This window comes from Arthrobacter sp. Soil_C_49, assembly GCF_057656635.1.
Genome location: NZ_JBDGJZ010000001.1, coordinates 228400 through 274037, shown reverse-complemented (window position 1 = coordinate 274037; position 45638 = coordinate 228400). Strand labels below are relative to the sequence as shown.

At 61.6% G+C, this 45638-nt stretch carries 38 protein-coding genes (1 of these 38 running past the window's edge); 13 read left to right on the top strand and 25 right to left on the bottom strand.

Going from position 1 to position 45638, the window contains the following annotated elements; genetic code table 11:
• Positions 1–288 precede the first annotated feature (288 nt).
• Positions 289–1344 carry a zinc-dependent alcohol dehydrogenase family protein gene (locus tag AC3A4Z_RS01230; protein ID WP_498709501.1) on the top strand — a complete coding sequence of 352 codons (1056 nt, stop codon included), beginning with the start codon at positions 289–291 and terminating at the stop codon, positions 1342–1344.
• Positions 1345–1737: 393 nt separating this feature from the next.
• On the opposite strand, the gene AC3A4Z_RS01225 is transcribed toward AC3A4Z_RS01230, so the two are convergent.
• Positions 1738–2127, bottom strand: coding sequence for a heavy metal-responsive transcriptional regulator (locus AC3A4Z_RS01225; RefSeq protein ID WP_031216440.1), 390 nt, complete (start codon positions 2125–2127; stop codon positions 1738–1740).
• Between the two features lie 172 nt (positions 2128–2299).
• On the opposite strand from AC3A4Z_RS01225, the gene merA reads away from it, so the two are divergent.
• The gene (gene merA, locus AC3A4Z_RS01220; protein WP_011691634.1) at positions 2300–3742 is read left to right on the top strand and encodes a mercury(II) reductase; all 1443 of its coding nucleotides are present in this window, start codon (positions 2300–2302) and stop codon (positions 3740–3742) included.
• A gap of 52 nt (positions 3743–3794) precedes the next feature.
• On the opposite strand, the gene istB is transcribed toward merA, so the two are convergent.
• The 3 genes from istB to AC3A4Z_RS01205 all read right to left on the bottom strand — a co-directional run bounded on the left by istB (position 3795) and on the right by AC3A4Z_RS01205 (position 7656).
• Positions 3795–4610 carry an IS21-like element helper ATPase IstB gene (istB, locus tag AC3A4Z_RS01215; protein ID WP_011691635.1) on the bottom strand — a complete coding sequence of 272 codons (816 nt, stop codon included), beginning with the start codon at positions 4608–4610 and terminating at the stop codon, positions 3795–3797.
• Positions 4607–6283: an IS21 family transposase gene (istA, locus tag AC3A4Z_RS01210; protein WP_011691636.1), complete on the bottom strand. Its 1677-nt coding sequence runs from the start codon at positions 6281–6283 to the stop codon at positions 4607–4609. Before istA ends, istB begins: the two co-directional genes overlap by 4 nt.
• A gap of 128 nt (positions 6284–6411) precedes the next feature.
• The gene (locus AC3A4Z_RS01205; RefSeq protein WP_498709499.1) at positions 6412–7656 is read right to left on the bottom strand and encodes an alpha/beta fold hydrolase; all 1245 of its coding nucleotides are present in this window, start codon (positions 7654–7656) and stop codon (positions 6412–6414) included.
• Between the two features lie 1388 nt (positions 7657–9044).
• Between AC3A4Z_RS01205 and AC3A4Z_RS01200 the strand changes: the two genes are divergently transcribed.
• Positions 9045–10079, top strand: a complete 1035-nt coding sequence (locus AC3A4Z_RS01200; protein WP_498709498.1) for a DUF4192 domain-containing protein — start codon at positions 9045–9047, stop codon at positions 10077–10079.
• Between the two features lie 463 nt (positions 10080–10542).
• On the opposite strand, the gene AC3A4Z_RS01195 is transcribed toward AC3A4Z_RS01200, so the two are convergent.
• The 6 genes from AC3A4Z_RS01195 to AC3A4Z_RS01170 all read right to left on the bottom strand — a co-directional run bounded on the left by AC3A4Z_RS01195 (position 10543) and on the right by AC3A4Z_RS01170 (position 17254).
• Entirely contained in the window at positions 10543–10947 is a 405-nt protein-coding gene (locus tag AC3A4Z_RS01195) for a VOC family protein (protein WP_498709497.1), read from the bottom strand.
• Between the two features lie 51 nt (positions 10948–10998).
• Positions 10999–11580 carry a DUF305 domain-containing protein gene (locus AC3A4Z_RS01190; protein WP_498709496.1) on the bottom strand — a complete coding sequence of 194 codons (582 nt, stop codon included), beginning with the start codon at positions 11578–11580 and terminating at the stop codon, positions 10999–11001.
• A gap of 363 nt (positions 11581–11943) precedes the next feature.
• On the bottom strand, positions 11944–13581 hold the full coding sequence (locus tag AC3A4Z_RS01185; protein WP_498709494.1) for an LVIVD repeat-containing protein: 1638 nt from the start codon (positions 13579–13581) through the stop codon (positions 11944–11946).
• Between the two features lie 318 nt (positions 13582–13899).
• Complete coding sequence (locus AC3A4Z_RS01180) at positions 13900–15357, bottom strand: MFS transporter (protein WP_498709493.1); 1458 nt, start codon at positions 15355–15357, stop codon at positions 13900–13902.
• Complete coding sequence (locus AC3A4Z_RS01175; RefSeq protein WP_498709491.1) at positions 15357–15569, bottom strand: hypothetical protein; 213 nt, start codon at positions 15567–15569, stop codon at positions 15357–15359. Before AC3A4Z_RS01175 ends, AC3A4Z_RS01180 begins: the two co-directional genes overlap by 1 nt.
• A 314-nt stretch (positions 15570–15883) precedes the next feature.
• Positions 15884–17254 carry an MFS transporter gene (locus tag AC3A4Z_RS01170; protein ID WP_498709490.1) on the bottom strand — a complete coding sequence of 457 codons (1371 nt, stop codon included), beginning with the start codon at positions 17252–17254 and terminating at the stop codon, positions 15884–15886.
• Between the two features lie 239 nt (positions 17255–17493).
• Between AC3A4Z_RS01170 and AC3A4Z_RS01165 the strand changes: the two genes are divergently transcribed.
• The 3 genes from AC3A4Z_RS01165 (at position 17494) to AC3A4Z_RS01155 (ending at position 20509) form a co-directional block, all read left to right on the top strand.
• Positions 17494–17883 carry a MerR family transcriptional regulator gene (locus AC3A4Z_RS01165; RefSeq protein ID WP_498709488.1) on the top strand — a complete coding sequence of 130 codons (390 nt, stop codon included), beginning with the start codon at positions 17494–17496 and terminating at the stop codon, positions 17881–17883.
• A 98-nt stretch (positions 17884–17981) separates the two neighbouring features.
• Positions 17982–19190, top strand: a complete 1209-nt coding sequence (locus AC3A4Z_RS01160; RefSeq protein WP_498709486.1) for an MFS transporter — start codon at positions 17982–17984, stop codon at positions 19188–19190.
• On the top strand, positions 19187–20509 hold the full coding sequence (locus AC3A4Z_RS01155) for an NtaA/DmoA family FMN-dependent monooxygenase (protein ID WP_498709485.1): 1323 nt from the start codon (positions 19187–19189) through the stop codon (positions 20507–20509). Before AC3A4Z_RS01160 ends, AC3A4Z_RS01155 begins: the two co-directional genes overlap by 4 nt.
• Before the next feature lie 11 nt (positions 20510–20520).
• On the opposite strand, the gene AC3A4Z_RS01150 is transcribed toward AC3A4Z_RS01155, so the two are convergent.
• Entirely contained in the window at positions 20521–21075 is a 555-nt protein-coding gene (locus AC3A4Z_RS01150; protein ID WP_498709483.1) for a VOC family protein, read from the bottom strand.
• Positions 21076–21096: 21 nt separating this feature from the next.
• Complete coding sequence (locus tag AC3A4Z_RS01145) at positions 21097–21768, bottom strand: GntR family transcriptional regulator (RefSeq protein ID WP_498709481.1); 672 nt, start codon at positions 21766–21768, stop codon at positions 21097–21099.
• A 259-nt stretch (positions 21769–22027) separates the two neighbouring features.
• Between AC3A4Z_RS01145 and AC3A4Z_RS01140 the strand changes: the two genes are divergently transcribed.
• The 4 genes from AC3A4Z_RS01140 (at position 22028) to AC3A4Z_RS01125 (ending at position 28802) form a co-directional block, all read left to right on the top strand.
• A complete protein-coding gene (locus AC3A4Z_RS01140; protein WP_498709480.1) occupies positions 22028–24136 on the top strand; it encodes an alpha-ketoacid dehydrogenase subunit alpha/beta in 2109 nt (702 codons plus the stop codon).
• 26 nt (positions 24137–24162) lie between these two features.
• A complete protein-coding gene (locus AC3A4Z_RS01135; RefSeq protein WP_498709478.1) occupies positions 24163–25476 on the top strand; it encodes a dihydrolipoamide acetyltransferase family protein in 1314 nt (437 codons plus the stop codon).
• A gap of 62 nt (positions 25477–25538) precedes the next feature.
• Positions 25539–27224, top strand: a complete 1686-nt coding sequence (locus tag AC3A4Z_RS01130) for a thiamine pyrophosphate-dependent enzyme (RefSeq protein ID WP_498709476.1) — start codon at positions 25539–25541, stop codon at positions 27222–27224.
• Between the two features lie 75 nt (positions 27225–27299).
• Positions 27300–28802, top strand: a complete 1503-nt coding sequence (locus AC3A4Z_RS01125) for an NAD-dependent succinate-semialdehyde dehydrogenase (RefSeq protein ID WP_498709474.1) — start codon at positions 27300–27302, stop codon at positions 28800–28802.
• 102 nt (positions 28803–28904) lie between these two features.
• Here AC3A4Z_RS01125 and AC3A4Z_RS01120 read toward each other — a convergent pair whose 3' ends face one another.
• On the bottom strand, positions 28905–29444 hold the full coding sequence (locus AC3A4Z_RS01120; RefSeq protein WP_498709473.1) for a nuclear transport factor 2 family protein: 540 nt from the start codon (positions 29442–29444) through the stop codon (positions 28905–28907).
• A 239-nt stretch (positions 29445–29683) separates the two neighbouring features.
• On the bottom strand, positions 29684–30556 hold the full coding sequence (locus AC3A4Z_RS01115; RefSeq protein ID WP_498709472.1) for an NADPH-dependent F420 reductase: 873 nt from the start codon (positions 30554–30556) through the stop codon (positions 29684–29686).
• Here AC3A4Z_RS01115 and AC3A4Z_RS01110 point away from each other — a divergent pair.
• A complete protein-coding gene (locus AC3A4Z_RS01110; protein ID WP_498709471.1) occupies positions 30555–30905 on the top strand; it encodes an ArsR/SmtB family transcription factor in 351 nt (116 codons plus the stop codon). The genes AC3A4Z_RS01115 and AC3A4Z_RS01110 overlap by 2 nt on opposite strands.
• On the opposite strand, the gene AC3A4Z_RS01105 is transcribed toward AC3A4Z_RS01110, so the two are convergent.
• The 7 genes from AC3A4Z_RS01105 to AC3A4Z_RS01075 all read right to left on the bottom strand — a co-directional run bounded on the left by AC3A4Z_RS01105 (position 30893) and on the right by AC3A4Z_RS01075 (position 38999).
• Positions 30893–31435, bottom strand: a complete 543-nt coding sequence (locus tag AC3A4Z_RS01105; protein WP_498709470.1) for an NUDIX domain-containing protein — start codon at positions 31433–31435, stop codon at positions 30893–30895. The genes AC3A4Z_RS01110 and AC3A4Z_RS01105 overlap by 13 nt on opposite strands.
• A 35-nt stretch (positions 31436–31470) precedes the next feature.
• Positions 31471–32010, bottom strand: coding sequence for a flavin reductase family protein (locus AC3A4Z_RS01100; RefSeq protein WP_498709468.1), 540 nt, complete (start codon positions 32008–32010; stop codon positions 31471–31473).
• A 78-nt stretch (positions 32011–32088) separates the two neighbouring features.
• Positions 32089–32838 (bottom strand): SDR family NAD(P)-dependent oxidoreductase, encoded by a 750-nt coding sequence (locus AC3A4Z_RS01095; protein WP_498709467.1) that lies wholly within the window; start codon positions 32836–32838, stop codon positions 32089–32091.
• A gap of 345 nt (positions 32839–33183) precedes the next feature.
• A complete protein-coding gene (locus AC3A4Z_RS01090; RefSeq protein ID WP_498709465.1) occupies positions 33184–34884 on the bottom strand; it encodes a flavin-containing monooxygenase in 1701 nt (566 codons plus the stop codon).
• A 246-nt stretch (positions 34885–35130) separates the two neighbouring features.
• Entirely contained in the window at positions 35131–36258 is a 1128-nt protein-coding gene (locus tag AC3A4Z_RS01085) for an FAS1-like dehydratase domain-containing protein (protein WP_498709463.1), read from the bottom strand.
• Positions 36259–36275: 17 nt separating this feature from the next.
• On the bottom strand, positions 36276–38402 hold the full coding sequence (locus tag AC3A4Z_RS01080; protein WP_498709461.1) for an acetate--CoA ligase family protein: 2127 nt from the start codon (positions 38400–38402) through the stop codon (positions 36276–36278).
• Complete coding sequence (locus AC3A4Z_RS01075; RefSeq protein ID WP_498709460.1) at positions 38403–38999, bottom strand: VOC family protein; 597 nt, start codon at positions 38997–38999, stop codon at positions 38403–38405.
• Positions 39000–39118: 119 nt separating this feature from the next.
• On the opposite strand from AC3A4Z_RS01075, the gene AC3A4Z_RS01070 reads away from it, so the two are divergent.
• Positions 39119–39940, top strand: a complete 822-nt coding sequence (locus tag AC3A4Z_RS01070) for an IclR family transcriptional regulator (RefSeq protein ID WP_498709458.1) — start codon at positions 39119–39121, stop codon at positions 39938–39940.
• On the opposite strand, the gene AC3A4Z_RS01065 is transcribed toward AC3A4Z_RS01070, so the two are convergent.
• The 3 genes from AC3A4Z_RS01065 to AC3A4Z_RS01055 form a co-directional block, all read right to left on the bottom strand.
• Positions 39926–41488, bottom strand: a complete 1563-nt coding sequence (locus AC3A4Z_RS01065) for a CocE/NonD family hydrolase (RefSeq protein WP_498709456.1) — start codon at positions 41486–41488, stop codon at positions 39926–39928. The genes AC3A4Z_RS01070 and AC3A4Z_RS01065 overlap by 15 nt on opposite strands.
• A gap of 40 nt (positions 41489–41528) precedes the next feature.
• Entirely contained in the window at positions 41529–42785 is a 1257-nt protein-coding gene (locus AC3A4Z_RS01060; RefSeq protein ID WP_104997696.1) for a M24 family metallopeptidase, read from the bottom strand.
• 244 nt (positions 42786–43029) lie between these two features.
• Positions 43030–43866 (bottom strand): crotonase/enoyl-CoA hydratase family protein, encoded by an 837-nt coding sequence (locus tag AC3A4Z_RS01055; protein ID WP_498709455.1) that lies wholly within the window; start codon positions 43864–43866, stop codon positions 43030–43032.
• Positions 43867–44038: 172 nt separating this feature from the next.
• Between AC3A4Z_RS01055 and AC3A4Z_RS01050 the strand changes: the two genes are divergently transcribed.
• Entirely contained in the window at positions 44039–44914 is an 876-nt protein-coding gene (locus tag AC3A4Z_RS01050) for an isocitrate lyase/PEP mutase family protein (RefSeq protein WP_104187860.1), read from the top strand.
• A 168-nt stretch (positions 44915–45082) separates the two neighbouring features.
• Here the strand turns inward: AC3A4Z_RS01050 and AC3A4Z_RS01045 are convergent, their stop codons facing one another.
• A protein-coding gene (locus tag AC3A4Z_RS01045; RefSeq protein ID WP_104187857.1) for an enoyl-CoA hydratase/isomerase family protein crosses the window boundary here: on the bottom strand, positions 45083–45638 show its 3' portion. 260 nt of this gene lie beyond the right edge of the window; 556 of the gene's 816 nt are visible here — the last part of the coding sequence; its start codon lies beyond the right edge, outside the window; it ends in the stop codon at positions 45083–45085.

Below are 45638 nucleotides of genomic sequence, written 5' to 3'. Positions count from 1 at the left end.
TGGAGGAGCCTATATTACCCACGGGGAGCCATGTGCGCCTGCGGCGCCCTCCGCGCACGTATCAAACACGGACTCGGCTGGCGGGCCCGTGTCCCGGAACACCTGGAAACTGTCTCGCTCCTACCCCCCGCTGATCCTTCGCCACACCCAAGCCGCCAACCGAGTCCTAAGGGGCCAGGCTGCACACAGGGAAGCACTCTGCGGGGACTTAGGACCCTTTCCATGAGGGCAACCATCACCCATTCTTGAGGTGATGCACTGGGGGCACGCCAGATACTAGGAGCAGCAGTGAAAGCCATCGTTTACGGCGGGCCCGGGAAGAAGTCCTGGACCGATGTTCCCGATCCGTCAATCAGGAACCCCAGTGACGCCATCGTCAGAGTCGATACCACCACCATCTGCGGAACCGACCTGCACATCCTCAAAGGCGATGTACCAGCAGTGCAGGAAGGGAGAATCCTGGGCCATGAAGGAGTGGGGACCATCACCGAGGTAGGCTCCTCCGTCACGACCCTGAAACCCGGAAACCGGGTCATTATCTCCTGCATCAAGTCCTGCGGCCACTGTGCCAACTGCAAGACCGGGCTCTACTCGCATTGCCTGGGCGATGAAGGGGCGTCAGGCATCGGGTGGGTCTTCGGCCACCTGATTGACGGTACACAGGCCGAGTATGTCCGCGTCCCCTACGCCGAAAACTCCCTTCATCTGTTGCCCGAAGGTGTCAGCGACGAACAAGCCGTCATGCTCTCGGACATTCTCCCCACCGGCTTCGAAATTGGGGTCCAGTATGGCCGGGTCAAGCCCGGAGACACGGTAGCGGTAGTTGGTGCAGGCCCGGTGGGGCTGGCGGCGATCGCCACCGCGGGGCTGTACGGCGCAGCCACAGTCATCGCCATAGACCTGGACCGCAACCGCCTGGAACAATCACGCCAATTCGGCGCCACCGACGTCGTTGTGTCGGGAGATGCCGACTGGAGGGACCAGGTGCTCTCGCATACGGACGGGCAGGGCGTTGATGTAGCAATTGAGGCCGTGGGGATCCCTGCCACTTTTGACATGTGCACCGAAATTGTCCGGCCGGGCGGCACCGTGGCCAACGTCGGCGTACACGGCAAATCAGTGGAACTGCACCTGGAGAGGCTTTGGATCCAGAACGTCAACATCAGCATGGGCCTGGTGAACGCCAATACGACTCCGATGCTGCTTAAACTCGTCGCCCAGAAAAAACTGCCGGCAGAAAAGTTCGCGACCCACCATTTCCGGTTCGACGAGTTCATGGACGCCTATGACACGTTCGGCCGGGCAGCAGAAACAAACGCCCTGAAAGTAGTTATCAGCAGATGAACAACCACTAGGCTTCGCATGCCGATGATTGCCTCCCGTCGGGCTGAAAAATCCACTATGTGATGGGGAGTCTCGGCCGTGACGCGATCCGCACTGGCCTCCTCGCGCCGGGGGCGCTCTCTTCTAGCCCCCGTACAGCGGGCGCACTTGGGTAATCATCTCGTCGATGAACAGGTTCTGGTTGTCAGCGCTGCCCAGGCTGATTGTGTCAACGTGATCGGAGCCCACTAGGACGGCCCGAACGGTACCCACCCGTCGGACGTCCGGGGATGATGTTGTGAGGGTGTCTAGGGGTTCTTGGCGTGGTTTCTGGGTCTGTGAAAACACTGCCGCGGGTTGGGACGATACCCGGGGTCCCGGTTGTTGGAAGCTGGCGTCTGGCGGAGTAGTGCGTCAGAGGTAGCTGCAGATTTGTTCGGGATCGCAGCTTGCGTCGGTCCCGGACGCGGCAGTGGCGTGAAGGCCGGCGACGATGGATCGCAGCGCCATTAGTTCAGAAATCTGGTGGTCCAGTTCGGCCAGCTGGTTGGAGAGAAGGTCTTGGACGTGGGCGCAGGGGGCTTCTCCGGCGTCACGGAGGCTAAGAATTTCGCGTATTTGGGTCAGGGCGAGGCCTGCGGCCCGTCCGCGGCGGATGAATTCGAGCCTGGCCACGGAGTCGTCATGGTAGTCCCGGTAGCCGTTAGAGGATCTTTTCGCTGCCGGGAGAAGCCCGCTGTCCTCGTAGAAACGCAGCGTCTTGGTTGTCATCCCTGCCGCTGCCGCGGCCTCACCGATACGCATCATGAACTCATTTCTTAGCAGGCGGCCAGGACGGCGATTCCTTGACATTCCAGTGTAGGGGAAGGTTGAGAATGGGATGCAGAGCTGGTCTTCGGTTGAAGGCTGCACATGGCGGTCGGTTGAGCAACAGGTGTGCTGGCGGCTGCTTCCCTTCCATCTTCAGGAGTCCCTCGTGTCGGCAGCATCTTTCGATTATGACCTGGCCATTATCGGTTCCGGCGGGGCTGCTTTCGCTGCGGCCATCCGGGCAACCAGCCGTGGCAAGCGGGTGTTGATGGTGGAGCGCAGCACTGTGGGAGGCACGTGCGTGAACACGGGCTGCATCCCGTCCAAGGCCCTGCTGGCCGCCGCGGAAGCCCGCCATGTCGCCCTCGATGCTTCCGGACGGTTCCCCGGTATCAGCACCTCCGCAGAGCCGGTGGATATGCCCGAACTGGTCGCCGGGAAGCGCTCACTGGTCGAATCCATGCGGTCAGAGAAGTATGTGGATCTCGCCGCGGGCTATGGATGGAACCTGCAGCGGGGGACGGCGGTGTTCGCCGGAACCGCAGCCGCACCGGTTTTGAACATCACCGCCCCGGGCGGAACCACCGAGACAGTCAGCGCGGAACACTACCTGGTCGCGACCGGCTCCACCCCCTGGATCCCTGAAGTGCCGGGAATGGACGAGGTGGATTATCTGACGTCCACGAGTGCGATGGAGCTGCAGGACGTTCCCGCTTCGATGCTGGTGGTGGGCGGCGGGTATGTGGCGCTGGAGCAGGCGCAGCTTTTCGCCCGGCTCGGCACGGAGGTGACCATCCTGGTCCGGTCCAAGCTCGCCTCGGCCGAAGAGCCTGAAGCCGGGCATGCCCTCGCCGGTGTCTTCGCCGATGAGGGCATCCGGGTCGTCCGTCGAGCGACAGCGTCCTCGGTCCGGACCGATGAGGTGTCGGGGGACGTGGTCGTGGATGCTTCCGTCTCAGGAGGAAACGAGGAATTCAGGGCCGCGCGCCTGCTCATGGCAACAGGCCGGCGCCCGGTCACGGAGGATTTGAACCTTTGCATGGTCGGCGTTGAAACCGGGGACCGCGGGGAAGTCCTGGTCGACGGGAGCCTTCGCAGTACTAATCCGAGGATCTGGGCCGCGGGTGATGTGACGGGTCACCCGGAGTTCGTTTATGTCGCCGCCGCGCACGGGGCCCTGATGGTGGAGAACGCCTTTGAGGGTGCCGGGCGTGAGGTCGATTACCGGCACCTGCCCCGGGTCACGTTTACCAGCCCTGCCCTGGCCGCTGTCGGGATGACGGACAAGGAAGCGAACCAGGCAGGGATCCGGTGCATGTGCCGGGTTCTGCCGCTCAAATTTATCCCTCGCGCGCTGGTGAACCGTGATACCCGCGGCTTCATCAAGATCGTTGCCGACGCGGACACGGGTCGGATTGTAGGGATCACTGTCGTGGGTAAGGACGCCGGGGACATCGCCGCCGCAGGGATTTACATTCTGGAGGCCGGGATGACCGTTGATCAGGTCGCGAATCTCTGGAGCCCCTATCTGACCATGGCCGAAGGCATCAAGATAGCAGCCCAGTCCTTCACTACTGACGTCTCCAAACTGTCCTGTTGCGCGGCATGAAGTGGTCAACGACAACCTATGTGTTCGTGGGGCGGGCGGCCGCGGCTACCTTTTAGTGCGCGTTCCTTGTCAGGCTGTGGGCGAGGCGGTAGGAATCGGTGCCGGTTTCGATGATGGTGCCGTTGAACGTCAGCCGGTCAACGATCGCGGCGCAGAGGCGCGGGTCGGTGAATGTCTTGGTCCAGCCGGAGAACGACTCGTTGGAAGCGATGGCGATGGAGTTCTTCTCTTCGCGTTCGGTGAGGACCTGGAAGAGGAGTTCGGCGCCGCGCCGGTCCAGTTCCATATAGCCGAGCTCGTCAATGCAGAGCAGGTCCACTCGGCCGTATCTGGCGATGGTCTTGGCGAGGACTTTGTCGTCGGCGGCTTCGACGAGTTCGTTCACGAGCCGGGTGGCCAAAGTGTATTTGACCCGGTATCCCTTCTCCGCCGCGGCGGTGCCCAGCCCGATAAGCAGGTGGGATTTGCCGGTTCCGGAGTCCCCGATCAGGCATAGCGGTGCACCTTTTCGAATCCATTCGCCGGTAGCGAGGGTATGGATGGTAGCGGGGTTGATGTTCGTGTTCGCGTCGAAATCGAAATCACCGAGCCATTTATCCCGGGGAAAGTTCGCGGCTTTGACGCGTCGGATTGAGGAGCGACGGTCCCGGTCATCGCATTCGGCCAGCAGCAGCTCGGCCAGGAAGCCTTGGTAAGAGAGTTGTTCCTTCCCCGCGACGGTCAGAGCTTCGTCCAGAACCGCCCGGATGGTGGGCAGGCGCAATCGGCGGCATGCTTGGTCCACGGCCGCGACCGCGGCCTGCTCAGTCAGACCGCGGCGCCGTCGCAGGGTTGGGGTGATGGTGGTGGCCGGTGCGGTGGGGCTCATGAGATGTTTTCCTTCGACGCGGTTCCTGCGGAGTGTTCGGTGCGTTTGGCCAGCAGCTCGTCATAGGCGCTGATCGCCGGGAGCGGCCGCTTGTCTGGAGGGAGCCCGGCGATGACCGCCGCCGGGTCCATCAGCCGGCGCTGGGTCAGGCTGACAACTCGTTGCACTTTCGCTTCAGCATGAGCACCGCGATGACGGTCAGGACGGGACCCACCAGCAGGGATGCTGGAGGCATGTCGGCGGCCTTCAACCGCCACGACGTCGGCACTGACGGCACCTACTCCAAGGGCTGCGGTGATCCCTGCCTCGATGTCTTCGGCTTCCATCGATCGGTGCAGCAGCAGGACGTCAATCAGTTCACGGGTCCCCGCGGCATCACCGTTGACCCTGCGCGAGGCAGACCAGAAGGCGTCATGGGCGCTGGTGAAAGCACCCGACTCCCGCGCCCTGGCCAAAGCAGTGGAACCAGGCAAAGCGCCGGGCTTGGTCTTGAGGACCTCCAGATAATGGTCCAACTGGACCGACTGCCCGCCCTTGGCAATAATCCGCTGGTGCCGGGCCGCCACCGCGCGGCCGTCGAACACCACAACTTCGGATGCCCGCAATGAAACCCGGACCCGCCGACCGATGAACCGTGCTGGCACCGAGTACTTCACCATCCGCACGGTGATCATTGAGGACCGGTCCACTCTCGGGTTCAACACCAGACCGGGATCGAACTCGTCGGCCGGCAACGGTGCCAGGAACGGGCGCTCGGCGGCGAAGTCCTGGCCGATAGTGCGGATCCTGCCATCAATCCGCCGCTGATCGTCTTGAACCTCCCGGCTCCGGATCCAGTCGTTGAGCTCATCAAGGGACCTCGCCACGGGCATCGGGGTCAGCCGGTTGCGGCGGAACCAGCCCACCTCGCCCTCGACCCCGCCTTTCTCGTGAGCGCCGGCAAGACCTGGCTGGCAATAAAAGGCATCAAATCCATAGAACGAGCGAAACAACACCCACCGGTCATTCTCCAGGCGGTTCCGCCCCTGACCGAACACCACGGCCCTGACGGCACTGGTGAGGTTGTCATAGCGGATATGTTTGACCGGCACGCCGCCGATCTCGTTGAACGCCTCGACGTGGCCTTCCAGAAACGCTTCCTGGGCCTGGGTGGGGTAAATCCGGTGGATGGCTTTGCCGGAGTGAGAAAGCCGGAAGATGAACATGTGGCATTTCGTCTTTACCCCGTCCAGCACGATCCAGACTTCACCGAAGTCCACTTCCGCTTCCGCGCCCGGGGCGTGCTCCTGAGGAACAAATACCTCAACCCGGCGGCCGGCCTCCACATCGATCTGCGCCCGGCGGACCCGAACGTAGTCACGCACCGTCGAATACGACAACTCGTCCGCTCCATGCTCCTCGATGAGCCGGGCAAGAATCCTCCGGGCAGTGTGACGCTGCTTCCTCGGCGCCGTCGTGTCCTCGACGAGCATGGCGTCGATCGTCGGTTTATAAGGATCAAGCCGCGGCGAGGACCGTACAGGAGTTTTACGCTCTGGCGGGACCGGGGAACTTAACGCCTTACGCACGGTTTTCCGCGCCACCTGGTGCCTGCGGGCAAGCTCCCGGATTGACGCGCCCTCCACCCGGGCATCCCTCCGAATCTGCGCGAACAACTCCACTCTTGACCCCATCCCGGCCCTCCCGTCGTCGATCCAACACTGGATGGATCAACGTTCACAGGTGGGTACCATTCAAGCCGTCATTAGGTTCGGCATGTCCGGCTGGTGGGTACCGTTCGGGCCGTCCTAGTGGGCTCCGATCAGACTGTCATACTCACCAGGCCGTGCCCTCCCTCAAGCCAGACCAGCTTCTTGTCCGGGGCCGTCAGGGCGTTGTAGTACTCCTCCACCAGGGAGGCCATGGCGTTGACGTCGTGCCGGCCGACGAAGAAGTACACCGGCACCTGCAGCTCCGTCGCTTGTTCTTTGAAGTCCAGGCCCTCCAGTTGCGGGTACACCACGTTGAATGTTTCGATCAGTCCCCGCGTATGGTTGATTTTGTCAATGTAGCCGTATTCGGGGACGAAGAACGGGATGACGGGAACGATGACTGAGAAACGCGGAGTTCCCATGATCTCGTTGAGCACGTCCAGGAAAGCCACGTAGGGTGAGACGACGTTGTCCCCGCGGTAAGGCGGCGGACCGTTGCGACGCAACTCTGCCGCCCGCCCCGTGTCGCCCTGCTCGTCGAGATGCCGCAACGCCAGCTCGTAGCCCATGCGGTCGTTCTCCGTGGTGTTCACCATCTGTCCGCTGCTGACGAAGGCGTGATACAGCTCCGGGTGTTCCTGGATGAGCCAAATGCCGATGATGCTCGACCACGACACACCGTAGATGAAGACTTTCTGCTGCCCGAACCGTTCCCGCAGCAGGTTGGTGAGGGCCACGGCGTCGGCCACGTACCGTTCCTTATCCAGTTCGTTGAAGGGAACGGCGCCGTAGGACTTCCCGGTGCCCGGCTCGTCCCAGCTGACCACCGTGAACTGCTCCTCGAGGGGCCGGAACTCCGGGGCGTTGAAAAATCCTCCCCCGCCGGGGCCGCCCATTCCAAGATTGAGCAGCACCGGGTTGGACGTGTCCTTGCCCCGGACCATAATCCACTGCTCGCTGCCGTTCAGCTCCACTTTCTCAACGTCCGCGATGCTGGCGGACAGGGGGCGGCCGTCCGCGGCGGTGATCGGCGCCGTCGTCGTGAATACCTGTGAGGCGGTGACCGCAGCAGCGGCAACCAGCACCAGAATCCCCACCCCGGCCGGCTGGGCGAACGGCTGCCGGCGGCGGGCCACCAGCCAGACTACCGCCGCCAGCCCCACCAGGAGCAGAGGAAGCCAGACCGGGAATGGCACCCCCGTGGTGAGTGGCAGCAGCACCACCGGCAGGAGCAGTACGGCTGCAGCGACCAGCGCGAGAGCCGTCTTCCAAGCGACAATCCGACGGCGCGGCGACGAGGCCTGCCGTTCAGGATCAATGACGCGGCTGCTTGATGATGTCCAGTGGGAGTTCACGGCACAGGGAAAAGGCTCGAAAAATCATGATGGCTTGGGGCATATTCAAGAATCCCGTCCGTGGTAACTGGATTGAAGGGCTAAAGGTCCCGAGTACGGACATCTCTAGTTTCGGGCACTGCAGCTTATGTCTTCGGGAACCGGGGTTCGCCGCCCAACGCGGACACCGGACGGGCTATTTCGAGCGCAAGGATGGCCAATGAGCTGCCCGCACCAGGTGCTGATTCAGGGGTCCGGCTCGATGCGCCAGTGCTCGACGGCGGTCGGTTGGTCAGGTTGGAATACACCCCGACCTGACATCACGCGTCCGAGCGCGCCGGATGTGTGAGTCGGGCACGTACACGTTCCTTGAAGCAGACGTAAGTGAAGACACTGTCCACACCCCGTTTGGCAGGACAGCCAGAGCACCCCGAGCTCGCGTGATGCCAGGGAGCAGCCTTCCAAGAAAGTTTTGCACCAAAATCGGCTGGGTCATGTAGTACCCACTACCCCGAACCATGAATAGGTGTTGGCCACCCCCGGCCAACCCGACAGAACCGGAACGAGGAACCGTAACCCAGAACCACAGCAGGCGGAAGGCCCACCAGCCAGGGTCCTGATCCCGCCCCCCCAACACACCTGAACAAGCCATCGCGGCGGCCAGGCCACAGCCTGCGCACCCAGCGTCAGAGGGACCCCACCACAAGGCATGTCAACACGTCAAAGCAAAATCGCCCCTGACGAGGGAAATCTGTCGTGCCCGAAGTGGGCCTCGAACTGTCTTCCGGCCCTTGCAAACACTGGGAATTCCCGAAAACATACGAAATTGGAAGCAGTCCGAGAACACTAATACCCGATCCGAGGCAAAGACTGTGGACAATGTCCACAGCCCGATTTTCACCCTCGTCGACCTGTTCAACCTACGACCGCACCCCGCACTGATGGGATGCGGTTCTTCTTCGTCCAGACGGACCTGGCTCGCATCTCAACAGGCCGTTGCCGTACAAAAATCCGACAAGGACCCACCTTCGTCGGAGGATTCTCGCCGAGCCACTTACCGCCCCGCGCGTTCCGAACCGTACTGATCTTGGTAGGTCATGCCGCTCGGTTCCTTGGCCTCAATGTACACACAGAAGTTCAATCGCTGCTTGTCATTCTGATACGTCCCACGATCGCTGGGCGGGACCTCCGCGCAACCAGGGCGCTACCGCGCCGACCCCGGAACCGAAAACTTCTTCACACTAATAGTGCAGCATTGCTCCGGGATGAAGTTTTCGCCCCGGCGCCGGTCCCCCAAGTTGCACTCCAGCCCCTCAACCCAGCGGTTGGTCCCCTACCAGAACGACGCCCACAACCAAAAACCGCAGAAGAGAACACAGCAACACACAGGGTGAAGGGAAACACTGGTCATGGAAAAGCTCACCATCACAACACCATCAGATGTCCTCAGCTTCATCGGACACACCCTGGGCTTCTGGCCACAGGAAAGCCTGGTCTGCATCACCCTGAACGAGAACAGCATCGGCGCGACCCTGCGCATCGACCTCCCCCGCCAACCAGGCCAGGAACTCCCCTACGCACGCACCGTCGCCCACTACCTCACGGCCGACACCACCGCCACATCGGTCATCTTCGCCGTGTACACCAGCGAAACCACCCACCCCGGACAGGCCAGACCGCAGGCCGGCACCATCGCCGCGCTCACCGGTGTCCTCGCCGAACAGGGCATCACCATCAGGGACGGACTCTTCGTCGGCGACGAAACCTTCTCCCCCTACGACGGCGAACCCGGCACCAGCCTCGCACTACCCGTGAACTCCACCCAAACCAGTGCAATCAACGCCGAATTCATCTACCGCGGCAGCTTCATCGAACCCACCGACCAAATCACCCTCCCCACCACCAGCCAGGAAACAACCAAAGCGGCCGCCGTCGAACACCACATCGAAACCATCACCACCCAACCCACCGACACTGCACTCCAGCAAGGCCGGAAACTCTGGGCCAACATGCTCGACTCCAACACCTTCCCCAGCGACGACGACTGCCACGCACTCGTCGCGCACTTGCAGTTCCCTGCCATCCGTGACCGGCTCATCGCAGACATCCCCGGAGTGGAAGAACCCATGCAACAAATACTCTTCGCCCAAACCGAACAAGCACCGAAATGGTCACGCATCGAATGGGCACAACAACTCCTCCTCCACGCCTACACCCGCACCAGCGCAGAACACGCAGCCCCCGTCCTCACGGCCATCGGCTACATCAACTGGTGGGAAGGCAGAGGCAGCAAAGCGCACCAATTCCTCCAACTCGCCCTCGACACCGACCCCGCCTACCGCCTCGCCCGCCTCAGCGACCAGATGATCGGATCCGGCCTCGTCGCCGGGTGGAACATGAACAAAGACACGGCCTACAAAACGCTGCCCTTCAACCTGCCTTGAAGCACTTCGGCCCAAGTTCAGTCAGGTTGATGCAACGTCGGTTAGGGGCCTTTACAACTGGCGGGGGCCGATCAACCGCTTCAGCTCACTATTCCAGCTGTCCACTTGCGGGATGGATTTCCTTTATCCCCTGGCCCTAGTTGAACCAGTGACAACGAATAAACACCAGGCACGTAGCGGACTCCTCGTCGGCGCTCGAACACCGCATGCCGGAAGGCGTTGATGCAAAGGCCGGGTAGTCGTCCAAAGGGTCGTACTTCTTAGGCCTGCGACCCACCACTGCACAGCACCGGGACTCCAAGCGGCTAACTTGCTAGGTGACAGCGCCCTGGTCTGGAACGAGGGTCTGGTCTAGGTGCTCGTTCGCTTTCCACATTCTGCTAGATAACTCTGGCTGAACCCTTCTCAAAGATGAACTGCAGGCAAGGTCACAGGATTCCAACGAGGAAAAGGCAAGCCGAAGTCATGCGTCTTCCAACGACCGCCGCTGGTCGCGTCGTAACGGGTGATCGCTCGGAATTTCAACCAGCACGATGCGCACTCCGTCTGGGTCCGTAATCCACATTTCCACCAGCCCCCATTGCTCCTTTTGCGGTTTGCGTATCACTGTGACGCCCTCTGCAAGCAGTCGCTGATGCTCAAGCTTCACGTCGCGGACCTGGATCCAAATCGCCATGCTGCCGTCGCGTGGATGGGTCGAATGTCCGCTGACTTCGAGAAAGCCGTTACCGAGGAAGAACACCAGGCCCGGCGCATCATCAGTCCCGAATTCCCGGTAGATTGCCAAGCCAAGCGTGTCCCGGTAAAAATGGTGGCTGCGCTCTAGTTCGGACGGATGAAGCAGGATGCGGCTTGCAAGGACTTCCATAGTCTCCATCTTGCCCTCGAGATTCGTGCTGCGCGTGCAGGTCGGGACGCCTTAGCCGCAACTCGTTGTGTGGCTGGCCGATGGCCCGTCGGATTGTTCCATCACCATCAGACGCGATAGTTCTTCTGCACTGGGCTTCTGCCCTGTTTCGAGTTCAATCTGCATTCTTCGCATCCCGACGATCTCGTAACGTTGCTCGACCGCCATGTCTGCCGCGAGATTACGTACTGCGGGGGACGCGCCGGCCTGCAGCACCTGCTCGGCCATCGTCAGCGCCCCTTGATGGTGTCGGATCATAGCGCTCAGGAACATCTCATCGAAAGAGCGGCCATGCGCTGAGGACAACGCAGTGACTTGGCTCGGCGTCAGCATGCCCGGCATATGGTGTGCATGCGGCTGCTCCTGTTCACCGTCATGCTCGCCAGGAACGGGTACACCGGCGTTCCGTAACCAGTCCGACATTAGGCTCACTTCGATTAGCTGACCCCGGGTGACTGCTGAGGCGAACTCTACGATTCGTTGGTCAGCCGCACGGTCGGGTGCAAGGGCGCTTATTTCAACGGCCTGTTGATGATGCGGGATCATCGCAGTAACAAATTGCGCATCACAGCCCGGTGATGCTTGGTCGGTCACCGCTGGCGCCCCGGGCTGCCTGCTTTCGTGATTGCCATGCTCGTGCCCACCCTTACCCTGCCCAGCTGGCAATGGGGTGCAACCGCTGAGCGCCGACGCTGCTAGAGCAGCACCTATGCAAAAGGACGTCGTCGCGACCAGCCCCGGCCAACGAATCGGCCGACGTGCACTGTGGGCGGCGGGAGAAAAAGACAGCGTGTTGGGGGATGCCATGGCTCCTTACCTTTCCTTTCGTTGCTTTTCAAGCAGGCCGATGCTGTGGCATGGGTTGTGGAGACGCCCCATGCCACAGCAGCTGTTATCCGACGTCTGTGATGCCGCTCTTCACCGTTGACGTCAGACTGAGCTACCGCCGTCGCGGTCTCACTTTTTGAAACGTGATGCAACGGGCGCAGGTTTCCCGATGCCTGTGAAGTTAGCTGTTGGACAAGCCGAGGTTGGGTTGTACTGCGCGAAGTAGTAGTCGTTGTACTCGGGGCAGGCTTCGGCACCCTTGAAGGGCCACGTGCCGTTCTTGAACTTCATCACGTGAAAGCCCTTGGCATCGTTGAGGAACCAGATCTCACCCCGCTCGGCGCGGACCACGGGGCGGGCACTTGTGCCCATTACAAGATTCACACCAGGGTTGTAATAACCGATTTCAACCATTCGACGGGGGTCACGGATGTCAAACACTCGCAGCCCAGCGTGAAATGAAGCGCAGGCGAGAATCGTCGGGTCGTAGAGGCGGTCGGGTGAACAATGGTGGACGCTGTAACCCAAAGCAACGGGGGCCCCCTCGCCCTTCACTTCCTCGCAGTGCTGAGGGAGGTGGACCTCAAGCAGTGCACGGCCAACCACCTTGGGTGCCCGCTCATCAGCTATGTCAATGATTCGCGGGTAACCGAAGTTGGCCCAGTTCTTGTCGTCGTGAATGCATTCCTGGCCCGCGAAGTCGAGCGAACCCGACCGTTCTCCGAATTGGATCAGGTGCGGTTGCCCGTTGTAAGTAACCCGATAAGCGCCTTGGCACCACAGGTTGTCCTCCAAGGGGAGCTTCTGAATGATCTGCGGCTGGGGTGCCTTGTGCCGCTTCGCGACCTGCTTGGTGTCGAGGATCATCATGGCATCCAACGTGGGGTCTCCGAGCTCGCAGGCGTAGGTCCGTGCCCCGTCCTCGGTTGTCACACCGCCATGGGTCATCGAGTCAAAGCCCCATGAGGCGAGCAGCCGCGGCTTGGCCGGGTCACTGATATCAACGGGAAACAAAGTTGGAATCGGATCTTTGGGCTCCGTGTACGCGGTGCTCATGTAATAGGTCTCGCCATCGGGCGAGAACCAGCCCTCGTGACCAGCGGCCGGTGTCATATCGGTGCTGGAGAGCAGCCGGGGATGGCGGCAGTTCTCGGAGATGTCGTAGATGTCCAGCCACGCTGCATTTCCTGTGGCCTCTGGATACCTGTTGGTGTATCCGGTTGCTACGAGAAGCCCTCGTTTGGCGTTGACTCGTAGGGACTCTCCGGGGTCCAGCATTGCCGGCGTCGTGAGGATGGCAGTAGCAACAGGCCGCTGAGGATCCGAGGCGTCGAGTACCTGCGTACCAGTGCCCCCCGCTCCTAACGTGCTGGATATGCCGTAGTACGCACAATTCTGGTAGGTGTCGAGAGAGGATGCCGCCTGAATCGGCGATGCACCAACATAGTTGCCCACCACTTCCAGATTGCAGTTGTACCCTTGTCCAGCCCGGCCCGACAGGATGTCTATGGGCGGGACCCGGCCCTGCAGACCGGTTTCCGGCTTATCATCCGTCTGGCACCCCAGTTGAGGGACTGCCTCGCGCGGACCGAAACGAAGCTCATCGCCCGACGGAGTCTCGTCAGCAGACGAAAGCACCGGGAGATCCGATGCCGCCACCCCGGTGACGCCGACAACGGCGCCCCCTGCGACGAGCCCAACTGAAACCAGGCTTGCTAGGAGTAGTCTTCGTAAACTGATCTGCGATGAGTTCAGGTTTAATTGCATGGCTGCCCTATCTTCTTTGACGTTGGCACTTGGCCACCGTGCCTGAATAGGTATTCAGGCACGTATCTCCGGGGGTGTGTCATCTTGGGGAGTGGAAGGATCACAACAAAGGTTATGGGTGGGTTTCGCCTGCTTGCTACGGCAATTGGCGTCAACACTGCAGGATAGTGCGTCAAGTCACACCTACGCATCGGGGCAACGGAGCATAACTGCCGGGCTGTCGGTTTCGCAGCCTTGCCGGGAACTTTCGCAGGATGCTTTTTTGAGGAAAGCAACAGGCTACTTCGCCTTCCAGGCAGCAGAATCGGAAGACGGGTCCTAATCTTGCGCGGATGCCGCATTGGCCCCGGCCGCCAGCTTGAGATTAGTCCTCTCGTCGACAGCGGGCATCGCGATAACGGCGACAACGGTCAGTACGGCGCTGACCAGTACGGCCACGAAGACGGCAGTAGTCGCAGACACAATTGTCTGCGGATCGGAATCACCGCCGGGGACGCCGGCATATATCGAGTTAGCTACTGCCCCAAAAACAGCGACACCGATAGAGCTTCCAATCGAACGGGCAAAAAGATTAGTACCCGTGACTACGCCGCGCTCATTCCATTCGACGCTTGACTGGGCGGCAATGAGGATCGGGGTCGCTACCAGCCCCAGTCCCAATCCGACGATGAAACAACAGGCCGCCACAATCGGAACGTTGGGGGAAGAGGCCGTGAGCGTAAGGACCGATGTACCGATGACAGCGACCATGACACCAATCAGTGCCGTACTGCGATAGCCAATCCGGAAATAGAACCGGCCAGCCTGTGAAGCACTGATCGGCCAGCCGATCGTCAATGCTGCCAGGGCGAGCCCGGCCAGAACCGGGGAGGTCGAGAGGGATCCCAAGAGGAACGTGGGCACGTAGGAAGTAAGGCCGAACATGATTGCACCAATGCCGAAAGAGATCATTGACGTCGTGGCCAGCAGACGCCGGGACACTACCCACGGCGGCAGTACCGGCTCTGCTGCCCTCCTCTCGACAAGAACGAACACCGCGAACAGGAGTGCGCCGACTCCGAACACGGACATGCTGGTGACGGAGTTCCAAGCCCATGCAAGGCCGCCCTCGAGAGCCCCGAGGATCAGCAGACTAAGGGAAATAGTTAGCAGTAGCGCCCCCAAATAGTCCACCCGGTGCTTTGCGCGCTCGATACGTTCGTGGAACGCTCGGATCAGCATCCACCCGGCCAAGAGGCAGAGTGGGATGTTCAGAAGGAAGATCCCACGCCAGATGCCGAGCGACGCGAACAAGCCGCCTAATGTTGGGCCAGTGACTGAAGAAAGTGCCCACACGCTGGCAAGGTAGCCTTGCACCTTCGCCCGTTCAGTCGCTGTGTAGATGTCGCCGACGACGGTCATCGCCATCGGCAGGACTGCTCCCGCGCCCAGGCCCTGCAGCACGCGGAACGCGATGAGGGCTGGCATGCTCCACGCCACTCCGCAGAGGATCGAACCGAGGAGGAAAAGACCTATACCGCTAAGGATGATCGGCTTACGCCCTACGACATCCGAGAGCTTCGCATAGACGGGCACGGAGACAGCCTGCGCCAGCAAATAGGCCGAGAAAAGCCAGGGAAAGGAAGTGAAGCCGCCGACGTCATGCACGATCGAAGGTACAGCAGTCGCAACGATCGTCGAATCAATCGCCACCAGGCCTGACGACACCATTAAGGCAATAAGAATGGGGCCCCGCCGGGACCGAAATCCGACTCCGTCGGCAGTCGCTGTCGTCACTACCAGCTCAATGTCTCCATGGTTGTGCCGTACGGGACTTTTTCACTCAGGCTGACGGTAAAGGTCTCTGGGCTGCTACGCGTCACCAGCATGCCCTGCTTCCGCAGTTTCGCATTCTCAAGCAGCTTGCCCACCGCATTCTCGAGCCGCTGCTCCAATTCGGCGCGCCGCTGAATGGTCAAAGTGATAGAATTCTCCGAAATGTAATTCATTGCCGTCGAAATACCTTCCAAAAGTGATGTTGCTCTTCGAACCGAGCATGGCGGGTTATGGGAGAACGTACGAGGGTGGGGCACTGGATGCCGGTCAATCCCACAACAATGCCGGGCTTTGGTGGCAGTGCGACGGTTATCCCGCCAAGCCTCGTTCTCATATAAGACTAAAAGCGACCCGCCCGGGCCGCTCATAGCCATCCACGCCAACAACACCCGAATAGGCGCCATTTTGCGGTCAGCGATCCGCTTCTGGTCGAGGCTCTGCCCGCTCCCAGCGGGAGCAGGCAGAGCTGGCGACAGTTGACTGACGGTTATTGTGTGAGGTCTCGTCCCTTGGTTTCCGTCAGGAAGAACACACAGGCGGCGGTGATGAGCCCGGCGATCACGAGATAGATCGCGACCGAAAAGGAAGCCCGTGTTGCCGCGTAGAGGGCGGTTGCGATCAGGGGCGAGAATCCACCGCCCAGAGTCTGGCCGAGTTGGTAGCCCATCGATGCGCCGCTATAACGAAATTTGGTGGCAAAGAGCTCACTGATCAGCGAGGCAAGCGGGCCGTAAATCATTCCGCATAGGATAAGTGCAACTGCCATCGCCAGCGTGATGAGTATGGAGTTCTTCGTGTCGATCAGCGCGAACATCGGAAATGACCAGACGGCAAAAGCAATTCCACCTGTGAGTATGACCGGCCGTCGACCTAGCCGGTCAGAGATCGCTGAGCTCACCCAGTCGCTGAGGCCGTAAAAGACGAAAGCGATGGTCAGCGCAATGAGACCCACGCCGGCGTCAAGCTTGAGGTTGTTGGTGATGTAGCTCAATAACCAGGTCACTACGCCATAAGTGAGCGTGCCAAATCCGAAACTGATTCCCGCCGCGAGGAGAAGCTCCTTTGGGTTGGCCTTTATCACTTCGAGGATAGGCTTACGGGTGGTCTTTCCCTGCGTCTCGGCGTTCTTGTACACCGGGGTCTCTTTGAGCCGAAGCCGAATGAGGAGGCCAGTCACGACGAGGATGATCGACGCAAGGAAAGGGACCCGCCAGCCCCACGCTTCGAACGTCTCCGCTGGCATGAAACTCAGAGCGAAGAGCACACCTGTTGAAAGCAGCCCCCCTACCGCTGACGATGCCGGGATGAAGCCGGTATAAAAGCCCCGCTTTTCCCGAGGAGCCGTCTCGCTGACCATCAGAATGGCGCCACCGTATTCTCCGCCAAACGAGAAGCCCTGCACGAACCGCAGGGTGACGAGAAATAACGGTGCCCAGATCCCAACAACAGCATAGGTCGGAAGAAGTCCCATGGCGGTCGTTGAAATCCCGGCGATGAGCAGCATGGCAACCAGGACGCCCTTACGACCGCGGAGGTCACCAACATGCCCTGCCACCAGACTACCGAGCGGGCGGGCAATGAAACCGACGGAATAGGTCCCGAACGCGGCAAGCAGGGCGACAGTTGGATCGAAGGTGGGAAAAAACAGCTTGCCGAATACTAGGGCGGCAACCGATCCGTACAGGACGAAATCGTATTGCTCGATGATGTTGCCGACGACGCTGCCAGCGACAGTGCGGCGCAACAGCTTCTTCTGCTCTGGTCCAAACTCCTTGGTTTCTGCGGGTTGGACGATAGACACGTCCTGCTCCGCCGGTGATCCACTAGTCAGCAGGGCCTGCGACTTCGTTGTCCGCATGTGTTCTCCTGGGTGTTTTCTCCGGTGCCAAAGGCCGCCGGGTTACAGGTGCATCCCGCCCGAGGCTGGTCATCCTGCATCGGGTCGGTATGTCGACGCTACTTCCGCCCGTGATGAGCGTCAAGGAAAACTTTCGTTAGAATATATCAGCTTTCGTTATACGATAGCTTCTAGCTTGCGGGCCTTTGAACATTGTCATTAGTGTTAATGTCCACCCAGTGGAACAGCAAAGGAATGCCATGCGTATCGGAGAATTGGCAAAGCGGTCAGGTGTGCCGACGCGCATGCTCCGGTATTACGAAGAGCAGGGTCTGGTGGTGCCACGTCGCCTCGACAATGGCTACCGCATCTATGACGACCATCTCCTGGACCGCGTGCAGAAGATCCGCGGCCTGATTGATGCCGGCATTCCAACGCGGATTATTAGCGACATCCTGCCCTGCCTGGATCAACCCCAGAAGATTGTGGTGGCCGACCCCGACCCGGAACTGCGGGAATTGCTGATGCATGAGCGCGCGCGGATGTCGCAGAAGATCGATCTTCTGACCCAAAACCGCGATGCGCTCACGCGCTACATTGACGCCCTCGATACCGCCGCTACCCACTCACAGGAACTCCGTGCGGGTTAGGTCCAGGATCTGCTGCGGCGGACCTGCCACAGCAGCCCGGGCGCGTTTCGTGCTCAAATTTGACATTAACACTAGTGTCAACGTTGCATCATGGGCGAATGGCCCAAACACAAACTTCTCCTTCGATTTCGCAACGACCTAAACGCCTGCCACTGGGGAGCCTGCTCGCTCTCGCGACGGCCGGCTTCCTGACGGCTATGCTCGAGACCATGCCCGCCGGCATCCTTCCCGCACTCAGCAGCGGAATGGGGGTGACCGAGGCGGCGGCGGGGCAGACAGTAACGGTCTACGCCATCGGCTCGCTTGCCGGCGCAATCCCGATCATCGGTGCAACCATGGGCTGGCCCCGCCGGCGCCTGCTTGTCATGGCCCTAGCGGGCTATGTGGTGACCAGCCTCGTCGTCGCCGTTTCCCCGGCCTTTGCACTGACACTGATCGCACGCTTCATTGCCGGCATTTTCGCCGGCGTCCTGTGGGGGATCCTCGCCGGATACGCCAGCCGCCTGGTGGCTCCCGAGCAGCGCGGACGCGGTGTTACTATCGCGCTGGCCGGTACTCCGATTGCCCTCGCTTTGGGAACACCTGCGGGCGCACTCCTCGCCGCAGCCTTCGGCTGGCGGCTCACCTTCGTCGTCATGGCTGTCGTCGCGGCATGCGTCCTTGTCTGGGTCCTGGCCCTCGTGCCAGATTTCCCCGGTCAGGAGAAGCACGAGCGGACGTCGGCACTGAAGGCGATCCGCCTGCCGGGCATCATCCCGATCATCATCTCCTCCGTGGTGTTCATCACTGCCCACTACCTGCTCTACACCTACATCTCCTCCTTCCTTGCCCCGCTTGCCATGAGCGGCAGCGTGAGCGCCGTCCTGCTCGTTTTCGGCGCCTTCGCCCTCGCAGGCCTCTGGGCCACCGGAATCTTCATCGACCGGCACCTCAGGCTCCTGATGCTTATCAGCGTCGTCCTGTTCGCAGTGGGCGTGCTCGCAATGGGCATCCTCTCGGAATCACCCGTGGCAGTGTTCGTGAGCGTTGCGGCGTGGGGCTTCGCCTTTGGCGGCTCCGGAAGCGTCCAGCAGACTGCGCTCACCAATGCGGCGGGATCAGCCGTTGACGCCGCCCAGTCCGTACTTGTTACCGGCTGGAACATCGGCATCGCTGCAGGCGGCGTCCTCGGCGGGGTAGTCCTCGCCGGCGCAGGAACCGCTGCCCTGCCGTGGACCACATTCGCCCTGCTCATCCCCGTCCTGATCATCGTGGCCGCAGCCCGGCGGCATGGTTTCCCCACTCCCCTCCGCAAAGGTCACTCATGAGTAAGCGCAAAATGATCCTCGGCATGCAACTCAACAACGGCTACGGCTCCCAAGCCGCCGCCTGGCGGGCACCAGGGGTGGACCCGTCCAATTACACCGACTACGACGCCCTGGTGCGCTACGCGCAGGCGGCTGAGCGTGGCAAAATCGCGTTCCTTTTTCTGCCGGACACTCCAGCCCTGACAGGTGATCTGGAGCATGAAGCTCCCCAAATGACCCTCGACCCGATGATGGCACTTGCCGCCATCGCGAGGGGAACCGAACGCATTGGGCTGGTTGCCACAGGTTCCACAAGTTTCAACGAGCCCTACAACATTGCCCGGCAATTCAAAGCGCTCGATGTGATGAGCCATGGACGCGCCGGCTGGAATGCGGTAACGACGAGTGACCCGTCGGCCGCTGCCAACTACGGACAGGGGATCGCGCCACGCCCCGAGCGCTATCAGCGCGCCCACGAAACAATCCAGATTGCCCAAGCGCTGTGGGGAAGTTGGGAAAAGGATGCATGGACCAGGAACAAGAACACCGGGACCTTCGCCGATACCTCAAAGATCCGGCCGCTCGACCTCAGAGGCGAATACGTCTCTTCCCGCGGCCCACTGCCCATACCGCCATCAGAACAGGGCCAGCCTGTTCTCTTCTCAGCAGGAGGCGGGGAGTACGGACTGGGTCTGGCCGGGCGCTACGCCAGCGGAGTCATCGGAGCCGCTTTCACCATCGACGACGCCAGGGCACAACGGGACGCGGTACGGGAGTCAGCCCGCCGGTCGGGGCGCGACCCGGAGGAGATCAAGTACTTCGCGGGCCTTATGCCGGCTATCGGAGAAACCAAACGGGCCGCGCTAGACCGCCGCCGCGCACTTGGCGAACACACCTTTCCCCAACGGGTCGCTTACCTCGGCTCAATGCTCGGCCTGACTCTCGACCCAGGCCAACTGGATAAGCCACTGACCCTACAGCAGTTGGGTGCAGCACAGGCCAGCCCCTTCGACCCACGCTCCCGTCGGGCTCTGGAGGTAGCACGGGAAGGTTGGACTATCCGCGACATCCTGGCGCACGGAATCATCGACTACCACCCCACCCCAGTAGGTACGGCGGCCGTTACTGCGGACCACATGCAGGAGTGGTTCGAGGCGGGCGCAGTGGACGGTTTCTGGATATCAGTGGACATTTATGAGGATGGAATCGACACGTTCGTCGACGAGGTTGTCCCGATACTGCAGGAACGGGGCCTGCTGCACTCCGACTACGAAGGCAGCACCCTCCGCGCACACCTCGGCGTCCCTGAACAGTACGGGCTCGACCCGAGACTGCAGTAGCGCGGGCTTCTTCAGGGCATCCAGAGCCGCAGTGGGGTTTGCGATTCATACGCTTTTCCTTGCGGAAAGGACACGAGTTCGAATTGCATTCCCCACGGCGCCAGGAAGTAGATCCAACGCTGGCCCTTGCTGGCTCCTGAACTTGAGGTCGGTTCCCCAAGCACCTGAACCCCGTGGTTTTTGAGATAGTCGACAGCTACGTCGAGGTCCTCGACATAGAAGGCGAGGTGATGACCGCCAATGTCACTGTTGCGGGGCTGTTCCCGCCGTTGATCCGGGGAGGAGTAGTTGAAGATCTCAAAATTCACACCGTTGAAGCAGCGGTAGAAGCGTATCTCCGCCAGTGTCGCCTCCGGGTGGACGTTAAGCTTTGTCCGCATCAACTCGGGGTCCTGCGGGTACGGCCCCAGCGAGTAGACATGCTGGCAGCCTATGACGTTGACGAAGAATTCGTGAGCTTGCTCCATGTCGGGCACTGTGAAGCCGAAGTGGTCCGTTCCACGGATACCCGGCAGTCCGCGCCGTTCCTTGAGTGCAATGTCTTGCTGTTCGGCGTCCTGGTTCATGTGGTTCTCCAGCAACTGTTTCTAGCGATCGAATATTTCAGGGTGATCAAGCAGGGCCATGCGGGTTTTGCGGACATGCATGGCCAGCAATTCCTCCGCAGAGCGCGTGTCACGCCGGCGGATGGCCGCCACAAGGAGCCTGTGCTCCAAATGCGTGTCGTCGAGTCCCTCGGGACCGATCAGCTGCACGTACGCGCGCCGGTAATGCTGGGTGGTGTTCCAAAGCCGCTCGACCATTTCCAGCAAGGTCGGCATGCCCGCATCTTGAAAGCTTAGAAGGTGGAATTCACGGTCCAGTTCGACGAAGTCCTCCACCACCTGGCAGGTCTCCATCTCGCTGGCCAGCTGAGTGAGCCGATCCAGGGTTTCAATGCTGACGCTGTCGATTGCCTGGCCCAGCGCGAGTGGCTCAAGCCGTTCTCTGATCAGATACGTCTCCTGGCACTCAGCGAGGTTCATGGAACTCACCCAGGCTCCAGATGAGGCGACCAGTGTGACGAGTCCGTGCGATTCAAGGATTCGCAAGGCTTCACGGATCGGTAGCCTGCTAACGCCGAACTCTTCTGCGATCTGCTCCTGTCGGATCCTCGTGCCGGGCGCGAGGTCCCCGTCGAGGATCCTTTGACTTAGTTCGTCTGCGATGCGCTGGCTTGCAGCGCCCGATTTCTTCAACAGAACAACTTGGGTGGACATGCCTACAGCATACGGACTGGGGTGCAATGGATCCATTCATGAGTATTTGGCGCACAAATATAGGTTGGACTCCTTGCATTGGATCCAATCGTCCATTTATGGTGGGACGAACGCAAAAGCGATGCAAGTACGCCCATGGGAGCCAAAGATGTCAACCGCTACGCCCTTGACTTACTCGACAGAGTGCACAGAGTTACGCACGACCCGCAAAGACTGGGACGCAGCAGCTCCCGAGTTGCTCGAATCCATGCTGGTTCAGATGCACACCATCCGCATTTTTGAGGAAGTTGTCCTGCAGCTGGCGGCAGAGGGCCTGGTCCACGGCCCCGCCCACTCCAGCATTGGCCAGGAGGGAGCAGCCGTGGGGTCCGTTCTGGCGCTGCGGGGAGCTGACGGCGTCAACGGCACCCACCGCGGCCATCACCAATTCCTGGCGAAGGGTCTTGCCTATCTGTCCCCCAACGGTATGTCGATCATCGACGGGATAAAGAACGACCAGGTCACCGAGTTCATCCGACGGACGATGTCCGAAATTTTGGGTCTCAAGGCCGGTTTCAGCGGTGGCCGGGGCGGCTCGATGCACCTGCAGTGGCTTGAGGCCGGAGCTTTGGGCACGAATGCGATCGTGGGTGGCGGAGTGCCGCTTGCCGCGGGGAATGCCTGGGCCCAGCGCCATGACGCAGAAGTACACGACGACGACGGCGGGCAGGCAGGCGGGATGGGGGTCACGGTGACCTATTTCGGTGACGGCGCCTCAAATATAGGGTCGACGCTGGAGACGCTCAATCTGGCTGCGGCCTGGCGCCTGCCGCTGTGCTTTTACATCGAAAACAATCTCTACGCTGTCTCGACCCACGTTGCCGACGTAACCGGTGAACCCCGGCTGGCGGCTCGTGGCCCCGGCTTCGGAATCAGGTCCTGGCGCGTGGACGGCATGGATCCCCTCGCGGTCTACATTGCCCAAAAGGCAGCCGTGGATTACATGCGCGCCGGCAAGGGGGCGACCCTCATCGAGGCGGAAACCTACCGATACTTCCACCAGAACGGCCCCTTCCCCGGCAGCGCCTTCGGCTACCGGACCAAGGAGGAGGAGAAGCAATGGCGTGAACGCGACCCCTTGGCCAAACTGGCGGCAGAGATGACCCGGCGCGGCCTCCTCACGGACGAACAACTGAACGATCTCACCGCGCACATCACCGAGCAAATCACCCGGATTGTGGATGAAATCACCGAGAAGGACCCGGAGAGCGCCAAAGGCGCCCGCCGGATCCGCCCCATTCTTTGGCCGGATCCCGCTGCTGTGGATACGGACATCAGGAGCGAACCGGCGTTGACCGGCACAGCACCTGACGAACACAGCGGATCCGGCACTGTGGAGCGCCGCTTCGTGGATGCCATTGCGGATGTACTCGGGCGCCGGATGGACATGGACCCGGGCGTACTGGTCCTCGGCGAAGACGTGCACCGGCTCAAAGGCGGCACCAACGGGGCTACGCGCGGTCTGAAAGATGCTTATCCAGACCGGGTCCTGGGCACTCCGATCAGCGAAAACGCCTTTGCGGGCCTGGCCGGCGGCCTGTCTATGACAGGACGATACAAGCCAGTGGTGGAGTTCATGTACTCGGACTTCCTATGGGTCGCCGCTGACCAGATTTTCAACCAGATCGGCAAGGCCCGGCACATGTTCGGCGGTCAGTCCTCCATGCCCGTTGTGCTTCGCTCCAAGGTGGCAATGGGAGCCGGTTATGGCTCGCAGCATTCCATGGATCCGGCAGGCATCTTTGCCAATAACCCGGGCTGGCGCATCGTGGCGCCGTCAACACCGCAAGACTATATCGGGCTGATGAATACAGCCTTGGAACTTCAGGACCCGGTGCTCGTTCTTGAGCACGTAGACCTCTACGGGACCAAAGGAGACATCCCCGCCGAGAATCTCGACTACCAGTTGCCGGTGGGCAAAGCTGCCGTGCGGCGGGCGGGCGAGGGCGTCACTGTCCTGAGCTACCTGAACATGGTGGATGTCTCGCTTCAGGCCGCCGAGCGCCGTCTTGATCTCGATCCCGAGGTCATCGATCTGCGGTGGCTCGACCGGGCATCCCTGGACTGGGAAACCATAGGCGCCTCAATCCAGAAAACCAACAACGTGCTGATCGTCGAACAGGGTGCCCGCGGTACTTCCTATGGCGGCTGGCTCTCGGACGAGATCCAGCGCAGATTCTTCGATTACCTCGACCAGCCCATCCAACGCGTTACGGGCAAGGAAGCCGCGCCGAGTATCTCGAAAGTGCTTGAAGCTGCAGCCAACGCCGATCTCAACGACGTCCTTGCCGGCTTCGACGAAATAGCCCGCAATCTCGGCCTTTCCTGAACCGGATCCATCGAAGGACATTCATCATGGCAACCATCATTACAATGCCGGCCGTCGTCGCAGACGCCACCGAGGCAGCTCTCCAGGACTGGCTCGTGAAAATAGGCGACACCATCGCCGCAGGTCAGCCCATCGCCGAAATTGAGACTGAAAAGGCGACAGTTGAACTGCAGGCTGAGTTTCCGGGTACTGTCGGAAGACTGTTGATACGGCCCGGAACTTCTGTGGGTGTCGGCGAGCCCATTGCTGTGCTCGTCGAAGCAGGAGAGGACGAGGCGTCCATCGACAAGCAGATCGCCTCCGCCGGCGGTGCTTCGCACAGCCTTGCAGAGCATCCCGTGCCCGAGGACACTGAAGCACCAACAACCAGGCGGGACACGCGGCCTGCGGCTCCGGACGCGAGCCAGGAGCCGTCCAGCCATGCTCAGGGACGGGACTCGCGGGTATTCGGGTCGCCCTTAGCCCGGAAGCTCGCTAAAGAACTTGGCCTCGACCTTTCATCTTTGACGGGCTCGGGACCCAACAGCAGGATCCTTCGCCGGGACGTCGAAGCCGCCCGCATGCAGCATGCGGCAAGTCCGGAACGCGTCTCCCAGGCCGAAGATCTCCTCCCCGCTGACCCAATTGCTACATCCCAGACGGGCGGCGCGCAAAACTTCCAGGACGAACCGCTCTCGGGCATGCGCAAGGCCATCGCACGGCGGCTCACCGAGTCAAAGACAACCGTTCCCCATTTCTATGTCTCCATCGATGTCGAAATGGACGCCCTCCTGGCTCTGAGGAAGCAAATCAACCAGGGCGCGCTCCCTTCGGACCAGAAGGCAACCGTCAACGATCTTGTCCTGAAAGCACTGGGAGGAGCACTTGTAGACGTGCCTGCCGCGAACGCGTCATGGCAAGGAGACGCCATCCGCCGCTATTCCACGGTGGATGTCTCCGTGGCCATCGCCACCACGGACGGCCTGCTGACACCGGTGGTCCGCGGCCTGGAAACCCTCTCGCTCAGCTCCCTGGGCAGGACCATGGGTGACTACAAAGAACGTGCGGCCGCTGGCCGGATCCGGCAACAGGAACTCGACGGCGGGTCCTTCAGCCTCACGAACCTGGGAATGTATGGGACACGGGAGTTCTCCGCCATCCTCAACCCGCCCCAGGCAGGGATCCTGGCCGTCGGGGCGGCCGAGCAGCGTCCGGTGGTGCGCGACGGCCAGCTGGAAGTTGCCACGGTCATGAGCTGCACCCTCTCCGCAGACCACCGGGTAATCGACGGCGCAGTAGCAGCACAGTTGCTGGCCGCTTTCAAAGCGCGCATCGAGAACCCGCTCAGCATTCTCCTGTAACCGCGTCCCCCCACTGAATCCTGTTGCGCAAAGACGCGGCATCCAGCGAAAAGGTTTTATCCATGACTCAAGTAACAGCCGACCAAGACGAGTTGCCAGGGGATCTGCTGCCGAAATCCCGTAAGTCCGCCGGGCACGTCATCGTCGATACGCTGGCCGCCCACGGCATCAAGCGGGCCCATGTGGTGCCGGGCGAGAGCTTCCTTGACGTCCTTGACGGACTTCACGGCTCGTCCATCGAAACCATCGTGTGCCGCCACGAGGGTGGGGCGACGTACATGGCCGAGGCTGACGGAAAGATGAACCAGCTGCCCGGCATTGCGATGGTTACCCGCGGGCCCGGCGCCGCCAATGCCCACGTAGGACTTCACACCGCGTGGCAGGACTCCACCCCCATGGTGCTGTTCGTGGGGTTGATTCCCTTCGCCCACCGGGACCGCGAGGCCTTCCAGGAGTTCGATATCAAGGCCTGGTTCGACACCGGTGCCAAGCGGGTGATGGTCCTGGACCACGCCGCGCGTGCCTCCGAAATCGTCGCCGAAGCCCTTTTCGCGGCGATGAGCGGGCGGCCCGGTCCCGTCGTCGTTGGCCTGCCCGAGGACGTCATCCGCCAGCAAATCCCGGCCGATATTCATCCCCCCATCCCTGTCGCTACAGGTGGCATGACTACTGTGGACGCAGCTGCTCTGGCCGGCGCCCTGGCCGCGTCAAGCAAGCCGTTGTTCGTCACGGGAGGCAACGACTGGACGCAAGAAGGGGCGGACCAGCTCACACGATGGCTGGAGAAGCACCACATTCCTGCAGCGGCCGAGTGGCGCACCGAGGGCACCATTCCGTTTGATTCCCCCTCCTACGTTGGCCCCATAGGTTATGGCCGTCCGCGGCCCACTTATGACCTGCTCGAAGAAACTGACCTGCTGGTTTTTGTGGGCACAGTCCCTGGCGACGTCATTACGGATGGATTCCTCTGCCGTCAGGACTGGTCAAAAAAGAACTTCCTGGTCACTATCGACCCGTCGCTTCGTGGCCGCTCGGGACCCGTCTCCTACCAAATTGTCGCCAAGCCGGATGTCTTCGTCCGCGACCTCGCGAAGATCGAGCTTCCCGTCAAAGATGAGTGGAAGAGTTGGACGGCAAAGATGCGTGCGGAGCAGGTTGCTTTCGCGGCCCTTCCCTCAGCGACGCCGTCCGTTGGTCCAGCCCGGATGGACACCCTGATGGCCAACCTCGTCCCCACCCTCCCGCATGACGCCATGATCACACTGGGCGCAGGCGAGCACACGAACTGGGCCCACCGCTACTTTCCCACCCAGCGCTACGCCTCGATGATCAGTGCCCGCAACGGCTCCATGGGCTACTCCGTCCCCTCCGCCATCGCAGCGTCCCTGGAATACCCGAGCAGGCGCGTGGTGACCATCGCCGGAGACGGCGAATTCCTCATGAACGGACAGGAGCTTGCCACCGCCGCCCAATACGGCGCCACTCCCCTGGTGGTCGTCATGGACAACCAGGAGTACGGGACTATCCGCACGCATCAAGAACGGCATTACCCCGATCGTGTTTCGGGCACCCAATTGAAAAACCCGGAGTTCGCGCTCATGGCACAGGCCTTTGGGGGTTTCGGCATCAAGGTGGAACGCGATGCTGACATTCCTGCCGCTATCACAGCGGCGCTGAGAGCCATCGACGAGGACCGCGTCTTCGCGCTCATCCATCTGGTGGTTGAGCAGCGGGTCAAAGCCTACTAGCCCTCCCCACCAGCCCCGGGACTGCACCGGTGGTTGAGCCTGCCGAAACCCCTACAACTGTTAAGGACTTCCTTTATGACTGTTTCCACAATGTCCCCTGCCGTTTCACCCGAGCGTGAGGCCTCCCTTCTCGCGTCCGTGCCGACCGGCCTTTTGATTGGCGGGCAGTGGCGGGACGCGTCCGACGGCGGCACGTTCGACGTGCAGGATCCCGCCACCGGAGAGGTACTTGCCACCCTCGCCTCCGCTACCAGCGAGGACGCCATCGCCGCCCTGGACGCCGCCGATGCTGCGCAGGCGTCCTGGGCGCGGACAGCACCGAGGGTGCGGGCCGAGATCCTGCGCCGGGCCTTTGACCTGCTTACCGAACGGGCCGAGGACTTCGCCCTGCTGATGACCCTGGAGATGGGCAAGCCGCTGGCCGAAGCTCGGGGCGAGGTCACCTACGGTGCGGAGTTCCTGCGTTGGTTCTCCGAGGAAACCGTTCGCGACTACGGCCGCTACCTCACCACCCCCGAAGGCAAAAACAAGATCCTCGTCCAGCACAAACCCGTCGGACCCTGCCTGCTCATCACCCCCTGGAACTTCCCCCTGGCGATGGCCACCCGCAAAGTAGCCCCCGCAGTCGCCGCCGGCTGCACCATGGTCCTCAAACCCGCCAAGCTCACCCCGCTGACGGCGCAGTACTTTGCGCAGACCATGCTCGACGCCGGCCTGCCCGCCGGCGTCCTGAACGTCGTCGCCTCCTCCTCCGCCTCCGGGATCTCAGGGCCGCTGCTGAAGGACTCCCGCCTCCGGAAGGTCTCCTTCACCGGCTCCACCCCCGTGGGCAAACGCCTCATGGCAGACGCCGCCCAGAACGTGCTCCGGACTTCCATGGAACTCGGCGGGAACGCCCCCTTCATCGTCTTTGAAGACGCCGACCTGGACTCCGCCGTCGAAGGGGCGATGGCAGCGAAGATGCGGAACATGGGCGAAGCCTGCACGGCCGCCAACCGCTTCCTCGTCCATGAAAACATCGCCGCCGAGTTCACGCAGAAGTTCGCCGCCGCCATGGGCGCCCTGGCTACCGGGCGCGGCACCGAACCCGCCACGCAGGTCGGCCCGCTCATCGATGCCGGAGCAAGGGAGGACGTGCACGCCCTGGTAAGAGCCGCCGTCGACGCCGGAGCGGTAGCCGTCACCGGCGGCGCACCCGTGGACGGACCGGGATACTTCTACCAACCCACCGTCCTCGGTAATGTCCCTAACGACGCCGCCATCCTTGGCCAGGAAATCTTCGGGCCCGTTGCCCCCGTTACCACCTTCAAAACCGAGGAAGAAGCCATCCGGCTCGCCAACGCCTCCGAATACGGCCTCGCTTCCTACCTCTACAGCCGCGACTTCAACCGCCTCCTCCGGCTGGCGGAACAGATCGAGTTCGGCATGGTCGGGTTCAACGCCGGCATCATCTCCAACGCGGCAGCCCCCTTCGGTGGCGTCAAACAGTCCGGCCTCGGCCGCGAAGGCGGCTCAGAAGGCATCGCCGAATACACCACCACGCAGTACATCGGCATCGCCGACCCCTACGCGAACTAACCGCGGATAACAGCCAAAAGCGCCGGCCGGCCCGTAAGTGGGGCCGGCCGGCGCTTTGGCTGTTGGCTCAGGAAAGGAACGCGGGCCGCTGCAGGTTCAGGGCTACCGGGAGAATTCCGTCGGAGGGCTGTCGATCCAGTCGAGGTAGATCGGGTCCTCAGGATGCCAGGCTCCCCAGTGCGAGACCCGAGGGACATTCACGACATCCCAGTCCGAGTTGACGGGCCGGACGTCGATCCAGTCCCAGATGCAGGTGCGGTGCAGGATCTTCCACACGCCGTCGCGCTTCTCGCACAAGTCGCGGTAGCGGCCAGCCTGGAACATGGTTACCTCAGGGTCCTTAAACGGGACCACGCAGATGAACATGCTCTCGCGCTTGGCACGATTCCCGTCGATCTCGGACAGCACGTTGGAAATGTGGTGGCTGCAGCTGTGGATCTTATCGTGCCAGGTCATGGCGGCATCGGCCCACCCATGGCCGTCTCCGACGTAGCTGCCGTGATCATCGAATGAATCAGGCCAGTACGTGGATTTCATCAACTCGCGGTCGTGCCGGTCGGCGCCCCTCGCATACAGCATCAGGTTGTCGTGGAGGGCTTGCTTGTCATACAGCTCAGTCAGTTGAGCATCTGTGAGAGACATGTATCCAGACTTTCTGTTCCAAACGCCAGGCAGCATCTTTGCCGCCCTCGTTAGAAACAACGCTAAAAGCAGGCGTTGCTGGACGGGTAGCTTCTTAGGCGCCATGCAGTTAGGAAACTGCGTCAGGCGCCGGCTGCCGGGATGGCCGCCACCGGCACCGGTAAGGACCCGCATGCGCCGCTGGCCTTAATGCCGCCGTCATAGGCATGCCATTAAGGCCAGCAGGCGTGGGATGGTTTCTAAAAGGTGCGCGCAGCAACCCGCACCGGTTCAGCCCGCTGCAGTGCCTCGCTCAGACGCTCAGCCGGTAAGGGCGCGGCCGCAGATTCGAGCAGAAGCTCGTCCGGGGTCGAGGGATCGGCCACGTACAGCCTGGTGTAGGCGGTGGTTTCGGGCTCGAAGCGCCAGCTCTCAGCCAGCGTGCCGGCGTCCACAGTGTCAAAGCCCAGCTGCTCGATGAGCCTTGATACCTTGGCCTTGGCAGAGGCGTCATCGCCCGCCACCGGCAACGCGGTGCGATCAGGTGCACCGACGGGGCGCGCCAGCAGGGGGATGTGGTGGGCCAGGATGTTACTGAAGGACTTCGTCAGCCCGGCTCCTTGGAAGTGCCGGTGGACGAGCTCGCTCGTAGTCATCCTTTCCTCGTCAAGCTCCGTAACCCTTCCATCCCGGAACGGGTAGTAGTTGGTGGTGTCGAGTACAGCCTTCCCTTCCAGCAGGGAAGCTGGAATGGCAGTGTGCGCCGTTAGCGGCACGGACAACACAACCACTTCTCCGGCCTCTGCCGCCTGCTCGATGGTGCCGGCGGAAGCCAGGGGCCCCAACTCTGAGACAAGGCTGGCAAGAGTCTCCGGGCCGCGGGAATTGGAAAGCACTACAGGGACGCCGGCGCTCACGGCCAGACGTGCGATGGCAGCACCAATGTTTCCGCTGCCAATGATTCCAAGGGTGGGCATAGTTGTTTCCTCAGTTGAGAGTCGTGGGATGGGCGGGCACCTGCTCGGTGCGGCCCGTTGGTGTGGCACGCACTGGATCGGTGGGCCTGGGCTTAAACGTATCCTATGTTCGCATTGACGTAAACATAAGACGGAATGCCGATAGGATGGGCGCATGGCCAGCCGAAACTCCACCCCCCTGACCCACCCCGACGTCAGCGAAATCGATTTGTTCCGGCTGATGGCGGCCATGACAGACCCGGTACGGCTGGGAATCGTCATGCAACTGGCTGACAGCAGCGAGGACATCCCGTGCACTGACTTTGCCTTGCCGGTAACAAAGTCCGCCGGGACGCGCCACTTTCGGGTACTGCGGGAGGCCGGCGTGATCAAACAGCAAGACGTCGGTGTCCGCCGCATGAGCCGGCTACGCAGCGATGACCTGGATACCCGGTTCCCCGGCCTGCTGAACCTGATCCTCCAGGAGGCTGCCCACTTCAACCACGGAGATCGTCAAGCCTCCTGACATGTTGCGGCACCCAGGATCCAGCCCGGGGACGCCCCGGACTCAGGTGACGGAACGGTACGCGGGACATGGCCGGTCGCGTCGAGGACGTTGTCCAGCCAGTCCACGCGGTTAGCGAATCGCTTCGTCTTGTGCGGAGCGGTCCACCGGTAGGCGTCGTTTTCCCAATTGATCTTCAGCCGGCGTCGGGACGTCAAGGCGGTGAAGGTATGGATGAGCCACGGATTGCCCAAGCCGTCAGCCACCACTAAGTTCGGTCCCGGCAGGAGTCCCAGGAGGTCTTTGGGTTGCAGACCTGCTTCTTCAAACAACTCCTCAAGGGTTTGCTGTTCAGGCGTCGCCCCGGCTTCCATGAAACCGGTAATGCAGTGCCATAGGCCACTATCGTGGCCAAGATTTCCACTTCTTCTGAATAGGGCAATCTTGTCCCGCCACTGGATGACCGCCGCTATCACGGTACGGTCCGCAGGGATGCCATGCTCAGCGCGCGAGGGAAACCTCCCGCCGGGCTCCGCATCAACGACGCTCATAGTGTCCTTCCAACGCACACCAACCGCTCAATCTCCTACACAACGTCGACCGACTGGGCGTTGACAAGCTCGCGGAACTTGGCGCCGTGCCAAATGAGCGGCTCGTTTTCGCCGACGCCGAGCTTCTTGACTTCGAGCAGGACCATCCAGTGGTCACCGGCCTCCGAAACCTCGTGGATTGAGCACTCAAGCCACAGTGCAGCGTCCTCTATGAACACAGCCCCGTCCTCGCCGATTTCGATAGCGACCTGTTCAAAGCGGGTAGCGCGTTCCTTGCCCGCGAGCTTACGGGTCAGGTGTCCCTGGCCCTTGCCAAAGATCGAGACACCGAGTGTGGCGGCGTCCTGGATCTGTTGCCATGTCTCCGACGATTTCTGGACAGCGACCGCGACGAGGCACGGTTCGAGCGACACTCCCACCATGAACGACGACGCGACGAGCGCGTGCTTCTCGCCACCTGCCTCCACGGCGAGCACCACCACGCCCGACGGAAACTGTGCGAATGTGCTTCGCACAACCATGGGGTCGGCGCCGAATTCACTTACTTTGGGACGAGTCATAAATTTTTGGGTCATCAGTTCCCTTCCTCTCGCCGCCGCTCGATGGGGTGTGATCGCCCGGCCACCACACCCCAATCGAATACGACAAGGCAGTTATGCGGCGGTCTGTCCACCGTCGATGGGGAGTGCCACGCCCGTAATGAACGAAGACTGCCCGCTGGCAAGGAAAAGAACCGCGTCCGCGATTTCTTCTGCGGTACCGACGCGACGCAGCGGCACCATATTGATCAGATAGTCGGCTGCCGCGGGGTTTTCCGCGAGGGCTTCTTCCATCATTGGCGTCCGAATCGGGCCGGGGCAGATGGAGTTGGCGCGGATATTCTGCTCGGCATACTCAAGGGCGATAGTGCGTGTCAGCCCGAGGAGGCCAGTCTTGGCTGCACTGTAACTGCCGTACAGAGGCGTTCCCATCAGGGCAGCGGCCGAGGCCACGTTGACTATCGATCCGCCGCCGCGCTCCACCATGGCGGGAATGGCATACTTCATCGTGAGGAAAGCGCCCCGGAGATTTACATTGATCATCTTGTCGAAGTCAGACTCCAGCGCCTCATGATGCTGCACCATTGGAGCATTTGCCCCAGCAATGTTGCAAAGAATATCCAGTCCGCCAAATTCGCTGATGGCCAGGTCCACCATGGCCTTTGCGTCTGCCGCCTTTGAGATGTCAGCTTGGATCGGCACCGTGCGATCTCCGAGCTCCACGGCCGTCTTTTCCTGGGCCCCGGAGAAGTCCGCCAACACGATGTTTGCGCCGTGCTGATGAAACAGGCGGGCAGTTGCCAACCCCATGCCTGAGCCGGCACCGGTGATAATGGCGGTCTTGCCTTCGAGTAAGTTGCTCATTGTCATTCCTTAATATCCGTGTAGTTTTTGGGTAGTCGCGGCCTTGGCGCCGGCGGCCGGATGTGGGTTTTGAACTGGGAAAGCTCACCGGATCACCTTCGATGTCAGTGCGTCGGCTTTCTCTGCTGATTCCGCCCACAATCAACGCTAAGAGCGGGTGGGGCTGCACCGGCATGGCCATCAACGCCAATAAGGAAGGAAACTGCGCCAAAGTACTTCCTTCATGAAAGCGAGCCATGTGCCCTTGCGCTGCGCCTCTGCGAACATTCACAAAAACAAGAAGGCTCCCCGGAAGCCTGAACTGGGTGACCAGTCCGGCTTGCGGAGAGCCCCTTGGTTGCCTATCTACTTCGCCGCGAGGACCGCGTCAAGGCTCCGGCTTTCGTTCGCGCTTTGTCCTGAACTGCCAGGTGCAAAATCCTTCGTAAACACGAAGCCACGGTAGTCGTCGGAGACGATTTCTTCGACCTTCTTGACGTACTTGTCGAAGCCACCGGCATACGGAATGAAATAGCGCGAGCCGTCGTATTTGTTGACGTGGACCATATAGTTGTCCACGGCACGGCGCAAGAGCGGCGCCGCGATCTCGTTGCAGTGGTCGCCCCACTCCCGCTCTGCCTCAAGGCTGGCCTCAATGCGGACGGCGCCCTTCTTTTCGGCGTGCGCAATGATATCCCCCACAAAGTCAACGTGTTGGTTGTTCCCCACGAAGAAGTTTGCGAGGACACTCGGACTTTGCGCGCCGGTGAGCATAAACAGGTTCGGGAATCCATGCGTCATCACGCCCAAGTGGGTCTGCGGCTTATGCTTCCACCGGTCGCTCGGCTGCTGGCCGTGCTCATTGCGGACGTTGGCCTGGTCGAGGGCACCCGTAAAGGCCTCGAAGCCGAGTGCAAAGACGATCAGGTCAACCTCGTACTCATTGTCCCGGGTCTTAATCCCCGTCTTGGTGATGCGCTCGATCGGATCACTTCTCAAGTCCACGAGACTAACATTGCTTTGATTGAAGATCGGGTAGTACCCGGTATCAATGCAGAGCCGACGGATGCCGATCGGGTATGAGGTGGGCATCAGCTTCTCGGCGGTCTCGGGATCATCGATCATGTCTCGGATCTTGCCGCGCACGAACTCGGCGACGACGTTGTTGACATCGATATTCGTCCCCTGGTCCGAGAAAGTTCCGAGCAGCGTCTGGCCCCCGAAAGCCCATCTGGACTCGAGAATCTGCTGCTGCTGTTCTTCGGAGAAGTCCGAAGCCTTACCGGCGAAGCCCTGCATGACGTAGCCGACCGGGGAATTGTACGACTCGTCACGGAGTTGCAGAACTTTCTTATTGAGGCGGGCCTTCTTCCTCCTGTCCGCCGGCCCATTGTGGGCAGGGATCGAGTAGTTCGGGGTCCGCTGCAGGACGTAGAGCTGCGCGGCTGTCTTGGCCATCTCCGTGGCAGCCTGCACACCCGAAGATCCTGTCCCTATGAGGGCCACGCGCTTGCCGGCAATTTCAACGGGGGTTTGAGGCCAATGTGCGGTTTGATACCACTCCCCCTCGAAATCATCGAGTCCCGGGAAGTCCGGCTTCCGCGGCTTGGAGAGCTGTCCTGTCGCCATCACCAGATAGCGGGCCCAAACCGTCCGGCCGGTATTGGTCTTGATGAGGTACTTGTTCTCCTGGGGCTGCCAATCGGCGGACGTCACCCAGGTGCTCAGTGACAGGTTGCGGCGGACATCGAGGCGGTCCGCCACGTAGTTCAAGTACCGCAGGATTTCGGGTTGTGCGGCGTACCGCTCGCTCCAGTCCCATCCCGCGTAAAGCTCGGGATCAAACATAAAGGCGTAGCTGTGGCTCTCCAAGTCCACGCGGGCACCGGGGTAGGCGTTGTGATACCAGACGCCCCCGACGCCGTCTGCTCCTTCGAAGCCGTGTACGTCGTGTCCCAGGTCTGCGAACCGGTGGAGCGCGTAAATGCCCCCCATGCCCGCGCCGATCACAACGACCGAATATTCCTCAGTCTCACCCGCGGGGTTCTGGATGTGGTTGTTTGTCATGGCTTCGCTCCCTGGACGCGCGTCTTCACTGGTCACTGGCGTCACCACTCGTTGGATGGAGCAAGCCATCCTGGTTTCGTACTTTTGAAAAGCCCACCGGATCTCCTTTGATGTCAGTGCATCGGCAACTTCGCCGATCTTCGTTCACAAATAACGCTAAGAGCCGCCAGGTCATGACCGGCATAGCAATGGACGCCAATAAGGCGGGAAAAAGCGTCAGCTATTAACGCTTCGCCCGGATGTGGGTCAGCTGCTCCGGGTCTCGGCCAGCGAGACGACCGCTACGGCACTCGTGGTCTCCACGCCCAGCTGATTGATGGCCTTCACGGTGACTTCAGCACATGCTCCGTGGGACTCGTCCCGGAACACGCGGGTGACCTCGCCTCCGATCCACTGGGTGTCGCCGAAGACTCCGGGCTGCTTAATGCGCACCGAAAGCGACACGAGGTCCGCGTCGTCCCCCATCCAGTTGGTCACGCAGTGTGCCATCCACGAGACGCGCTGATTGCCGTTGTCGTATGCGCCGGGCATGCCAATCGCGTGCGCCATAGCAGCGTCCTGGTGCCCCAGACTCGGGAAGGGCTCGGAGAGGAAGTGCTCGGGACCGAGGTTCGTCGGCGCGCTTGGGTCCCCGTTCCGCACCCGCTCTTGTTGGCGCACGCGGGTCTCGACCCCGCGGTAGCCGGCGGTACCGATCGCTCCGGCATAGTACGCGGTCATGGTGATGAGGTCGAGTGGACCCTTGACGACCTGCGGTAGGACATCGCCGACGGACACCGTCTCCGCGAAGCGCGTGCGCCGGCCGCGGATCTCCTCAGCCAGGATCGCGGCCCGGATCTGTTCCTTTTCCTCGTCCGTGTAGACATGGGGGTCGCGCGGTTCGTGCATGCGCTGGCCCTCGGAACTTCGAGCCACGCACACGATCGTATTCCGGACGATCCCGACAAGTTCCTCTCCGACGAAGTAATCGGTGCGCCCCACCTGCTCCACCAGGCGACCAGAGCGGCGGCCCACGCGTTCCCGGACGTCTTCGACGAAGGCGCGGGCGCGGACCCGCTCGCCCAGGCGTATCGGCCGGCGGAAGTCGAGGTCGGCATCAAGGTGGATAGCCTGGATGCCCTCCGACATCCCCATCGCGACTTCGGCGTCGCACACGGAGTAGAGGAATGTGGGGGGTGCGATCCGGGTACCGTGACGCGTTGTCTGCGCGTACGAATCCGACAGCCACAGCGGGTTCTCGTCACCGATCCCCCATGCGTAGTGGCGGATTGAGTCGGTGCTGGCCTCCTCGTTCCATTGCACAACGACGGCTGACTCACCGATGAAGCTCTTCATGTAGGCCACGTCTTCATCGGTGATCTGCTTTGCAGGCACGCCGGTGGTGGCGGTGGTCATTGTGTTGGGCCTCCCGAAGTGGTGTGGACCGACACAACGGCGTCGACCACTGTGACGGTTGCTGTTGCCGGGTCCGCAAGGATCGGATTGAACTCGAACTCGTGGATGTTTCCTTGCTGTTCCGCCCAGGCAAGAATGTCCATCACAGTAGTGGTGAGCGCGTCGAGGGTCTTCCCGCCGGCTTCCCCGCGAAGGCTGGTGGCCACCACGCGCGCGTCAGAGATAGCTTGGCGGACCTCCGGCCGGGACACTGGCAGCGGAAGGATACTGATATCGTCAATCGCCTCAGTCATGCCTCCCCCCGCCCCGATGACGAGGACTGGACCGAACTCGGGATCGCGCCGGAGCCCCACGAGGACTTCGGTCTTCCCTGGGGCCATCGCCTGGACGGAGATCGTCGCGGCCTCCCCCTGGATGGATGTGAGCTGGGAGGCTGCCGCGCGGGCGCTGTCGGAGTCATTGACGCCGATGAAGACGCCTCCGGCGTCGGCCTTGTGAAGGATCTCGGCATCATCGATTTTGATCGCTACCGGGAAGCCGATTTCCTCGGCAGCCCGGACGACGCCGTCGACATCACGGACGGCACGGCTTGCCGGCACAGGAACGCCGGACTTGGCCAGGGATTCGGCCACCTCGCGCCAGGTCAGGTTGCACGTCCCGCCCGTTGTTACCGCCTTGAGCGCCGCCCCTACCAGCTCGCCGCGATTGGCACGGGTGCGTTGGACCTGCGCCCAGGAGGATGCGGCCGCGACGGCATCCAATGCCCGCCCGGCTGTGGGGAGAGACAGGACTCCCGCCTTGCGCAGGACTCCTGCCTGGGCAGCAGTGACCCGGTCGTCCTCGGACAGGGGGACCACCATGACACGTACTCCCGCCGGGATGGTCATAGCGGCGAGACCGGCCGCCAGCTCATCGAAGTCGTGCGCAAGCCGGGTCGCCGTCACGATGACCCATCCGCCGGACGTCGTGGCGAGAACCCGCTCAACGATGCGCAGGTAGTCAGCAGTTGTGGACTGTACTCCGACGTCGATGGGATTGCCGAGGTGATTGCTGCCCACCGCCTCGCCTATTGAGTGGAGCGCTTCCGGTTCAAGATCGCGGAACGTCAGGCCGCGGTCGTCGGCCAGGTCGTTCCAAAGCCCTACCTGGGCGCCGGAGGTGGTGACTACGGTCAACTCCTGGTCGCGGCCGGAGAGCCGCCCGTGGAAGACGTCGAAGGTCTCGGTCAGGTCAAGGAGCTGCTCCGGCGAGGTGCACACCATTCCGAAACGGTGGCGGAGGACGCTTAGAGCGACGCGGCCGCTGCCTGCGAGTTTGCCGGTATGGGACTGGGCGCTCATCGCGCCGCGGGTGGACCGGCCCAGCTTCAGGATGATGACCGGGATACCGCGATCCCCCGCAGCGGTTGCAGCGGCCTCGAGATCATCGTTTGCGCTGAAGCTCTCGACGATGCAGGTGAGGACATGCGTGTCCGGATCAGCGCCCAGCCACTGCGCCCAGTCGGTAAAGCCCGTCGAAATCTCGTTCCCGGAGCTGGCCCAGGCGCTCAATCCGCTGGCGCCGCGTGCGGCGAGGGACTGCATGAGCGCGTTTCCCAGTCCGCCGCTCTGGCTGAACATCGCCACGTGACCGGCCGGAATTGCGCCACGTTGCAGGACAGATGAGAAGGTTGCGGTCAGTGACCGGCCAACGTGCATGAAACCGATGCAGTTAGGGCCGATGAGTCGGGTGGTGCCCTTCGCCAATTCCGCACGGAGCAGCTCGTCGCGGTCATGCCGGCCGGTTTCACCGAAGCCGGCGGCGAACGCGACCGCGAAGGGGACGCCAAGCGCGACGCATTCGCGCAGATCCTCGATGACCCTGTCGGCGGGCCCCACGAGGACGGCGACGTCGGGCACCTCGGCGAGGTCGGAGAGCGTCTCCACCGTGGGTACACCGAGCACTTCCTTGTGCACGCTGCTGACCGCGTAGTACCGCCCCTCGAATCCGAGGCGGGATAGGTAATCGAGTGTCCGCCCTGAGGTCTTCCAGGGGTCCCGGGAGGGACCAACCACAGCTACACTCTCTGCCTTCAACGGGTTATCGATGCGCACGGGGCTCAAAACAGCCTTGCTCTCCAACATTTACATTCCTCCAGTCCGTCGCACGGTCGCCGGCCTTCGGGTAGCCGGAATTTCTATTGCCTCGACCACCACGCCGAGATCACGGTCGGTGTCAAAGTAGGCGAATCCGCCATCGCCGCCCTGGCCATAGCCGCGCGCTGTTTGGGTAACCCGGTAGCCGGCTCCCTCCATAAGCGCGATCGCCGCATCCAGGTTGTCCACGAATACACCCAGGTGGTGGAGGCCGGTGCGGCCCTGCTCGGTGAACTCGTGGTAGATGCTTGGGCCGGCCAAGGGCTGGATGAGTTCGATCTGCGGATTGGAACCGCCCATGGCGAGGCGCATTGCGAAAGCACCTTCCTCGGCGCCAAAGCGCGACCAGGGCATGAACTCCTGGTCGTAGTGGTAACAATTCCACTCTTCGATGCCGAAGGCGCGTCCGTACAAGTCGATGGCCTCGTCGAGGTCCGACACGAGGATCCCCACCTGTCCCACGCTTCCGATTGGAACAGGACCTGCGGAATGGACCTCCGGGAGGCCTCCAAGGTCCTTCGCGGTGCCGGGCGTGGCACCGTTGCCACCATCCCCGAACTCTCTCTTTGTGATAGTTGCTTTCATAATGTAATAACTACGCTACCCTTCTGGCTGCTGTCAACGGATAAACTGCTGCCCCTGCGGGCAGGGACCCTTGTCGTGGCCTTGTGGCCCTTCTTTCGCCATGTGCGTATGATTTCCGCATGGCAAGTACAGCTAAGACAGCCGCTAAAACGTCCACCGACACCGAAGCACCGAAGGACTTGGTCCAGTCGGTTGCCCGTGCGCTCAACATTGTTGATGTCGTTGCGGCGTCGAAGGAGCCGATGCGGGCTCAGTCGATCGCGAGCGCAGTCAACCTGCACATCGCGACGACGTCACATTTGCTGGCGACACTCGTACATGCCGGTTACCTGGAACGTAACGAGCGCACCTACAAGCTCGCTGCCGGGAAAATTCTGGATCTAAGTTCGCGGGTGGAAGAGGACTGGCGTCCCTCTCCGCTGGCACTCCGTCTCCTGAAAATGGTGGTTGAAGCGACTGGCGAAAGCGCCTACTTGTCCGCATGGCAGGGAGGCACCGTCACCGTGGTTGCCGTGGAGGAAGGCAGCCACGCCGTCAGGGTGGCCGACCTGCGGGTCGGTGTTTCCGGCGACATCCATGCACGCGCCTCCGGGAAGGCACTCCTCGCCTTCGGTCCGGATTCACAACTGGAACGGGTCCGCTCCGTCGATGGTGAACTCACCAGACGAACCGAACACACGATCACCACCCTTCCTGAATTCCTGGCCGATCTTGAGTTGACCAGGTCACGTGGTTACGCACTGGACCACCAGGAATACGTCCTAGGCGTCTGTGGCATGGCAGTTCCAATCTTCGAAGGATCGCAGCGCCCCCGCACCGCATTGTCGATTACGGTCCCGCTTCATCGCTTTACCAACGAGGAGCACTTCCAGCAGTGCCTCGATGCCCTGATGGAAGCCCGCCGCCTGGACGACGAAGAAGGCGACTCACCCCAGCCCTAGTACGTCAAGTTCCAGTACGGGCCCCTCCTCCGCACAAACGTTCAAGGATGTCCGGGGCCCGTCCTCCAAGCGGGGGAAATCCGACGTGGCAAGGTAGGCGCACAAACGCATGCCTTTCGCCACGCGAACCGAAGTGGAACTCAAATCCACGCTGATTGACTCCGCGTTTCCATCGCCCGTCCTGCTGTACGACGATCCCTCGCACAGCAACTCAGGGGCACCTGTACTGTCGAGCGTTGCCAGCTTGACGACGACCGGTGTCGGGCCAACTGCGGTCACCGTGAACCGGCAAATAACAGTGCCCATGATTTCGATATCGTCATCCAATGGCTCCGAAACGAAGGCGTGCACGTCCTTATGGGCATGCAATGCCTCCAAAAAGCGCGGACCTGAGTTCGCACCCACTTTGTAGCCGGGGAAAAATGTCCGCCCTCCGATCGTCGGGACGGGGGAATCCACTGACGACGCCGTCAGGGCAGCCATGATGGCCGTGGGATCCTCTGCGTTGCTGGGGCGCAGTCGAAGTTGCACCCGCTCGGCGCCCTCAGGCGGCCAGTTTGAGAAGCACCGCCATTCATCAGCTCCCATGGAGAAAACAGTCACAGGATGCTTAGAGTGGTTGCGGCCATCACGCACTTCCTCCAGCCAACCAAGTTGGAGCGACGTCGGGTCAAGGCTGTCGAACGAAGATGCCGGCCCGAACGAGCGGGCCGGGAACCAGCCGCCCATCAGGCCATGCGCCCAAGGTCCTATCAGGAGTCGATCATGGGCGTTCCTCGTGCCGGCGGCCTCCCGGCGGACAAAACTGGCTACCGTTCCCGGAAGGAAAATGTCGAACCATCCTCCGATGACGAAAGCTGGCACTTCAACCCGCCCGGCCAGCTCGGGATCCACCAGGGAACGGCTTCTATCCCGCCAGTCCTGCAGATAGGGCGCGAAATCACCGGCCTCCTCGAGCAGTTGGTGGAAGGTGCGGATGCGCCCCTCTGCAACGTTCCGCTCCAAGGCTGCGATCCGCGGCCGGCTTTCCTCATCGATTCCGCTGCTCGCCAGGAGAACTGATACCCAGTGTGCAAGGAATCCCAACACGACGTTGTCATCCTCATAAAGCCAGCCGGAATGGACGTCGTCAGCGGTCACAGCGGGAACGATGCCAATGAGGCCTTCAGGGTTTCTGGCTGCCGCCAACCATTGGCTGAGACCTACGTACGAGCCGCCCACCATACCCACGTTGCCGTCGGACCATGACTGTTCACGTACCCATTGGATAGTGTCCACACCATCGTCGGCTTCATTCACAAAAGGCACGAACTGGCCTTCGCTCCGGAACCGTCCCCGTACGTCCTGAACCACCACCACCCATCCGCACTCCACGGCGCGCAAAACGTTAATCCACGTGTTGGCATGTGCTGGGTCATCTTTGCAGTAAGGCGTCCGTATCAGCACTGTGGAGCGGGGTTCCCCCTCACTTGGCCGATACACATCTCCGGAGAGAGTAACGCCGTCGCGCATTTTGATAGGGACGTGCTTTTCAACTATGAGCTTCATGGCAACCTTCGCTGTGTTGCTTCCACATCGGCTGTGATGCTCACCCGGCGGTTTGGACCATGTCGAGGCGCGGGTAGTGGTCAAGCAGTTCCGCACCGTTGGCCGTGACGACAACGAGGTTCTCGAGACGTACACCTCCCACCCGGTGCTCCCCTTCGATCCCTTCGATGGCAATGACCATGCCTTCTTTGATCTCCTCAGGATGGGCAAGTGACCACGAGCGCGTGATAGTCGGCGGGTTGTAGTGGATTGCCCGCGATCCTGCGTTGACGAGGCCGATCCCGTGTCCGAGTTCGATGCTGAAGCATTCCGCCTCGGACGGAAAGCCGAGGTCCTCCGCGGGTGCAAGCACGGCGGCCACGTCAGCCGTGCTGGCGCCTGGTTTCATGAGCGACATGGCCAGATCCAGGCGGTCCGTCAGCTTTGTGTAGGAGGAGCGCTCGGCTGAGGTGGGAGCGCGGCCGACGACGTACTGGCGGTAGAGGCACGCCGTGTACCCCATGTAGGAAGTTCCGCAGGTGAGCAGGTACGCGAGATCGCCATGCTCAACGATGCGGTCTCCGCCGCTGATCCCCCGGGGGAATGACAGCGGACCGGAGAGCAGACGGGCAGCTCCCACTTCCGCGCCGGCATCTTCGATGGCGCGGCGGGCCATCAAGGCAATCTGGGCCTGCTTGGTTCCGGGCCGCAACGCGGCCCGTGTCGCCTCGAAGCCTGCAGTGCTCAAGCTCGCGGCCATCGAGATACAGGAAATTTCGTCAGCTGTCTTGATCGTTGAGCATTCGAGCAACAGCGGGAGCCCGGGGATCGTCTCGATTCCGGCATCGGCCAGCGCATTCATGCCTGGCTCATCGATTTCGCTGACTGCGAGACGCTCGCCCGCGAGGGAACGTGCGGCGAGCTCATCGCGAATCTGTGCCGCGAAAACAGCTGACAGTTCGGCAATGGCAGAACTGGGCGCCACACCGCCAAGCCAGGAGATGGCTGGGCGCCAGTGCTTAATCCAGGGAGCCTGGTCGGGCATTTGCTGGAGTGATCCCGCCGGCGCGAACACGATTGGTTCGTCGTCTGCGAAGAACAGTGCGTAGCCGACCTGGAGCGAGAATTCCCCCCACCAAAAACCCGTCAGATAACGCACATTGTCCGCTCCAGTGAGCAGCAGCGCCGGTATGCCCTTCGAACGCATCAGTGCCCGCATACGGTCAGCGCGTTCACGGCGCATCCGGTCGAGATCAACGCCTACGTGCAGTTCTGTACGCGCCGGTCCGAAGTGCAATTTCTGGTGGTTTTCGGGCATCGTTGCCTTGGCCTTTCATTTTTTGTGCTGAACGGTGGTCCCGCGGCTATCGAGGCGTCGTCCGCGGCGATGCGGTCGGGCCTTCCGGGAGCCACGGGCGTCCCGTAGAGGTTCGGGAAGCCCACCGGATGTCCGTTGTCAGTAATCATCCGACGTTTGTTCTGAGATAACGCTAAGAGCCGGCGGACCTTGAGCGGCACAGCATAGGACGCCAATGACGCAGGAAGCCATGCCAGAATCCTGATTACGGTGCTTCAGTGGCCCGCGTTGCCTGTGCAGCGGCAGCCCATGCCGGGTCGCGCCGTTCCACGAAAGCCAGGGCGCCCTCACGTGCTTCCGGTCCGCTTCGCAAGGGAGCAACGATTTCTTCCTGGGCAGCGAAGCGCGCCTCCGCCGCCGCATACCGCGACTCCGTAATGATGCGCTTGGCGGTCTTCATTGCCACGGGTCCGTTGAGCTGGATTTTCCCGGCGAGTTCGAGCGCGGTGTCGAGCGCTTTGCCCGGGTCCGTCAGCCTGTTGATGAGGCCGAGCTCGGCGAGGCGTGCCGCAGTGATGGGCTCCCCCAGCAGCGCCAGTTCCATTGCGATGTGATAGGGCATACGGTCCGGCAGGCGGAGCAGCCCGCCGCCGGCTGCGATGAGTCCCCGTTTTACCTCGGGCAGGGCAAACGACGCCGTTGAGCTGGCGACGATCAAGTCGCATGCAAGGGCAAGCTCAAATCCTCCCGCGTAGGCGTAGCCCTCGACGGCGGCAATGACAGGTTTCACCGGCGGCCGGCGGGTGATGCCGGCGAAGCCGCGTCCCTCGATGACCGGGACATCCCCTGCTGCAACCGATACGAGGTCGGCGCCGGCCGAGAAATATCCGCCTGCACCGGTGAGGATGGCGATGCTGGCAGAATCATCGGCATCAAATTCATCGAACGCGGCCGCAAGCGCGAGGGCGGTGGGCCGGTCAATCGCGTTGCGCTTGTGCGGACGGGTGATCGTTATGACGCGAACTCCTCCGGAGTTGCTGACGTGAACGCTCGGTTCATTGATGTTGTTGCTTACTGCCTCTTGGGGCTTGGTCTGTTGCATGGTCTTCCTTTGGATCGTTTGATGAGGAGAGAGCAACACGGTGCTGACTCCCTTGTCGGCGTATTTCAAATAGTGAATGTAGTTAGCGTGATACGATAGTAACACTGCTACGTTCCGCGAAAACTCTTTCCCGTCGTAGCCATAAACTCCGACGAAAAGAAGGGAAAAGCCCATGAAACCCGCACAAAGACTCCGGGAACTGCTTGCGGACTCCAAAATGATCATCGCGCCGGGAGCCTACGATGCACTCTCGGCGAAGATGATTGAGCAAGCCGGCTTCGACGTCGTGCTCATCGCCGGCGGCACCTACTCCAACTTCCACTACGGGGTGCCGGATAACGGCTTCATTTCCCAGGGCGAACTCATCGAGGCCGGCAGGCGCATCACGGCAATCACCGATCTGCCACTCATTCTCGACTTCGATGATGCAGGAGGATCACCTCTCCAAGCCTTCCGCGGCGTCCAGCTTGCCGAGCAAGCCGGCGTCGCAGCCCTGCTCGTCGAAGACATGGTGCCCGCAACGAAGCACTTTTGGACACCCAAAGACGGCGGAGAGCGCTGGAAGCCGCAACTCAAACTTCGCAGCGTCGAGGAAATGAGCAACATCATCCGTGCCTGCGTGGAAGCCCGGACGTCCCCGGACACGGTGATCGTTGCCCGCTCGGATGCCAGCCGCTTTGGCTTCGACAATCTCGCTGAGCGCATGGCTGCTTATTCTGCCGCCGGCGCAGACATGCTCTATCCGTGCGGCTACCCCCTTCTCGACTTGCCCAAGCTCTCGGCAGTCGTCCCTGGCAAGTACGTCATGGTGACCGTGAAGAATCCCACCCTGGAGGAGCGCCAGGAACTCGAAGACGCCGGCGTGAAGATGCTGCTGGTCATAAACACCGTGAACGGGGCCGTGGCAGGCTTCCGCGAGAATCTGTCCCTCCTGGCGCGTGGTGAGTTGCTCGAGGGTGAAGCAGAAGGCGGGGCTTACCTGCCCATCATGGAAGCAATCGATGCGGCAGAGTGGGCCCGGCGGGCCCGCCACTTCGGTTATTCCTGACAGATCTTCCAGACGCAACCGTTCCTGGCCGGGCTTTGGTTCCTGCCAGGAACGGTTTCGTCGTTTACAGCGATTCGCGTGGCGAACATCCAACGCCCTTGGTTAGCGCAGTTAAACAAGAGCAGAAAGCGCCGACGACATCTCAAGTCGTCGGCGCTTCCGTTTGCGTCAGGCGGGCGTCTTGACGCCTGCAGCGAGTTCCGGTCCGGTGAGCGGAGTCGGATTCCAGCCTTCGCCCATGGCAACAAGACCTTCGGTCATCATTCCGTGGCTGACCGCGTCATTCATGGTCTTCTTGAGCTCGTTCACCATGAGCATCCGGGTGGATCGCAGCGTCAGCGTAGGCTTCGCAGCCAGCATCCGTGCCAGCTCGTATGCCCGGGTGACTACCTGATCCTTGGGCACCACTTCGTTCACTGCACCCCATTCGTAGGCCTGCTGCGCAGTGATCTCCTGGCCGGTAAGGTGGAAGTACCGGCCGCGGTTCAAACCAATCACCAGCGGCCAGATAATCTGCATCCCGTCGCCGGGAATGTTCCCCTGGGAGAAGTGCGCATGATCGGCGAATACGGCATCCTCGGAAGCGATGACGATGTCGCAGAGCAGCGCCTGCTCATTGTGGTACCTTGCGGGGCCGTTTACTGCGGCGATCATCGGGACTTCGATGTCGAGGTGGCCCAGCACAAGGCGCTTGGCGTCGTGATGGAGGCCGAGCCAGATCTCG

Bases quoted from the DNA above. Each gene is read 5' to 3' on its own strand.
- AC3A4Z_RS01090 (WP_498709465.1), bottom strand. From the start codon at position 34,884: ATGACAAACAACCACATCCAGAACCCCGCGGGTGAGACTGAGGAATAT.
- AC3A4Z_RS01080 (WP_498709461.1), bottom strand. From the start codon at position 38,402: ATGTTGGAGAGCAAGGCTGTTTTGAGCCCCGTGCGCATCGATAACCCG.
- AC3A4Z_RS01100 (WP_498709468.1), bottom strand. From the start codon at position 32,010: ATGACCCAAAAATTTATGACTCGTCCCAAAGTAAGTGAATTCGGCGCC.
- AC3A4Z_RS01055 (WP_498709455.1), bottom strand. From the start codon at position 43,866: ATGCAACAGACCAAGCCCCAAGAGGCAGTAAGCAACAACATCAATGAA.
- AC3A4Z_RS01075 (WP_498709460.1), bottom strand. From the start codon at position 38,999: ATGAAAGCAACTATCACAAAGAGAGAGTTCGGGGATGGTGGCAACGGT.
- AC3A4Z_RS01155 (WP_498709485.1), top strand. From the start codon at position 19,187: ATGAGTAAGCGCAAAATGATCCTCGGCATGCAACTCAACAACGGCTAC.
- AC3A4Z_RS01225 (WP_031216440.1), bottom strand. From the start codon at position 2,127: ATGCGTATCGGTGAGGCCGCGGCAGCGGCAGGGATGACAACCAAGACG.
- AC3A4Z_RS01175 (WP_498709491.1), bottom strand. From the start codon at position 15,569: ATGAATTACATTTCGGAGAATTCTATCACTTTGACCATTCAGCGGCGC.
- AC3A4Z_RS01160 (WP_498709486.1), top strand. From the start codon at position 17,982: ATGGCCCAAACACAAACTTCTCCTTCGATTTCGCAACGACCTAAACGC.
- AC3A4Z_RS01185 (WP_498709494.1), bottom strand. From the start codon at position 13,581: ATGCAATTAAACCTGAACTCATCGCAGATCAGTTTACGAAGACTACTC.
- AC3A4Z_RS01095 (WP_498709467.1), bottom strand. From the start codon at position 32,838: ATGAGCAACTTACTCGAAGGCAAGACCGCCATTATCACCGGTGCCGGC.
- AC3A4Z_RS01200 (WP_498709498.1), top strand. From the start codon at position 9,045: ATGGAAAAGCTCACCATCACAACACCATCAGATGTCCTCAGCTTCATC.
- AC3A4Z_RS01120 (WP_498709473.1), bottom strand. From the start codon at position 29,444: ATGTCTCTCACAGATGCTCAACTGACTGAGCTGTATGACAAGCAAGCC.
- AC3A4Z_RS01125 (WP_498709474.1), top strand. From the start codon at position 27,300: ATGACTGTTTCCACAATGTCCCCTGCCGTTTCACCCGAGCGTGAGGCC.
- AC3A4Z_RS01195 (WP_498709497.1), bottom strand. From the start codon at position 10,947: ATGGAAGTCCTTGCAAGCCGCATCCTGCTTCATCCGTCCGAACTAGAG.
- AC3A4Z_RS01165 (WP_498709488.1), top strand. From the start codon at position 17,494: ATGCGTATCGGAGAATTGGCAAAGCGGTCAGGTGTGCCGACGCGCATG.
- istA (WP_011691636.1), bottom strand. From the start codon at position 6,283: ATGGGGTCAAGAGTGGAGTTGTTCGCGCAGATTCGGAGGGATGCCCGG.
- AC3A4Z_RS01105 (WP_498709470.1), bottom strand. From the start codon at position 31,435: ATGAGCGTCGTTGATGCGGAGCCCGGCGGGAGGTTTCCCTCGCGCGCT.
- AC3A4Z_RS01060 (WP_104997696.1), bottom strand. From the start codon at position 42,785: ATGCCCGAAAACCACCAGAAATTGCACTTCGGACCGGCGCGTACAGAA.
- istB (WP_011691635.1), bottom strand. From the start codon at position 4,610: ATGAGCCCCACCGCACCGGCCACCACCATCACCCCAACCCTGCGACGG.
- AC3A4Z_RS01115 (WP_498709472.1), bottom strand. From the start codon at position 30,556: ATGCGCCCATCCTATCGGCATTCCGTCTTATGTTTACGTCAATGCGAA.
- AC3A4Z_RS01065 (WP_498709456.1), bottom strand. From the start codon at position 41,488: ATGAAGCTCATAGTTGAAAAGCACGTCCCTATCAAAATGCGCGACGGC.
- AC3A4Z_RS01140 (WP_498709480.1), top strand. From the start codon at position 22,028: ATGCACACCATCCGCATTTTTGAGGAAGTTGTCCTGCAGCTGGCGGCA.
- AC3A4Z_RS01130 (WP_498709476.1), top strand. From the start codon at position 25,539: ATGACTCAAGTAACAGCCGACCAAGACGAGTTGCCAGGGGATCTGCTG.
- AC3A4Z_RS01145 (WP_498709481.1), bottom strand. From the start codon at position 21,768: ATGTCCACCCAAGTTGTTCTGTTGAAGAAATCGGGCGCTGCAAGCCAG.
- AC3A4Z_RS01070 (WP_498709458.1), top strand. From the start codon at position 39,119: ATGGCAAGTACAGCTAAGACAGCCGCTAAAACGTCCACCGACACCGAA.
- AC3A4Z_RS01110 (WP_498709471.1), top strand. From the start codon at position 30,555: ATGGCCAGCCGAAACTCCACCCCCCTGACCCACCCCGACGTCAGCGAA.
- AC3A4Z_RS01150 (WP_498709483.1), bottom strand. From the start codon at position 21,075: ATGAACCAGGACGCCGAACAGCAAGACATTGCACTCAAGGAACGGCGC.
- AC3A4Z_RS01135 (WP_498709478.1), top strand. From the start codon at position 24,163: ATGGCAACCATCATTACAATGCCGGCCGTCGTCGCAGACGCCACCGAG.
- AC3A4Z_RS01050 (WP_104187860.1), top strand. From the start codon at position 44,039: ATGAAACCCGCACAAAGACTCCGGGAACTGCTTGCGGACTCCAAAATG.
- AC3A4Z_RS01170 (WP_498709490.1), bottom strand. From the start codon at position 17,254: ATGCGGACAACGAAGTCGCAGGCCCTGCTGACTAGTGGATCACCGGCG.